Source organism: Paenibacillus sp. FSL R7-0313, from assembly GCF_037969885.1.
GTDB lineage: Bacteria > Bacillota > Bacilli > Paenibacillales > Paenibacillaceae > Paenibacillus.
In genome coordinates this window covers 230,686-288,356 of the sequence record NZ_CP150219.1, presented here as the reverse complement: position 1 = coordinate 288,356, position 57,671 = coordinate 230,686, and the positions used below count along the sequence as shown (strand labels likewise).

The 57,671-nt window shown below is 45.5% G+C and carries 52 protein-coding genes and 1 pseudogene (2 of these 53 only partly in view); 35 read left to right on the top strand and 18 right to left on the bottom strand.

What is annotated here, in order from left to right:
• The 4 genes from NSQ38_RS01100 to NSQ38_RS01085 all read left to right on the top strand — a co-directional run.
• Positions 1-1,946: the 3' portion of a glycoside hydrolase family 3 C-terminal domain-containing protein gene (locus tag NSQ38_RS01100; RefSeq protein WP_339786382.1), read on the top strand. The gene continues 346 nt to the left of window position 1, outside the view; 1,946 of the gene's 2,292 nt are visible here — the last part of the coding sequence; its start codon lies off the left edge, out of view; its stop codon occupies positions 1,944-1,946.
• A gap of 364 nt (positions 1,947-2,310) precedes the next feature.
• Positions 2,311-3,201, top strand: a complete 891-nt coding sequence (locus NSQ38_RS01095) for an alpha/beta hydrolase (RefSeq protein WP_339786379.1) — start codon at positions 2,311-2,313, stop codon at positions 3,199-3,201.
• A gap of 292 nt (positions 3,202-3,493) precedes the next feature.
• Positions 3,494-4,786, top strand: a complete 1,293-nt coding sequence (gene ilvA, locus NSQ38_RS01090; protein WP_339786376.1) for a threonine ammonia-lyase IlvA — start codon at positions 3,494-3,496, stop codon at positions 4,784-4,786.
• A gap of 41 nt (positions 4,787-4,827) precedes the next feature.
• On the top strand, positions 4,828-5,400 hold the full coding sequence (locus tag NSQ38_RS01085; RefSeq protein WP_339786373.1) for a GNAT family N-acetyltransferase: 573 nt from the start codon (positions 4,828-4,830) through the stop codon (positions 5,398-5,400).
• A gap of 147 nt (positions 5,401-5,547) precedes the next feature.
• On the opposite strand, the gene NSQ38_RS01080 is transcribed toward NSQ38_RS01085, so the two are convergent.
• Entirely contained in the window at positions 5,548-6,519 is a 972-nt protein-coding gene (locus NSQ38_RS01080) for a hypothetical protein (protein WP_339786371.1), read from the bottom strand.
• 317 nt (positions 6,520-6,836) lie between these two features.
• On the opposite strand from NSQ38_RS01080, the gene NSQ38_RS01075 reads away from it, so the two are divergent.
• Together NSQ38_RS01075 and NSQ38_RS01070 are read left to right on the top strand one after the other, a co-directional pair.
• Positions 6,837-9,995, top strand: coding sequence for a copper amine oxidase N-terminal domain-containing protein (locus NSQ38_RS01075; RefSeq protein WP_339786369.1), 3,159 nt, complete (start codon positions 6,837-6,839; stop codon positions 9,993-9,995).
• A 292-nt stretch (positions 9,996-10,287) separates the two neighbouring features.
• On the top strand, positions 10,288-11,202 hold the full coding sequence (locus NSQ38_RS01070) for an AraC family transcriptional regulator (RefSeq protein WP_339786366.1): 915 nt from the start codon (positions 10,288-10,290) through the stop codon (positions 11,200-11,202).
• A gap of 26 nt (positions 11,203-11,228) precedes the next feature.
• Here NSQ38_RS01070 and NSQ38_RS01065 read toward each other — a convergent pair whose 3' ends face one another.
• The gene (locus NSQ38_RS01065; protein WP_339786364.1) at positions 11,229-11,987 is read right to left on the bottom strand and encodes a hypothetical protein; all 759 of its coding nucleotides are present in this window, start codon (positions 11,985-11,987) and stop codon (positions 11,229-11,231) included.
• Positions 11,988-12,453: 466 nt separating this feature from the next.
• On the opposite strand from NSQ38_RS01065, the gene NSQ38_RS01060 reads away from it, so the two are divergent.
• The 3 genes from NSQ38_RS01060 (at position 12,454) to NSQ38_RS01050 (ending at position 14,661) form a co-directional block, all read left to right on the top strand.
• Positions 12,454-12,687 (top strand): hypothetical protein, encoded by a 234-nt coding sequence (locus NSQ38_RS01060; RefSeq protein ID WP_091038808.1) that lies wholly within the window; start codon positions 12,454-12,456, stop codon positions 12,685-12,687.
• A 254-nt stretch (positions 12,688-12,941) separates the two neighbouring features.
• Positions 12,942-13,772: an alpha/beta fold hydrolase gene (locus NSQ38_RS01055; protein ID WP_036606057.1), complete on the top strand. Its 831-nt coding sequence runs from the start codon at positions 12,942-12,944 to the stop codon at positions 13,770-13,772.
• 103 nt (positions 13,773-13,875) lie between these two features.
• Complete coding sequence (locus NSQ38_RS01050) at positions 13,876-14,661, top strand: class III extradiol ring-cleavage dioxygenase (RefSeq protein ID WP_339786361.1); 786 nt, start codon at positions 13,876-13,878, stop codon at positions 14,659-14,661.
• 168 nt (positions 14,662-14,829) lie between these two features.
• On the opposite strand, the gene NSQ38_RS01045 is transcribed toward NSQ38_RS01050, so the two are convergent.
• Together NSQ38_RS01045 and NSQ38_RS01040 are read right to left on the bottom strand one after the other, a co-directional pair.
• The gene (locus tag NSQ38_RS01045; RefSeq protein ID WP_017690673.1) at positions 14,830-15,042 is read right to left on the bottom strand and encodes a hypothetical protein; all 213 of its coding nucleotides are present in this window, start codon (positions 15,040-15,042) and stop codon (positions 14,830-14,832) included.
• Between the two features lie 157 nt (positions 15,043-15,199).
• Positions 15,200-15,739, bottom strand: a complete 540-nt coding sequence (locus tag NSQ38_RS01040; RefSeq protein ID WP_338590843.1) for a DoxX family protein — start codon at positions 15,737-15,739, stop codon at positions 15,200-15,202.
• 338 nt (positions 15,740-16,077) lie between these two features.
• On the opposite strand from NSQ38_RS01040, the gene NSQ38_RS01035 reads away from it, so the two are divergent.
• The 4 genes from NSQ38_RS01035 to corA all read left to right on the top strand — a co-directional run bounded on the left by NSQ38_RS01035 (position 16,078) and on the right by corA (position 20,361).
• Positions 16,078-17,154, top strand: a complete 1,077-nt coding sequence (locus NSQ38_RS01035; RefSeq protein ID WP_339786358.1) for a DUF3048 domain-containing protein — start codon at positions 16,078-16,080, stop codon at positions 17,152-17,154.
• 317 nt (positions 17,155-17,471) lie between these two features.
• Complete coding sequence (locus tag NSQ38_RS01030) at positions 17,472-18,089, top strand: DUF47 family protein (RefSeq protein WP_076215091.1); 618 nt, start codon at positions 17,472-17,474, stop codon at positions 18,087-18,089.
• Positions 18,090-18,103: 14 nt separating this feature from the next.
• Positions 18,104-19,093 carry an inorganic phosphate transporter gene (locus tag NSQ38_RS01025; RefSeq protein ID WP_062836232.1) on the top strand — a complete coding sequence of 330 codons (990 nt, stop codon included), beginning with the start codon at positions 18,104-18,106 and terminating at the stop codon, positions 19,091-19,093.
• Between the two features lie 308 nt (positions 19,094-19,401).
• Positions 19,402-20,361, top strand: a complete 960-nt coding sequence (gene corA, locus NSQ38_RS01020; protein ID WP_339786355.1) for a magnesium/cobalt transporter CorA — start codon at positions 19,402-19,404, stop codon at positions 20,359-20,361.
• Positions 20,362-20,647: 286 nt separating this feature from the next.
• On the opposite strand, the gene NSQ38_RS01015 is transcribed toward corA, so the two are convergent.
• Both NSQ38_RS01015 and NSQ38_RS01010 read right to left on the bottom strand, forming a co-directional pair.
• Complete coding sequence (locus NSQ38_RS01015) at positions 20,648-21,736, bottom strand: DNA alkylation repair protein (RefSeq protein ID WP_339786353.1); 1,089 nt, start codon at positions 21,734-21,736, stop codon at positions 20,648-20,650.
• Between the two features lie 132 nt (positions 21,737-21,868).
• Complete coding sequence (locus tag NSQ38_RS01010; protein WP_339786352.1) at positions 21,869-22,507, bottom strand: tyrosine protein kinase; 639 nt, start codon at positions 22,505-22,507, stop codon at positions 21,869-21,871.
• Between the two features lie 454 nt (positions 22,508-22,961).
• On the opposite strand from NSQ38_RS01010, the gene NSQ38_RS01005 reads away from it, so the two are divergent.
• Both NSQ38_RS01005 and NSQ38_RS01000 read left to right on the top strand, forming a co-directional pair.
• Entirely contained in the window at positions 22,962-23,252 is a 291-nt protein-coding gene (locus tag NSQ38_RS01005) for a YerC/YecD family TrpR-related protein (protein ID WP_017690665.1), read from the top strand.
• 1 nt (position 23,253) lies between these two features.
• Positions 23,254-24,039 carry a CbiX/SirB N-terminal domain-containing protein gene (locus NSQ38_RS01000; protein WP_339786349.1) on the top strand — a complete coding sequence of 262 codons (786 nt, stop codon included), beginning with the start codon at positions 23,254-23,256 and terminating at the stop codon, positions 24,037-24,039.
• Positions 24,040-24,184: 145 nt separating this feature from the next.
• Here the strand turns inward: NSQ38_RS01000 and NSQ38_RS00995 are convergent, their stop codons facing one another.
• Entirely contained in the window at positions 24,185-24,754 is a 570-nt protein-coding gene (locus NSQ38_RS00995) for a TetR/AcrR family transcriptional regulator (protein WP_339786346.1), read from the bottom strand.
• Between the two features lie 168 nt (positions 24,755-24,922).
• Here NSQ38_RS00995 and NSQ38_RS00990 point away from each other — a divergent pair, with 168 nt between their 5' ends.
• Positions 24,923-25,849: a 2-dehydropantoate 2-reductase N-terminal domain-containing protein gene (locus NSQ38_RS00990; RefSeq protein WP_339786343.1), complete on the top strand. Its 927-nt coding sequence runs from the start codon at positions 24,923-24,925 to the stop codon at positions 25,847-25,849.
• A gap of 71 nt (positions 25,850-25,920) precedes the next feature.
• A complete protein-coding gene (locus NSQ38_RS00985) occupies positions 25,921-26,337 on the top strand; it encodes a DUF4395 domain-containing protein (protein WP_338590858.1) in 417 nt (138 codons plus the stop codon).
• Positions 26,338-26,431: 94 nt separating this feature from the next.
• On the opposite strand, the gene NSQ38_RS00980 is transcribed toward NSQ38_RS00985, so the two are convergent.
• A complete protein-coding gene (locus NSQ38_RS00980; protein ID WP_339786340.1) occupies positions 26,432-27,148 on the bottom strand; it encodes an NPP1 family protein in 717 nt (238 codons plus the stop codon).
• Positions 27,149-27,672: 524 nt separating this feature from the next.
• Here NSQ38_RS00980 and NSQ38_RS00975 point away from each other — a divergent pair.
• From NSQ38_RS00975 to NSQ38_RS00930, 10 genes and pseudogenes are all read left to right on the top strand, one after another.
• Positions 27,673-28,554, top strand: coding sequence for a diacylglycerol kinase (locus NSQ38_RS00975; protein ID WP_047840512.1), 882 nt, complete (start codon positions 27,673-27,675; stop codon positions 28,552-28,554).
• Between the two features lie 634 nt (positions 28,555-29,188).
• Positions 29,189-30,964: a 23S rRNA (uracil(1939)-C(5))-methyltransferase RlmD gene (gene rlmD, locus NSQ38_RS00970; protein ID WP_339786337.1), complete on the top strand. Its 1,776-nt coding sequence runs from the start codon at positions 29,189-29,191 to the stop codon at positions 30,962-30,964.
• Positions 30,965-31,266: 302 nt separating this feature from the next.
• Entirely contained in the window at positions 31,267-32,025 is a 759-nt protein-coding gene (locus NSQ38_RS00965; RefSeq protein ID WP_339786334.1) for a hypothetical protein, read from the top strand.
• Positions 32,026-32,152: 127 nt separating this feature from the next.
• On the top strand, positions 32,153-32,602 hold the full coding sequence (locus NSQ38_RS00960) for a hypothetical protein (RefSeq protein ID WP_339786332.1): 450 nt from the start codon (positions 32,153-32,155) through the stop codon (positions 32,600-32,602).
• 338 nt (positions 32,603-32,940) lie between these two features.
• Positions 32,941-33,264, top strand: a complete 324-nt coding sequence (locus tag NSQ38_RS00955; protein WP_339786329.1) for a sigma factor — start codon at positions 32,941-32,943, stop codon at positions 33,262-33,264.
• A gap of 296 nt (positions 33,265-33,560) precedes the next feature.
• Positions 33,561-33,746, top strand: a pseudogene (locus NSQ38_RS00950) (23S rRNA (uracil(1939)-C(5))-methyltransferase RlmD); the annotation flags it as partial.
• Positions 33,747-34,325: 579 nt separating this feature from the next.
• Entirely contained in the window at positions 34,326-34,607 is a 282-nt protein-coding gene (locus NSQ38_RS00945) for an S-layer homology domain-containing protein (protein ID WP_339786326.1), read from the top strand.
• Positions 34,595-34,723, top strand: coding sequence for an S-layer homology domain-containing protein (locus tag NSQ38_RS00940; RefSeq protein WP_339786324.1), 129 nt, complete (start codon positions 34,595-34,597; stop codon positions 34,721-34,723). Before NSQ38_RS00945 ends, NSQ38_RS00940 begins: the two co-directional genes overlap by 13 nt.
• A 290-nt stretch (positions 34,724-35,013) precedes the next feature.
• On the top strand, positions 35,014-35,913 hold the full coding sequence (gene cysD, locus NSQ38_RS00935; RefSeq protein WP_076333411.1) for a sulfate adenylyltransferase subunit CysD: 900 nt from the start codon (positions 35,014-35,016) through the stop codon (positions 35,911-35,913).
• Position 35,914: 1 nt separating this feature from the next.
• Positions 35,915-37,588: a GTP-binding protein gene (locus NSQ38_RS00930; RefSeq protein ID WP_339786322.1), complete on the top strand. Its 1,674-nt coding sequence runs from the start codon at positions 35,915-35,917 to the stop codon at positions 37,586-37,588.
• A gap of 279 nt (positions 37,589-37,867) precedes the next feature.
• Here the strand turns inward: NSQ38_RS00930 and NSQ38_RS00925 are convergent, their stop codons facing one another.
• From NSQ38_RS00925 to NSQ38_RS00915, 3 genes are all read right to left on the bottom strand, one after another.
• Positions 37,868-39,535, bottom strand: coding sequence for a leucine-rich repeat domain-containing protein (locus NSQ38_RS00925; protein WP_339786319.1), 1,668 nt, complete (start codon positions 39,533-39,535; stop codon positions 37,868-37,870).
• Between the two features lie 383 nt (positions 39,536-39,918).
• On the bottom strand, positions 39,919-40,800 hold the full coding sequence (locus tag NSQ38_RS00920; protein WP_339786317.1) for a GNAT family N-acetyltransferase: 882 nt from the start codon (positions 40,798-40,800) through the stop codon (positions 39,919-39,921).
• A 265-nt stretch (positions 40,801-41,065) separates the two neighbouring features.
• Positions 41,066-41,272, bottom strand: a complete 207-nt coding sequence (locus NSQ38_RS00915; protein WP_133387365.1) for a DUF2536 family protein — start codon at positions 41,270-41,272, stop codon at positions 41,066-41,068.
• 380 nt (positions 41,273-41,652) lie between these two features.
• Here NSQ38_RS00915 and NSQ38_RS00910 point away from each other — a divergent pair, with 380 nt between their 5' ends.
• Entirely contained in the window at positions 41,653-42,636 is a 984-nt protein-coding gene (locus NSQ38_RS00910) for a tRNA-dihydrouridine synthase (RefSeq protein ID WP_339786314.1), read from the top strand.
• A gap of 101 nt (positions 42,637-42,737) precedes the next feature.
• On the opposite strand, the gene NSQ38_RS00905 is transcribed toward NSQ38_RS00910, so the two are convergent.
• Entirely contained in the window at positions 42,738-43,793 is a 1,056-nt protein-coding gene (locus NSQ38_RS00905; protein WP_339786312.1) for an ankyrin repeat domain-containing protein, read from the bottom strand.
• A gap of 252 nt (positions 43,794-44,045) precedes the next feature.
• Between NSQ38_RS00905 and NSQ38_RS00900 the strand changes: the two genes are divergently transcribed.
• Both NSQ38_RS00900 and NSQ38_RS00895 read left to right on the top strand, forming a co-directional pair.
• Positions 44,046-44,615 carry a hypothetical protein gene (locus tag NSQ38_RS00900; RefSeq protein ID WP_339786310.1) on the top strand — a complete coding sequence of 190 codons (570 nt, stop codon included), beginning with the start codon at positions 44,046-44,048 and terminating at the stop codon, positions 44,613-44,615.
• A 114-nt stretch (positions 44,616-44,729) separates the two neighbouring features.
• Entirely contained in the window at positions 44,730-45,896 is a 1,167-nt protein-coding gene (locus NSQ38_RS00895) for a cobalamin-independent methionine synthase II family protein (protein WP_076253801.1), read from the top strand.
• Positions 45,897-46,091: 195 nt separating this feature from the next.
• On the opposite strand, the gene NSQ38_RS00890 is transcribed toward NSQ38_RS00895, so the two are convergent.
• A complete protein-coding gene (locus tag NSQ38_RS00890) occupies positions 46,092-46,670 on the bottom strand; it encodes a GNAT family N-acetyltransferase (protein WP_339786308.1) in 579 nt (192 codons plus the stop codon).
• A gap of 44 nt (positions 46,671-46,714) precedes the next feature.
• On the bottom strand, positions 46,715-47,476 hold the full coding sequence (locus NSQ38_RS00885; protein ID WP_339786305.1) for a TVP38/TMEM64 family protein: 762 nt from the start codon (positions 47,474-47,476) through the stop codon (positions 46,715-46,717).
• Between the two features lie 159 nt (positions 47,477-47,635).
• Here NSQ38_RS00885 and NSQ38_RS00880 point away from each other — a divergent pair, with 159 nt between their 5' ends.
• Both NSQ38_RS00880 and NSQ38_RS00875 read left to right on the top strand, forming a co-directional pair.
• The gene (locus NSQ38_RS00880; protein ID WP_017690627.1) at positions 47,636-48,328 is read left to right on the top strand and encodes a response regulator transcription factor; all 693 of its coding nucleotides are present in this window, start codon (positions 47,636-47,638) and stop codon (positions 48,326-48,328) included.
• Positions 48,321-49,664, top strand: a complete 1,344-nt coding sequence (locus NSQ38_RS00875; protein WP_339786303.1) for a HAMP domain-containing sensor histidine kinase — start codon at positions 48,321-48,323, stop codon at positions 49,662-49,664. The genes NSQ38_RS00880 and NSQ38_RS00875 overlap by 8 nt, the downstream gene beginning before the upstream one ends.
• 198 nt (positions 49,665-49,862) lie before the next feature.
• On the opposite strand, the gene NSQ38_RS00870 is transcribed toward NSQ38_RS00875, so the two are convergent.
• Positions 49,863-51,398 (bottom strand): carboxylesterase family protein, encoded by a 1,536-nt coding sequence (locus tag NSQ38_RS00870; protein WP_339786300.1) that lies wholly within the window; start codon positions 51,396-51,398, stop codon positions 49,863-49,865.
• Between the two features lie 81 nt (positions 51,399-51,479).
• Between NSQ38_RS00870 and NSQ38_RS00865 the strand changes: the two genes are divergently transcribed.
• Entirely contained in the window at positions 51,480-52,289 is an 810-nt protein-coding gene (locus NSQ38_RS00865; protein WP_339786297.1) for an AraC family transcriptional regulator, read from the top strand.
• Between the two features lie 2 nt (positions 52,290-52,291).
• Here the strand turns inward: NSQ38_RS00865 and NSQ38_RS00860 are convergent, their stop codons facing one another.
• Positions 52,292-52,495 carry a hypothetical protein gene (locus NSQ38_RS00860; RefSeq protein WP_074093540.1) on the bottom strand — a complete coding sequence of 68 codons (204 nt, stop codon included), beginning with the start codon at positions 52,493-52,495 and terminating at the stop codon, positions 52,292-52,294.
• Positions 52,496-53,659 carry a glycoside hydrolase family 27 protein gene (locus NSQ38_RS00855; RefSeq protein ID WP_339786295.1) on the bottom strand — a complete coding sequence of 388 codons (1,164 nt, stop codon included), beginning with the start codon at positions 53,657-53,659 and terminating at the stop codon, positions 52,496-52,498. It abuts the gene before it with no gap.
• Between the two features lie 515 nt (positions 53,660-54,174).
• Here NSQ38_RS00855 and NSQ38_RS00850 point away from each other — a divergent pair.
• The gene (locus tag NSQ38_RS00850) at positions 54,175-54,882 is read left to right on the top strand and encodes a DNA alkylation repair protein (RefSeq protein WP_339786292.1); all 708 of its coding nucleotides are present in this window, start codon (positions 54,175-54,177) and stop codon (positions 54,880-54,882) included.
• A gap of 578 nt (positions 54,883-55,460) precedes the next feature.
• On the opposite strand, the gene NSQ38_RS00845 is transcribed toward NSQ38_RS00850, so the two are convergent.
• Positions 55,461-56,036 (bottom strand): TetR/AcrR family transcriptional regulator, encoded by a 576-nt coding sequence (locus NSQ38_RS00845; protein ID WP_339786290.1) that lies wholly within the window; start codon positions 56,034-56,036, stop codon positions 55,461-55,463.
• Positions 56,037-56,427: 391 nt separating this feature from the next.
• Between NSQ38_RS00845 and lpdA the strand changes: the two genes are divergently transcribed.
• Positions 56,428-57,671 carry the 5' portion of a dihydrolipoyl dehydrogenase gene (gene lpdA / locus NSQ38_RS00840; protein WP_339786287.1) on the top strand. Its footprint extends 148 nt past the window's final position, so the window shows 1,244 of its 1,392 coding nt (coding positions 1-1,244); it begins with the start codon at positions 56,428-56,430; its stop codon lies off the right edge, out of view.

Genomic DNA, 57,671 nt, shown 5'->3' with positions numbered 1-57,671 from the left:
TGGGTGGACGTAACTTTGAATACTTTTCCGAAGATCCGTTGTTATCTACGCAGATGGCTACCGGTCATATTCAGGGTGTGCAGAGCCAGGGTGTAGGTACGTCTCTCAAACACTTTGCAGTTAATAATCAGGAAGAACGACGCATGTCGATTGATGCGGTGGTGGATGAACGGACACTGCATGAGATTTATCTGGCAAGTTTCGAAGGTGCGGTGAAGGATGGACAGCCGTGGACGGTGATGTGTTCTTACAATAAGGTGAACGGTACGTACGCAGGTGAGAATGAATGGTTACTTACGGATATCCTGAAAGACGAATGGGGACACGAAGGTCTTGTGGTGTCAGACTGGGGCGCGGTCAATGAACGTGCAGACGCCCTTGCAGCAGGACTGGAACTGGAGATGCCTACAAGTGGTGGAATCGGTGAGCGTAAAGTGATCAATGCTGTAGAGAGCGGACAACTGCCGCTGGACAAGCTGGATCGGGCGGTGGAGCGTCTGCTTACGCTGATCTTCAATGCTGTTGATCAAAAGCAAGAAGGGGCAACCTATAACAAGGATGAGCACCACCAACTTGCACGCAAGGTGGCAGCCGAGAGTATGGTCTTGCTGAAAAATGAAGAGAGTATCCTGCCGCTGGGACGTGAAGGCGAAGTGGCGTTAATCGGGGCATTTGCGCGCAAACCTCGCTTCCAGGGCGGCGGCAGTTCCCATATTAATCCGACCAAAGTGGATGATATTGTAGAAGAGATGACCCAGGTGGCTGGCGAAGGTGTAACCTTCTCGTATGCCCCAGGTTATCGGATTGAAGCGGATGATGTGGATGAGACATTAATGCATGAGGCTGTTCAGGCGGCCAAGTCGGCGGATACTGCTGTAGTGTTTGTTGGATTGCCAGATCGTTATGAATCCGAAGGGTATGATCGTGCACATCTGCGTCTGCCTGACAATCATATTCGGCTGATCGAAGAGATTGTGAAGGTTCAATCACGTGTCGTCGTTGTGCTGAGCAACGGATCTCCAGTAGAGATGCCTTGGCTACCTCAGGTGCAAGCCGTGCTCGAAGCTTATCTTGGTGGACAGGCTGTTGGTGGAGCGATAGCTGATTTGTTGTATGGAGAGGTAAATCCGTCCGGTAAACTGGCAGAGACATTTCCTGCCAAGCTCAGCCATAATCCATCTTATCTGAATTTCCCGGGCGAAGGAGATCGTGTCGATTACCGGGAAGGCATCTTTGTTGGGTACCGCTATTATGATAAAAAAGAACTGGAGCCACTGTTCCCGTTTGGCTATGGACTGAGTTATACGACATTTGAATATGCTGATCTGAAGGTAGATCGCACAGAACTGACAGATCAGGATGAGGTGAACGTGCAAGTTAGGGTCACCAATACCGGAGACAGAGCGGGCAAGGAGATTGTACAGCTGTATGTCAGCGACGTAGAGAGCACAGTTATTCGTCCAGTCAAAGAACTGAAGGCTTTTGCCAAGGTGGCCCTTGAACCTGGAGAGTCAAAAGTGGTGAGCTTCACACTAAACAAGCGTTCATTCGCCTATTACAACGTAGATATGAAGGACTGGCATGTGGAGACCGGAGAGTTCGAGATACAGGTAGGCAGTTCCTCACGGGACATTCATGTGCATACACGTGTGAATGTAGAGTCTACAGCGACATTCCTTCCAACTTATACGCGTAATAGTACATTGGGTGATATCCAGCGTGATCCGGCCCATAAAAAGCTGCTGGACCAGGCTTTGCAACAATTTCAGGAGGCCAGCGGGTTTGGCGGTGATGATGCTGGTGATCATGCAGATATGATGGATGCGATGATGAAATATATGCCGCTGCGTGCACTGGTTGCGTTTAGCGGCGGGGCCATGACGGAAGAAGCGATGAATGAACTTCTGGAGCAGTTGAACAGCAAGGATCATGGTATTCGGGGATAAGGGGCTGCGGTCTTAAACCGAGTAGGCGCCCATCCTTGGATTAAGCGATTACGATTATGCGATCGTGCAGAAACTGCACACGAAGCAGTAAGAATGTATATATGAGAGCCAGCCGATAGTGGCTGGTACAGTTACCCGATCCGATCATGGATCGGGTTTTCTTTTTGCATAAAGGAAAAGGAGGGGAATGGAACGGTGGGATGCGGGGTGATCCATGCAACGTGGAAGAAAGCGACAGGACGGCTGTAACTTGCTGAGCAACATGGTTGTGGTAAAGCATGGATTAATCTATAATGAAGTAATTGATAATCATTTTCAATTAGAATCGGTGAAAGATGACCATACATGTAATCAGGAGGGGAACATGAATCCTAACTCTAGCTCACATACGTTTGGCTCAAGTGCGTTTGTTCAGACCCGCGATGGTCGCAAATTACATTATATGTCCAGAGGAACAGGGGAACTTACGGTGGTGTTTGAGTCCGGTATGGGCGCTTCCAGATCGAACTGGGGACTGGTTGCACCAGCCATTGCTGAGCATGCACGTGCAGTCGTGTATGACAGGGCAGGGGCAGGACGAAGTGATGTCGACTCGGCTCCCCGCAGCCTTGAACGCATTGCAGGGGATCTTGGGGAACTGCTGACAGCTCTGAGCCCGGGCCCATTCATTCTGGTTGGACATAGCTGGGGAGGTCCGATTGTACGGGCTGCGGCAGCTGCACATCTATCTCGATTACGTGGCATTATCCTGGTAGATCCATCAGACGAGCATTGCGAAATGTATTTTTCCAAGCTTACTAAAAAGAGCTTTGCCATCAATGGTTTCATTATTCCAATCATGGCGCGGACTGGCTTATATAAGATGCTTGGCAGCAAAGCTGGAAGTGTTCAGCCTGACGATGTGGCAGCGGATCACCTCAAGGAGGATTTCACTGTACGGGCAGCCAGCACGATGCTTGCGGAAGGTAAAACATTTTTGGATGACATGGCAGCACTGCTGGAACATCCTCCGGCTCTGGGTGATCTGGAAGTTAGCGTGATCTCGGGTACGAAACCGGGCAAGGGAGAGGGGAAAATCAGACCTGCCCTCATCACGGCGCATCGCCAGACGGTGAGCCAGCTATCCAATGCGAGATGGATTGGGGCTGATCAATCGGGACATTTGGTTATGTATACAGACCCTCAGGTCATTATTGATGAAATTGTACGAATGATAAATGAAGTGAGCTCAGGCGCAAGAACAGAACAAAAGTGATACAATACAAAGAAAAGCAGTGCGCGACATTGCTAAATAAGTTGAATTAATGATTTACACGATAACGGAGAGGACAGAAAGAACCTGAAAAAGCGAAGCGTTCGTCTAAAAGCTTTCTGAAAGAAAGCTGCGTCGGAAGCATACGCTATCAACGGATTTTTCCCTTGGAAAAAGGGAATCAAAAAAATCTGGGGATAACAGCGATTGGAGGGTTATTCTGTCATCGTAGTGTCAGTGTAAATGAACTGTAGTTCAACTTATATAGACCATATAAGCGGAGTGTGGAGACAACATGAAACCAGTTGAACAAGAACCAACGGGAACCACAAATCCCGGCCGTGCCAGTGTTGGTATGGAAGATATCGTGCGCGCACATCATGTGCTGCGTGAAGTCATTGTAAGAACGCCGTTGCAGCGGGACGCTGTATTGTCGGCCAAATATAACTGTAATGTGTATCTGAAAAGGGAAGACCTTCAAGTGGTGCGTTCGTTCAAAATCCGAGGCGCCTACAATATGATTCGCAGTCTGACGCCAGCCGAGATGGAGAAAGGGATTGTCTGTGCGAGTGCGGGCAACCATGCTCAGGGTGTCGCTTTTAGCTGTAATGCCCTTGGAATTAACGGCAAAATCTTCATGCCGAGTACAACGCCGAACCAGAAGGTGAAGCAGGTGAGACGTTTTGGCGGCAGCAACGTTGAAGTGGTGCTGATCGGAGATACGTATGACGATGCATACGCAGAAGCAATGCGTGCATGTGACGAACAGGGCATGACGTTCATCCATCCGTTTGATCAACCGAAGATTATTGCAGGTAATGGTACGGTAGCGATGGAAATTATGGAAAGTCTCGATGAGAATGCCGACTATGTATTCGTGACGATTGGTGGCGGAGGGCTGGCAGCCGGCGTGGGAACCTACATGAAGACCATGAGTCCGGAGACACGCATCATCGGTGTCGAGCCACTTGGGGCAGCCTCCATGAGTGAGGCGATGTTCCGCAAACAGGTTGTGACGCTGGATGATATAGATAAATTCGTGGATGGCGCAGCGGTGAAACGGGTTGGTGATCTGACCTATGATATCTGCAGCAGTATACTTGATGACATTGTGAAAGTGCCAGAAGGCAAAGCCTGCACAACTATTCTGGAGCTCTATAATGAAAATGCGATTGTGGTTGAGCCTGCCGGTTCCTTGGCTGTTGCGGCGCTGGAGCAGTATCGTGAGCAAATTGTGGGCAAGACAGTGGTTTGCGTCATTAGTGGCGGGAACAATGATATTGACCGGATGCAGGAGATCAAGGAACGTTCCCTCATCTATGAAGGTCTGAAGTATTATTTCATGGTTAATTTCCCACAGCGTGCAGGAGCTTTACGTGAATTCCTGGAGGAAGTTCTAGGGAAGAATGATGATATCACCCGATTTGAATATACGAAAAAGCATGATAAGGAAAATGGTCCTGCCTTGGTGGGCATCGAACTGATGTACAAGGAAGATTACCAACCACTCATTGAACGTATGAACCGCAAAGGTATCGCCTATACCGAGCTGAACAAAAATCTGAATCTGTTCAACATGTTAATCTGATGAATCATTCGACAGGGCAGTCAGGTATGCCGTCAGACAACATGGAGACAACTCCTCGGTTAAGACCTGCGCAGAAAGAAGATGCTGATCAGGTTATTCCTTTACTGTACCAAGCGATAGGAGACATTGCATACGCACTTGCAGGTGAGGCGGATCATGAGAAGGCGATGCAGATTTTGCAGGAGTTCTATGTACAGGAAAACAACCGGATTAGCTATCGTCATGTGACGGTGATGGAGCAGGATGGGCTGATCGCGGGGATTCTGGTGGCCTATGATGGCGGCGAAGCAGATCGTCTGGACCAGCCGATTCTGGATCGCCCTGGACGAAGCCAGGAAGAGAAGTATGCATTGGTCAAAGAAACCCGTCCGGGCGAGTATTATCTGGATACTCTCTCGGTAAGTGAAGCATATCAGGGGCAGGGCATCGGCCGCGCACTGATGGCTGCTTTTGAGGAGCAAGGCAGAGATCTGGGTCACTCGCAGGTATCCCTGATTGTAGAACGGGACAATGGCCGTGCGCTAATGCTGTACGAACGGCAGGGATATGTCAAAGATGACGTGATTGTCATCGCAGGACATGAGTATAATCATATGGTCAAACCGATTCAATAGTACAGAGCGCTGACGGTTAGTCAGTTTTGACTATAGAAGCATGAAGAAAACCGCCACAGGAGCGAATTCTGTGGCGGTTTTTGTTGTGGTTAACTGTTGGAATTTAGCCTGAATTTGAAACGGATGTTAACCTGGGGAACAGATTACTTAATAATTCGCATAGTCGCTGACCGGCACATTCTGCTCCAGCCATTTCTCGACAGCAGCCGTTTTTGCATACTTCGATTCCTTAACCACGTCCATAAAGGAATCCAGCTTGGTGAGGAATTCACTATCGACGGATGCAAGACGCTGCAAGACGCCGTTGTAGCCTCTTTGGGCGTTCGCAATCATTTTGTTCGTGTCATAATCAAACAGCGGTGTATTGTTCAGCCCATAAAAGGTATACAGGGTATAACTGTTTAACAGGTTATGCACCTGCTTGGCCCGATTTGATTTTGGATGCAGCTCCAAGAATCTTTCCTGGCTGAGTGCTCGAAGGAGAATTTCCTGATAACCAATGACCAGAGCACCGTCATCCGCAGGCAAGTTTTTCGTTTCCTTTGTCATGATATGGATGTAGCTTGAGATATCCTCTTTAATTACAGAGGTATATTTCACGAATGCCGCATAATTCATTATGGGATAGAGGGAGCCTTCGAGCATGACGAGGCGGTAGCCGCTGTCACGGGCTTCTTTTAACAGTGCACGCAGATCGGAGTCCTGGGTACGCTCCATAAGTTTGGTGAAGCTATCGTTCAATTTGTAAGCCTTGATCATCTTGTCCTGAACGTTAGGAACGAGCAGGCGGTCCGTCATGGCGCTTAGCGCCTTCAGGCGAGCATTCTCCAATTGAAGCACCATCAGGGTGGCGTGATGCTTTGTTACTTTTTTGATATGAGATTCGAGATAAGTATCCGCGGCAGGCAAGCCGTTCTTTTTGTAGAGCATGGACTGAAATGTTTTATATATGGTTGTTGAACTGGCAGTCGTGACTTTGTTGGTATCTGTACTGGAAGATGCGGCAGCAGCGACTCCGGATAATGGGGCTACAGTCGTTTGGAGCAGCATGAGGATAGCGGTGGCTGTAATGAAGGTGCGCATGCCTTTACGTTTGGCAGATTGGAACGATGATGTCATAGATATGAACCTCCCGTTAGTTGAGAAAATGATAGGCGTTGTTCACTAGTCACTATACATTAACCCAATTGGTGCAGGATATGGTTGCGGAATGGTGACAAATTCTTCTGTTATTTTTAACTTTTGGAGGGTGGAAGATAGAGGAAGATTTCTGAGAAAATATTTTTTGTACAACTGGAAACTTTTGAGCTGATCGGAACGTCTTAGTTGTGCATAGGTAAATACAGGAATTATTGAAAAGAACAGCGAATCTTTTTCGATGTTAACTAAATGGGAGAATGGGGATATAGGATATGAGGAAAGCGGGAGGAAAACAAGTGAAGAAGGTAATGTCAGCGCTGGCTGTATCGGCCATGCTGATGTCCGCACTTCCAACGTCGGTTATGGATGCAGCTGCGAGGATCAGCATATATATTAATGATGCGGAGTTATCATCTGCTCAGGCACCTGTGATGAAAGGTGGACGCGTACTGGTTCCGCTTCGGTCGATTTTTGAAGGATTGGATGCGAAGGTACAGTACACCAACAGAACCAAAACGATTGTTGCAACTCGCGATGATCAGGAAGTTACTTTGACACTCGGTTCCAAAACGGCATACATCAACGGGGAAGCGATATCGCTGGATGTACCTGCCAACACGATTAAGGGTAACACGATGGTTCCCATTCGTTTTGTTAGTGAAGCTTTTGGGGAAAAAGTATTCTGGAACTCACGCAATCAACGTGTAGATATCAAGACAACGGTAACACCTCCAGTGGATGAGACACAATATGCTGCATGGAACATCTATGGTTCGGTATCCGGAAGCAATGGAGATGGTCGTGACCTGACCGTGAGCTTTACACGTCCAACTTCAGAGAAGGCGGTATCTGCCTACCGGATTATGTTGGTGAAAACTCGTGATGTGAATAGCTTCACGGAGTCCTCAGCAACTGCCGTACCTGCTGCGAACTATACATCCATTACACCAAATGGCAGCAACCCGAAACTGACGCTTAATGCACAGACGCGTGACGTAAACGGGGATCTGCTCAATAGCAATGAAACGTATCGCCTGTATGTACTGACTGTTGGTAACAGCAGCAACAATTATAAAAATGCATTGAACTGGTCTTCCCAAGCATTGAAGCTTAATAATGTGAAATCCACAGTACAGGCGGTTACAAGCCTGCGTGCTACAGATATTAGCGACTATGGCGATGGTCGCGATCTGGAGATTAACTTCACGCAGCCGAGCACAACATCGAACATTACGTATTATCGTGCTTTTGTTGTTAAAGCGAAGGACTCTTCTGCGTTCAATCTGGCTGCAGCGAACAAAGTATCCAGTTCTAACTCCACGATTATATACAAAGGAAACAGTACCGCAGTGAAAAGCCAGCTGACTTCTTCGACACGGGATACGTCCGGTGAATTGATTAAAAGCGGCACAGCGTATGTGGTATACATCTTGTCCGTAAGCACAAATACAACAACAGACAGCAAGCTGTCCGCAGCATCATCTTCACTTACACTGTCCGTGAACACAGCAACATCTCCTGTAATTACGCAGGTGAGAGACAACTCGGATTATGGAGATGGTCGTGATATCCAGGTGAGCTTCAACCGATCATCGGATGAGTCCAAGGTGGCGAATTATCGCGTCTTTGTGGTGCGTAACTCGGTTGCCAGCAACTTCAATCTGACGACGGCAAGTAATCTGTCCTCCAGTCTGTACTATACGGTGAATAAAACAGGCAACAACATTACAACGACTTTGCCTTCATCCATGAAGGACACAAGCGGTTATAATGTAACGAATCTGCAAGATTATCGCATCTTTGTGATGGCGGTGGGAAATCAGCAAAATGGATACACCAATGCGCTGTCAGCTTCCTCCACAGCTCTGAGACTGACAACGAACGGTAACGCGGGAGTTATTAGCAACCTGGCTGTTGCGGATATTGGTGACTACGGTGATGGCCGTGATCTGCGGGTTTCTTTCAACAAAGCTGCGGATGAATCCAGAATCTCTGCCTACCGTGTATATGTTGTTCGTTCCGCTAATGTGGGCAGCTTCACGTTGAGCGCAGCTAATGCGTCGAGCAACTATACACAGGTGAACAAAACGGGTGGTAACCTGTCAGTAACGCTTCCGAACTATGCGGTAGATACCAATGGTTACACCATTACGAATAACGTTGCTTATCGAGTATTTGTGCTGTCGGTGAATAACAACGGAAACTCCAGTCAAAATGCTTTGTCTGGTTACTCTTCCCAAATTACGCTGACACAGAATGCGGCTATAACGGCTCCGAGCAATGTGGTGCCATCTGATATTGGGGATAACGGAGATGGACGTGATCTGCGTGTGACGTTTAATAAATCCGCGGATGAGACAAATGTGAATCATTACAGGGTGTTTGTAGTGAAAAATGCAAATGCAGGCAGCTTCAATCTGAACGTAGCCAACACGGTGAATAGCTCGAATTATACGTATGTAAGTAGAACGGGAAATAATCAGACGATTACTTTATCTAATGGTTCGAGAACAACGGATGGTGACTTGATCCGTAACGATGTAGGCTATCGAGTTTATGTAATGGCTGTGAACAATAACGCGTCTTTAACAAATGCAATATCGTCAGCCTCCGGTATAATCACACTGACTTCAAATGTCGCTGTAGCAGTGGCGAGCAATGTGAATGTAACCGTTAAAGATCAAGGACAGTCTGGAACGCCTTCGGATGTAACAATAACCTTCAATAAGGCAATTAGCGAGACCAATATCTCCAATTATCGTATCTTGATTGTGCCTGCTAACCAAGTGAGTGGATTCAATACAAGTTCTGCTCTTGGAATTAATTCTTTTATTGAAATCAACAAAAACAATGCGGGCAGTCCGGTAGTACTAAACGGTGGACATCGAGATATTAATGGTAGTGTCCTTGTAGCTGGACAGAAATACAAAGTGTTTGTCTTGTCCGTTTCGGACAGTACATCACGTGCTTCCAATCTGTCCTCTGCTTCCAATGAGTTTAATATCTTTGCACAAGCAAATGTGGTTCAAACTGCTACTATAACAGCCCTTCAAAATACAAGTACTGTAACCGAAGCGAGTTATAAGCTTACCTTTACTAAACCAACTGCTGAAACGGGGATTTCTGCATACCGACTCTTTATTGTTAAAGGAACAGATAATTTGGATATTACTACAGCAAGCTCTAACACTAGTTACCCAATTGGAAATCCTGCAGCGGTTGAAGTTACTTTAACGAAAACAGCTATAGATTCAACTGGAGCCAATCTGGTGGAAGGAGGCGAGTACAAGGTGTATATTCTTTCAGTTGCTGCAAATACAACAACGAATAAACATACACTTTCAGGCCCATCGGATACATTTAAGCTTGAGAAGGCTCAGTCTACGCCTACACAGGAGCCTGCGCCTGCTACCAATCCAGCAGCAAGTGAGGGGCAAACATCTCCACAGGGCTGAAGTAAAAATTTACACTGAAACAAACTCGAACACCCTTCCCATCCGGAAAGGGTGTTTTCATTATGTATGAACAATAATCGTTTGGCGTGAATCTCAAACTTGCTTTTTGAAAATCTTGTCGCCAAAAAGGTTCCTTAGACCATTGTTACATTGGAAACAAATCATTGATAATAAAGGTAAAGGGAAGTTGGCTATATAGATCGAACTAGACATTTACACGAAACGGAGTGGCTAGTGTAAATATCTTTAGTTCACTTTATGTAGAAGCCTATGAGCCGAAAGGAATGATGGAATGCTTGCATTTCGTTTGACGGGCCTGCCGGATTCCCGGTTGCCGCTGTACCTGTATTGTGTGGGCACGCAGGAAGAGAAAGTTCTGCATAGACCGGATGGATTTCCGGTGTATCAGTTGTTTTTGTCAGGCGGCGGTGAAGGGCAGTTCAGGCTTCCGGGAAAAGGGACATGGACGATGGGAGCAGGGCAGGTATTCATCGTGGAACCTGGGATTGCGCATGAGTATGTGCCTCATTCCAAATCCAAAGGAGAACTTGGTTATATCGGTTTTGGCGGTGCATCGGCTGGATCGGTACTTCAAAGCGCAGGTTTGCTTCAGAACGAGCCGTACCCTATCTCCGGTTTTGAAATCATCTGGTCCCGCATGACCAATCTCTGGCATGCGCTGGATCAAGGAGCAATGGAGATGTGGAACACATCAACCCTGATCTACCAGCTCATTTTGGATATAGCACAATCGAAAATTCCATCTGTTGTAGGTATTGGAGGTGATGAATCATCGATGGCACATGACGGTACTGTAACACGTTCTAATCGGGAGTCAGATCCGAGCAAGGATGCACTGGATGCACTTACCCGAGCCGTAGCTTTGATGCATACTCATTATCAGGACGATCTGTTATTGAAGCACATCGCTGACGCAGTGGGTTATTCGGTGCAACATCTCAACCGATTATTTCATCATCATTATGGCGTGACAGGACATCAATATATGCAGCGATTGCGTTTGCAGAAGGCTTCGGAATGGCTGGACAAGCACCCACGAGCAAGTGTACGAGAGGCGGCAGAGACCGTAGGCATGGAAGTGAACTATTTTATCCGGATGTTCAAGCGGGAGTTTGGAGAGACACCGGGAAAAGGAATCAAGCATAGGAACCGGCTCCAAATGGAAAAAGACCTCACGAGTTCGTGAAGTCCCTTAATAGCTTATATAACATGTTATGCTGTTTTCTTTTGTCCAAATAGAGGCCTTACCGTTGCAAGTCCCACAACTCCGATCACTGCACTCACCCACGGAGCCAGTGCAAATACCGGAAGCTTATCACGAAGTGGATACCCCACAAACAGCACAAGTACCACGATGACGATGTAGATGATGATGCCCTTAAGGTTAACCTTAGGTACGGTGTTCTTGTCCGCTCCTTCATCGTCCGGTCGCTCAGCAAGACGGCGAAGCATCTCCACTAATGCAATACCGCCAACTGCCGCAACGATTAGAGAGAACAGACTGATGTGTTGGAACGGCTCCGTATCTCCGCCAGTCCAACCCACGAACAATCCCACACATCCTTGAATCAACATGACAAAAGACAAAGCCGCCCAAGCAATCATGGCATACCACTTTGGTGTCCGTTTCACAGGCTCTGGATTCTCCGTTGACTGTGGTTCTACAGCGTTGGCTTTCTTTTTCAATGAAGCTGATGGACTATTACCACGGGTTGGGCTGGATTTACCCACCTCAACGGCATCTGTCTTCTCCGGTGCTGTATTTGTTATCCCGAGCTGTGCATGGATGTCTTGTTCCAGATCAGGTCCGTATAACTCGCGAGCGGGTTTGTTATCCCGCTGAGCCTGTACGATCGCTTTTCCTGCGGAGAGAATCCATTCTTCCTGTGTTCTCTCGTCCGCTGGCGCATGACGCGCAATTGTGCTGATCTCGTCATACAATTTCACATGTTCAGGTGTCATTCTACTCATCTCAGTTATTTGCCGATTCTGTATTTCTTTAAGCTTCTTATAGGAAATCCCCAATGATTGCTCCCCCTGTCTACACACATTCTGATCTTCCAATTGACTGAAGACCCTGACGGTATTTTAGTATACGGGAAGGGCTCTCGTTTCGCAAAGTCATTCCTTATAAAAAAGCTGCTCATGGTGGACCCATATCCATACACAGGCCAGTATAACGCAGGTGCATAACAGCACCAGTTTACCGTGATGTTGAATCCATTCCAGTAGATGTTCCATGAATTCATTCCTTTCGGCATAAGGACTCCGAGGCATATGCTGCCAATGATTGTTCGTTTATTTTCCCCCGTTCATGTGAAAATAATCCCTCACGCCTCCCAGATCTAACGATTGTGTGAAGTATGCATAAAGAGCAGCCGATTCCATCACAATAGTAGCATTTCCAACAGAAATCCAAGATTGGAGTGTGCTTGTTATGGATAAACAAACAGAATTGACGCGGAAGCTGCTAATGAACAGCAACTCCCGTGGAGTCGTGGACGAGGTTGTATCCTTTGAAGAGAACCTTGAAGATACGGAGTATGCAGAAGAACTGACAGATGGCAATCTGAGGGGAAGAAGTTTCTGGGACAATAGTGATTCGGGTCATGAGCATGAGTGGAATGGACGGGTGGAGACCCACGAGATGTTCCGTAGAAGCTACGAATAACGATCCTGCAACACTTGGTTTGAATTCCAAATGATATCCGGGCCAGCTGTCACCAGCTTGGCTCATTTTTTTGCGCTTATCAACCGATAAAATGTAGATTAGCAGTCAACGTAGAAAGGGTTCTTACTTACGTTGACTTGAAGGTTACGGGATGATAATATATGAATAACATCTTAATACACACTAAACTTATCGGATTATATATATTTAATAAATGGAACTCAACAGGCTAAGCGTGGAAAGGGGAAATCGGTATGGAACGTCAGATCAGTATCCGTCATGGGCAGGAAGAATTAACAGCCACGATTCATTATCCGGTTGTGAAAGATATCAAGGAGGAGAAGAGTCAGCAGCGAGTACCTCTGGCAGTCATCTGCCACGGCTTCGTTGGTAGTCGGATCGGCGTGGATCGTTTGTTTGTAAAGACTGCACGGGAGCTGGCTGAAGACGGTTATCTGGTCCTGCGTTTCGATTATATCGGTTGCGGAGAGAGCAGCGGGGAGTACGGAGCGGAGGGACTGGAGTCCATGGTGCTGCAGACCCGTTCGGTGCTGGACTACGCGGTGAATTGCAGTGATGTAGATCCTACGCGTGTTACGCTAATTGGTCATAGTCTGGGTGGGGCCGTTGCGTTACTAACTGCTGTGCGCGACAAACGTGTTAAAAACCTGGTTATGTGGTCCTCCGTAGGTTATCCATTCAATGATATCGTGAAGATTACGGGACGGGAAGTATACGATGAAGGCGTGAAACTGGGTGCGGCTGATTATCTTGGATACAAATTCACACCAACCTTCTTCGAGTCTCTTGCTGAACAACAGCCATTCCAGGAAGCAGTTAAGTTTAGCGGTGATGTTCTCGTCGTGCATGGTACATCAGATGAGATTATTCCTGTAGACTACGCATTCCTGTATCAAAAGGTATTCTGGATGCGTCAGGAAGGTCGTTGCGACAAGGAGATTATCTTCCAAGGCGATCACACCTTCTCTTCAGGTAAAGAGCGGGAACAGCTCATTACGCGTACGAGAGAGTGGCTGGGCGAACGTCAGAAGATCGAGCAGGATTGGCAGCACTGGATGATATAAGTGGCAGGATTACAACTGTTTGGGGATGTCAGCTTGGAAAAGCGCCTTCTTAAGGGTAAAATAGAGGAGTAAGCATTCTATCCGTGTCTGGAGGTTGGCAGCAATGACATTACCCGCACTTTTCATTGCGCATGGTTCTCCCGCTCTGGCGGTGGAGAGCAATGACTACACTCACTTCTTGAACCAGCTTGGAGACAGGCTGCCGGCTCCGAAAGCCATTGTTGTATTTACGGCGCATTGGGATTGTCCTGAACCGTCCGTGACGATGGATGATACACATCAGACCTTGCATGATTTTTACGGATTTCCTTCTACGATGTATACGATGGAATACCCTGCATCTGGGCAGCCAGATTTAGCCAACGAGATATGTGCTTTGTTCACCCGCAGCAATCTGGCACATCAGCCGATTCGAGGCAGAGGGCTGGATCATGGCGTATGGGTACCGTTGCTCCATATGTATCCCGAGGCTAATATCCCTGTGATTGCTGTATCTGTAGACTCGCTACGTACGCCGCAGGAACAGTATGATATTGGCCGAATGCTGGAACAGCTGCGTCATGATGATGTGCTGATCATTGGCAGTGGTGGAACGGTTCACAATTTACGATTGCTGGGCAATACGGATGAACCGCAAGAGTGGGCGGTGGAATTTGATAACTGGATCGGTGACCGCTTGCAGCAGTGGAACACAAGAGAACTGTTTCAATATGAGAAAAAAGCCCCTCATGCACGCACGGCAGTTCCGTCGTATGGTACAGAACACCTTGCACCTTTGTTCTACGCCATGGGTACAGCGGATATGTCCCGATCAGCGAAGCGTTTATTCCAGTCTTACCCTTATGGAACGCTCAGCTTGAACTGCTGGCAGTTTGGAGACGGCGTGTAACTTGGAACAGACAACAGCCTAATTATGGTGTTTGAAGCCAGTTGGGTACGGATAACTTGTGTTAATGTATACAATTACAATATATAAACAAAAGAAGGTTCCTGTACACCCTTGATGGGTTAAAGGAACCTTCTTTTCAATACGAGGACTTATTTATGCAATAGATCTTTATTTGCGGATTTCGAACAATTCACAGTCTGTACGGGAATGATAAGCGAGCTCACTGACACTGGATTGTACAACTACGGTGTTGCTGTCAAAACGGATAATGATGCCACCCGAGTCAATCTGGTGATTATCTTTAAAAACTCGAACCTTATACTTCATATTCATGGCTTCCTGGAAGTCCGCATCGGTCTCAAGACGTCGCTGGGTCGGCATTATCGTGTACTCCTTTGAAGTTCAACTTTATTTCATCATAATATGATTTTCTGTGGATGAGCAAGTCAGTGAGGGCATTCAGGCTGATCTTGAAGAGTAAAAAGCCCTGCTCTCCAGGGGGATTGGGAGCAGGGCTGAGAATTCTATGAATGATTGCTTAAGCTGTTTTGTGAGTTGGGCTAATCGTTGGTGTGTCTTTAGGATGATTGCCTTTATTGCGAGTGATCAATCCGCGAAGGTAAGGCAGTACCCAGTTGTCCAGACCGATTTTACCTGCATTTGCACCAGCAACAACAAGGAAGATTTCCATTACAACCAGTTGAGCATTCGTGCTTACTGTTCCCGAGAAGAGGAACGCGAAGTTCATGACCATAGCCATCAGTGCTGCCAGTGTAGTGAAGCAGCCAAGGATGAGACCCAAACCTACAAGGAATTCACCCAAAGGGATAACGAAGTCGAACAGTCCTGCATTTGGTACTGCGAATTTCTCAAGGAACGTTCCCCACCATGCTTGAACTGCTGGATGATCACCCGTTGTTTTTTCCAGTGCTCCTGCAAGGAACCCCCCAGCTTCGAATCCGCCAGTCAATTTGCTCCATCCGTGAGTCATCCAATCGTAACCGATATACACCCGAAGTACTGTCAAAATCCACATTGCTACTTTGTTTTCTCTAAGCCATTGGTTGAAGCTGAACATATGAACCACTCCTTCATGGAATCTAGTGTGTGTTGTTTTTGTTTTTTCTAAGTGATCACCTTTGATGTCTTTATTGTATAGTTCAAAAGTCGTTTTGTTTGTGATTAAAATCACAATCTAGTTCAAATTTTAAGTAAGGTTTGAGAAGTTCACATTTAGGACATATTTTTCTCGCGATTCGCTGTTTCAAATGTGAATTTCAGGCTGTATCAAGGCCTTCTGGGCGCAGACAAATCGGATGGGGTGTGATTAAATGGAAAGAAATACGTGAAATGGTTGCCCACATGAGACATATATCACAACTTAGAACCAGGCCATATCGTTCAGGAGGTCCTATATTGAAGCTTTTTAAATGGAACAAAGCAGCATCGGCTGCATCTCTGTTTATTCTCTCATTAAGTCTTGTTGCCTGCCAAAACCAGGAGGTGGCGCAGATGCCAGTTCAGCCAGAACCGACACCTGCACCTGTACAAGAAGAACAGACTGTGGAAGAGTCCAATACATCTCTCTATACAGCACCTTTGACGGGTCTGCCTGTAGATGAAGCGATTACGCGTCGACCACTCGCCGTAATGATTAATAATGCACCAGCAGCTCGGCCCCAATCGGGTCTAAGTTCAGCCGATATCATTCTTGAAGTCCTCGCAGAGGGTGGCATTACCCGTTTCATAGCCATCTTCCAGAGTGAAGGCGGTGCGGAGACGGTTGGACCTGTTCGCAGTATACGTCCATATCTGATTGAGCTTGGTGAGAGTTATGACGGGGTACTTGTTCATGCCGGAGGCAGTCCGGAGGCGTATTCCATTTTGCAAAGGCAGCAGAAACAGCATATGGATGAAATCTCGAATGGTGGACCTTACTTCTGGCGTTCCTCGGATCGTAAAGCCCCACATAATCTGTATACTTCAGCGGACAAGCTGAGAGAAGGAGCAGATATCAAGGGTTATAGCCATGATTTCAAGTCTCCCGTATACATCTACAACGAAGAAGGCGCAACATCCGCAGGAGATGCAGTGAAGCAATTCGATATCCATTATTTATTGGATAGTTACCGGGTGACGTATGATTATGATGAAGTTAGCGGACGATATATGAGAATGGTGAATGGTAAGGCAGATCAGGATCTGGATAATGGGACTCAACTTGGCGCAGCGAACATCATTGTGGCAGGTGCAGATCACAAGGTGCTCGATAGTGTAGGTCGGTTGTCCGTTAATTTGGAACAAGGCGGGGAAGCCATGTTGTTCCAGAAAGGCAAGATGATTCGTGGGCAGTGGGTGAAGAAGCAAGGGGATATTATACGGTTTGTTCAGGATGGCAGTGAAGTGGCTCTTGTGCCTGGCAAAACCTTTATCAGCATTGTTCCCAATCAACCGGAATTTTCTAGTCATGTGAAGCTGGCTGTGCAGCAATAAAAGGATGTAATGAAAGAAAACGATGAAACATGTATCCATTTTGTCGTCGAAAAGGCATGATATTGTACCTTGGCGTGAAAAGTAGAATCGTGTCGATTTTGAAATTTGATGTCGGATTGTAAACGCAGTGTAAAATCTTGACTTGAATTTACCATTATTCCAAATAATTAAGATTCATTTCAGATTAATGTGATAAGAATATAAAAAAGGATCACACCTTTTGTACAAACCATGAAACAAATATGATAAGATATCAAAGGTTGTCATTTCATGTTTCATCGGTTATCGGCAATTTTTCTCGTAAAGGGGATAGAGCTATGAAGCTTAAGAAGAAGAAGGATATATTTTTTGAGACACTGGAGAATATGGCAGATACGGTTGTTCAAGCGGCAGATTATTTCTCCCAGCATGTTTCCAACCTTCAGGATGTGACTCTTTTTGCCAATGAAATGAAGAAGTACGAGTCGAAATGTGATGATTACGTGCATACGATCATTACAGAACTCAACAAAACATTTATCACGCCGATCGAACGCGATGATATTATGGAGCTGACAACAACACTTGATGACGTATTGGACGGACTCGAAGCAACGGCTTCCCGTTTCTATATGTACCAACTGACGGATCCGGACGAATTTATCGTTCAGTTCTCTGAAATTCTGCGCCAATCGGCTTACGAAATTCAGAAGGCGATTCATCTGCTGTCACAGAAAAAATTGCTGGCCATCCGTGAATACACCATTCGTTTGAATGATCTGGAAAACCAGGGCGACGAAGTGCTGCGCATGTGTATCAAACATCTCTTCGCTACCGTGTCTGATCCGATTGAACTGATCAAGCGTAAGGAAATTTACGAACGTCTTGAGACAACAACGGATGCTTGTGAAGACGTGGCGAATGTGCTCGAATCCATCATTATGCGTAATTCTTAAGGAGCCAGAGAATAATGGAAACAACGATTTGGGTATTAGGTATAGTCGTCTTCCTTGCACTGGCGTTTGACTTCATCAACGGTTTTCACGACACTGCGAATGCCATTGCTACTTCGGTATCAACACGGGCACTAACGCCACGTCGCGCGATCCTTTTGGCAGCGGTGATGAACTTTGTCGGTGCGATGATGTTTACAGGCGTTGCGAAGACGATTGGGGGGAGTGTGACCGACCCCACCACGCTGGATAACGGGATCGAGGTCGTCATAGTCACCTTGATCGCAGCGATTATCTGGAACCTGGTTACATGGTGGTTTGGTATTCCGTCTTCCTCATCACATGCACTTATCGGAGCCCTTGCAGGTGCCGTGCTTGTTGGCGCAGGATCTGATAAAGTGAAATGGAGCGGATTCATTGATATCGTCGGAGGTTTGCTATTATCACCTCTGATCGCGTTTGCCATCGGTTATGTGGTCATGACGATTCTCAAATATATTTTCGCCAAACGCAGTCCGCATAACGTGAATAAAGGTTTCCGTACGGTACAGATTTTCACGGCAGCACTGCAAGCATTCACACATGGTACGAATGATGCACAGAAAGCGATGGGTATTATTACGTTTGCTTTGGTTGCAGCAGGTGTGCAAGATCATCTGGAAGTGCCGCTGTGGGTTAAAATCTCAGCAGCAACCGCGATGGCTCTGGGTACATCCATTGGTGGTTGGAAAATCATCAAAACGATGGGTACCAAAATCTTTAAAATTGAACCGATTAACGGATTCGCCGCCGATCTGTCAGCTGCTTCCGTTATTTTCACAGCAACGTTGCTTCACCTTCCAGTGAGTACAACGCACGCGATCACATCAGCTATTCTGGGTGTGGGTTCCGCGAAACGTTTCTCTGCTGTGAAATGGGGACTTGCTGGACGTATCATTATTACGTGGTTCATTACGATTCCGATTACTGCGGGACTGGCAGGATTGTTGTACTGGATCATTTTCTAAAGAGAGAAAGTTATCCCGAACGAATTCTGGATTACCAGACAAACTGTTCATAACTGTGTGAATATCGGGATATGTGGATAAATATACAACCAAAATCAAGAGACGCCTGTGCATGAACGTGTGGACAGGCTGGATATGTGGATAGCCATCCGTGGAATGATAAACCAAAAGAAGATATTCCTGTGGATACAGGGAACTGTGGATAGGGAAATGAGAGAAGCCAACAGGGTTGGCTTTTTTTGTTGTCGAGTTTGAAGGTACCTGTGTACAATAACGTATAGATACAGGACAAGGATGTGATCTGATTTATGATTCGTACACTCGCCATTACACGAGAACATCAAGTCTCCGTTAACGTACCACTTACACAGTTGGATCTGAACGATTACGCCTGGGTATGGGCGGATTTTAACCAGCCAACGGAAGAGGAAAGCCGTTTGCTGGATACATATTTTCATTTTCATCCATTAGCCATAGAGGATTGTCTGCATGTGTTGCAGCGGCCCAAGCTCGATTATTATGATAATCTGCAGTTTCTTGTGCTGCATGCACTGAACCCGACCACACTGGAAGCCGAGGAGGTTGACTTATTTCTCGGATCAAACTTCCTAGTGTCTTTTCATCATGGTGTATTGGAGGAAGTGGATGAAGCGTGGGAACGCTTGTTGCACCATGCACATGAACGAACCATCTGGGCGCGAGGTCCAGTGGCAGCAGCCTATACGGTGATGGACAAGCTGGTCGATCATTATTTTCCGTCTTTATTTGCGATTGAGGATGAACTGGCTGAACTGGAGAACCGGGGTGGACAAGAGTCAGTTGAGGACTTGATGAACCAGGTGTTTGATCTGCGGACTCGATTGCTGAAGCTCAGACGAACGGTAGTACCGATGCGGGATCTGCTCTATCGGGTGGTCAATTCCCAGCATGTGCAGCGAACAGGCGAACATACGGCTTATTTTACCGATATCTATGACCATTTATTGAAACTGACGGATATGATTGAAGCCGATCGGGAGATGACGGCCGACCTACGTGACAGTTATATTTCCCTGAACTCCAACCGGATGAACCAGATCATGAAGACACTCACGGTGATTACGACCGTATTTATGCCTCTCACACTGATTGCGGGTATATATGGTATGAACTTTGCCTATATGCCTGAGCTTCAATGGAAGTTTGGGTATGGGGCTGTGTTATTGTTAATGTTTGTACTTGGAGGTAGCATGGTGGCCTGGTTTGTGAAGCGTGGATGGTTCAAGTAGAAAATGTGATACTTTACTGCTCTAAATGCAGTTCCATCTTTCGGTGATAAGCGCACGCTATTACGAGCAGATCATCAGAAGAAGATTGCATAGTTGAAGCAACGTTTGTTACATATGAAAAGGGCCACTGGACAAGGATCTCAGGCAGGAATGGAATAACCTGTCGGAAGATGATTGCCAGGTGGCCTTTCTGATTCTTCTATTGGAAGTTTTGAAAATAAATGTATCCACATGTGAATAACTATTCCGCAGCAATAAGCTGTGTATAACTTACGATGTCTTCCTGTTACCCCACTTCAAGGACAAAAGAAGTCGTTGCCGTCTCTTTACCATTCACAACAATTGTTAGCGTATGCAGTCCAGCATAGTATTTTCTTGTTGTGATGATTTTGAAAGATTGTTTGGTGGCTACCTTGGTTCTGCCTGTCGGGTACATTTTATCGGAGCATTTGAATCGTTTGGGAGCCTGCTTGCCGTTTGCCTTCATATAACCCATCTCATATTCAATTCGCAGCATCTGTGACTCGCCGCTCTCATTAACGACATCAAACGAAAAATGAAGATCCTCGCCAATGCTAATCGTATCCTGGACAAGCTGAAGCTGCTCAATGTGAATCGAATCCTGCTCGTTATAACCAAAAAGACTTAGTGCTTTGCTATGTCCTTTCTTCAGTAATGACCTGCTGGCATGCCGGACAATCCAGTCGGTGTGTACATGTTGTCCGTACCAGGTCGTGGCCAGATCCATAACCAGTTCAGGGTGGTCCTTGGAGATGTCATTCAGATGATTGGCGACACTTTTGCGAACATAGAGGGACTCGTCCTGTTTCAATGCATGCAGAATCGGAAGTACAGGTGTTGGATCAGTGATAAAGTTCTGGAGTTTGGCACCCCATGGCAAACGTGGCCGGCTGCCTTCACTGGCAAGTCTGCGGATATGCTCGTTGTTGCTCTCTGCCCACGCCATCATATGTTTCATCGTTTGGATTGGATAATGTTTAATAAACGGGCGTACCGCGAACTCGGAGCTGGAATAAGGTGTGAAGAGGGTCAGATACTTCATGGATAACTCGTAATCCTCTGGGTCAAGTCCGTTCACTTCGATAAAATCCGGTACAAAGAGATATTCAACGCCTCTCATATTCGGAGCGGCTTGTTCAATAATATGTAATGCTTCTTCATAATTGTCGGGCAGTACTGAAGTCAAGGCCAGTGTGATTCGGCGAATGCGCGCTTTGAATTCCAACTGTTCCCAGCCTTCAGCAAAAACCAATTCATGAAATTGCTGTGTATCCAGCTTAGGGTAGAATTGACGCAACTGTTCGCCGGTCCGATCGATTAATGCGGGAGTGTATTTGTCTTTGATAAGTTCCATGGTCCGCCTCCTTTAGTTATTATCAAGTATACCTCAAATTACAGAAATAAGAACATAAGTTCCTGAAATTTTTGATATATTAATGAACGGTGTTAAGGCACCCACCTTCTGTAAGGGGGTGCCTGGATGAATTTAACCTTTGCGACTTTTGGGACGGCGCTTGGTGGTATTGGATTTGCGGCGGACTGGAGTTGTATTGCGGCGACGTGTAGCATTCGTTGTTTTGTTCCGACGTTTGCTTTTACGTTTCCGGGGCGGCGTATATTCTTCATAGTCTGCATCAGCTGCGCTGTTATTCGATTTTCCTTTTCCAAAAGGCAGAATGCCCATAACAAGTTTCATCATCGGAGCCATCTGTTGGATACCACCGACGACCTTCTGCATTTTGCCTATTCCACTCATGATCCCATCAATACCGCCGAAGCGGTCGATCATTCCTTTTAACTCACCGATGTTGGCTAACGAAAACCCGGAACTGCCTGTAGCAGCAGGCGCCTGTACCGGAGCAGGGGGAACCACCTGAGCTGCACCTCCATAAAAGTTCCCGCCTGGAGCACCTTGCCCATACGGTACGATTGCAGATGCTTCGACTTCACCGAAGCCCGGGTAATGGGGCTCTACTCCAGGGTACATCGGTTGAATCTGAGTTTCATTCAAAGACCGCGGAACCACACCGGGAGGCATATAGGCAGAAGTACGTGCCTGCCGATGAGCATGAGAAGACGGACGTTGCCCTTGTGCTGGCTGGCGGTGATAATAATGCTGTGGCATGAACGATCACGTTCCTTCTATATTGGATTTTGGAATTGCGTTCCACAAGTTTCCTGACAGATGTATATCATATACGGTAGTGGAACTCCCTTTTGTTATACTGTATGTCATTCGCGGAGAGACGGCGTAGGCGGGTATCCCGGAAAACGGGATATTTGCGGATTTGGGCGCATGTATGATGGCAGGTACACGAAGAGTAAAATGCAGTTTAGACACAAAATTGTAACATTTAGGAGGATTGAAATCCTACATAAGTAATCGGATATATACAGGTGAAAACTGGGAAAAAGTGCGGTAATTTCGCCTGATGTGCGTGAGGGGAGGACAATAGTACCTTTTGTAAGCGGTAACATGTATTTTTATTCTGTAGTGCGTGAAATCGGTAACGCTTGAAATACCAACTCAGGGTGAGTACAATGTAGGTACACAGTAACCGCTAGGGGATGATGATGAAATGCAGCTGAAAAAGCTAAATGATAAAAGCATTGAACAACTATTTGAGGCTATTTTGACGCTAAAAGATATTGAAGAGTGTTATGTTTTCTTTGATGACCTCTGCACAGTAAACGAGATCCAATCCATGTCCCAGCGGCTGGAAGTGGCTCGTATGTTGGGTAAAGGCAATACGTATAACCAGATTGAAGCAGAGACAGGTGCGAGTACAGCTACAATTTCACGTGTGAAACGCTGCCTGAATTACGGCAATGATGGTTATAAAATGACGTTGGAACGCCTGGGACGCTAACATGAAGAAGCCGGGTGTACTCATCATCAGTCACGGTTCACAGGAGCAGACCTGGGTGGAATCCGTCGATGACGCGATCTCCCGGTTGAATCTGCCTGTTCCATTACCGGTAGAAGCCGGTTTTCTTGAACTTGTGGAAGGACGCCTAATCCAGGACGGTATCGACCGACTGGAAGCACAAGGTGTAACCGATATTCTAGTCGTACCTCTATTTGTTTCGTCCGGGAGTACACATGTGGATGAGATTGAATATGCCATTGGTGCAAAGGAAACACCTGATCGCGAAACGGATCTGGAACCGTTCGATGTAAAGGCTCGGGTTCACTTCGGTTATCCGGTGGATAACGATCCGGATATTGCCGTGATGGTGTGGGACAAAGTCCGATTATTGTCGCAGCAACCGGAGAAGGAAACGATTTTGCTGGTAGGCCATGGGAGTATTCATGATGGTTTTCGCGAGCGTTGGGAAGCCGGAATTTCTTCCCTTGCAGAGCGTGTGCAGGAAGTTAGTGGTGTAGCCCATACGGATTATGCATTGCTGAATCCGGAGAGTGTGTACGACAAAGTGAAGTACTGGAGTGAAGAGCGGGGAAACCGAGTCATTGTGGCGCCGCTATTTTTGAGTGCCGGTTATTTCACGAGGAACGTTATCCCGGATCGGCTGCAGGAACTGAACTATGTGTACAGCGGTGAGACACTGTTGCCACATCCATTGCTTGTGCAGTGGCTGGAGCGCCAAATCCAGATTTTGCTGGAGAAATGTAATGAAGTTAAAGTTTCTTCTTGAAATGATTGCTTTGGCATAGGTGTGTAATCACATCGCTCGCAGTAATGTCGCACCAATTGATTTGAACTCCATAGCTTCATAAACAATCAAACCACGTCGAAGGACGTGGTTTTTGTTTGTTGTAGATCACTTGAAAGAGATTGGGCTATCCATTAATGGGTGCGTGCAATTGCAAATGTAGCTCCAGTAAACTTATTAATTGGTCAACGATCTCCTCGGCCGGATAAGGCATGGAATTCATAATCCACCACTCCAGGAGGCCCACAGCAGCGGAAGCAAGAAACTGTATGGTGATCTCTTTTTTCATACCCTCCTGAATGCCACAGGCATCCATCTGTTCCTCCACTCCCTGGACCAACAATCCCATCAACTTACTACGGAATGCCGGAATACCTTTTTTGGTTAGAAGTGTAGTATAGGTAGAGGCATGCTGTTCCAGATAACGGAAAGTTCTGAGCAGCGCATCCTTGGCTGTAACGGGTGTTGTAGTAGAGCTTTCGATCATACAGGCATCCAACAACTGCTGCAAATAGGTCTCAATGCATTGATCCAACAGGTCGAACTTGTCATCGTAATGCAAATAGATGGTTCCTCGATTTACATTAGCCCGATCAGCAATATCGTTTATCGTAATTTGCTCAAAATCCTGTTCCTCCAGTAACCCCACAAAAGCTTCAATTATCGCCTTTCGTGTCTTGAGTACTCGTCTGTCCATGGCCCCTCCTATGATGGTTTTCAACAATAAGGAATCATTCGTTGATTATTCAACAAAAACGGATATTTTAACGATTGAAGCACAGTAGGTGCTTTGTTACTCTTATTTTATCAACAAATGTTGATAAAACAACGATTATTTATAAACTATGAAATTGAGGGATAACCAATGAAGATATTAGTGTATGGTGCGGGGGTTTTGGGCAGTCAACTGGCACAGGTTCTGGTGCGCGGCGGCAATGATGTTACTATTCTGGCTAGAGGGAAGCGGGCAGAGGAGCTGGAGAAGGATGGAATCGTCATCCGGCATATTTTTCAATTCAAAACGACAGTTGATCAGGTTCGGGTAGCCAGAACGTTGGAAGTGGATGACCAATATGATCTGATTTTTGTTGTCATGAAATATAACGATTTCCCTTCAGTGTTACCTATTCTGGCAGAGAATCAGAGCAGCAATATTGTGATCGTGGGAAACAACGCAGATGCACGAAGCATGCAGACCTATCTGGAAGAGCATAGTCCGAGGGGAAAACAGGTCGCGTTCGGATTCCATGTGAGTGGAGGTAGGCGTGACAAGGACCGCATGTTATCCATAGGTGGAGGGAGCGCACAAATGGTGATCGGCAGTCTGGACGGTGAGATAGGCTTCAAACCTTTGCTGGATCAAGCTTTCCAACGTGTGAAATACAAGTTAAATTATTTAAGCGATATTGATGCCTGGCTGAAAAGCCATATCATCCCCATTCTGATGCTTAATGCGGTGAGTTTTAATGAGGAGCGTGAGTTGATCAAGTTGGACGGGAATAGAAAGCAAATCCAACATATGATTAGGGCGATGGATGAAGGCTTTAGCGTACTTGAAGCTATGGGCATAACGATTATACCGGAGATTCAGGCTAAAATGATTCGCAGGCATCAACGGATGCTGTACCTTCTGTTGAAGATATACAGTGTGCTTCCAATTCATAAGCTGATTGCGGGTTCTTTTGGAGAGATTGAAGCGTTGAATAATGCATTTACCGATTGGAAAAAGACAACAGGTATCCGGACTCCCCATTGGGACGTGCTGAAAAGAGATTATACTATCCTTAAATGAAGTGTTGCTCATTCCCTGCATACCGACTACAATAAAACCAACTAATAAAATGGGGATAAGGAGATATACAGATGCGGGAAGTGCCCATGCGTTATGTGAAAGCAAATCAGGTCGGTATTGTATTGTTTGTTTTACTCTCGTTTGTGTTCAATCCAATTGTAGTGCTGGGAGCGCTGTGGAGCATTCAGGTGGTTGGTCTGGCTTCCAGTGGAAAGCTTAATCTGTTTGTGCAGATTGGGAAAGCTGTGTTAACTGGTAAAGGGACAGAGACGCAGGCGGTGGAGCTGCAGCGATTCAACAATATTCTGGCTGTGCTCTTCCTGTCTCTGGCACTCATCTCGTTCTCGCTTGGCTGGGTAGCCGCAGGTTATGTATTCTCCGTCATGCTTCTCGCAGCTGCAAGCGCGGCACTGCTGGGTTATTGTGTAGGCTGCACCGTCTATTTCTGGTATAAACAGCTGCGTGCGGGCAGAAAAATCGGATTTTGAGGTTGGCTGAAGAAGTGATATAAGTATCCGGGATGCTACGATAACTTTATAACGAAATCCCCCTCAAGTGAGCTGCCACTTGAAGGGGATTTTTTTATCTGAACCAGGCCTTATTTAAATTGTTGGTAAAATTGTGATCGTTGAAAGGCACGTTGGCGCTACCGAAGTTTGTCGTGTTGAGTGCATTTCGTGCCGCAGAAGTCAGATCGTCCCATCCGATTAAAGGCTGAGTTCCACCCACAGCATTAGTAACGCCAAGCTCATGGTTCAGCGGCCAGGTACTATTATAGGAAATCAACGGATGGTTACCTTGTGTATTGTTATTGCTCGGTGTAACTTTGGTGAACTGGCCGTGACCGGAATATGCGATAGAGAGGATTTGGGAATTGGCCGCTGCCGGATTGTCTACCCACACGACGATACCTTCCCAATCATGACGATGGCCGAGTCCAGAGGAAGGGGAGTCTTTGGGGAAATACCACGAATACATGATAGCCCATACCCCATTGTGCCAGGCGGAGCGGGAGTAAATCTGGCCTGTACTTGAACTACAGTTTCCATTCGATGCCCCGGATGTATTCAAGCCAGCACTGGTATTGCCCTGTTGATCCACTGCGGGAAAAGGCACGCATCCATGATAGACTTTTAGAAATGGCTGAAAACGCTTGGTTGCTTGTTGTGTCACAGTAACTGGGGAGACTTCCTGAAATCCGACAACCTGATCATGGTTAATTTCTGCTGCTTCAACAACGGTGACCCAAGGAATACATGCCATAAGAAAGACTATGAGCATTAACACGATTTTTTTCATTCACAATTCTCCTTCACGGGTATGATGTGGTGTTAAGTTGAGGGTGCACTAAAATTATATTGGAAAAAGGTTTATGTTATTTATCTTTTTATCTTAAGATTTGTAAATTTGTAGCATATCTATGTCATAATCATATGAAGGTATAAAAATCGAAGACTAATTCCTGTCCAAGCGGGCAGAATGGTTGATTAATGAGACTATTTTACATAAAAGGTAGTGGGGAAGATTCAGGAGCGGTGCGTGAGGTTTATTGGGTAATGGATGGATTAGTGGATACATATATGAAAAAATATACTTATAGATTACAGGCTAGGACATCTTTACATTTGATGATATGATAGGAGTTAAAGGCTTTGGAATGAGACGGAATTCCTGATGCATAGATATAGGTAAGACGAAAGATTAGAGCAGAATGAACACAGATTCATTATTGTGTAAAAAATATGCCCTTTTGTGGACTGATGCAACGTAAGAATATGAGGTCGTTTAGACTCATGGATAATGTGGAATAGGTGGCGTATGAGATGAAAAAAGCTCGCTTAATATATAATCCGACCTCAGGCCGGGAAGAAATGAAGAAACGTCTGGCTGATATTTTGCAGCGTTTGGATCAAGGTGGTATTGAAGCTTCATGTCACGCAACAACGGGTGAAGGTGACGCAACCCGGGAAGCTGAACTTGCGATTGAACGCGGCTATGACATGATTATTGCTGCTGGTGGCGATGGCACGTTGTACGAAGTGATTAACGGTATGGCCGAGCGGGAGAACCGTCCTCCGCTGGGTGTGTTTCCTTTGGGAACGACGAATGATTTTGCACGTGCACTCGGCATTCCGAGACAGTGGGAAGATTACGTGGATCTGGTCATTAACCAGCAGCTTCGTCCGCTCGATCTGGGCAAAGCAAATGATAAGTATTTTATCAACATCGCTGGTGGTGGCTCATTGACTGAACTGACCTATGAAGTACCGAGTCGTCTGAAAACGATGATTGGGCAACTGGCCTATTATATGAAGGGTATTGAGAAAATGGCGAGCCTGTCTCCTCAGGAGCTGATTATTCGCGCCGACGGTCAGGAAGAGATCCATGATGAATTCATGTTATTCCTCATCGCCAATACCAATTCGGTCGGGGGATTTGAGAAGTTGGCTCCAGGTGCAACCATTGATGATGGTCTGTTCGATGTCATTTGCGTGAGGAAATGTAATTTGGCTGATATGATCCGCCTCGTAACGCTTGCGCTGCGTGGGGAACATCTGAACGACAAGAAAGTGGTTCATTTTCAGACGAGTCATATGGAAGTTACGTCGCCAGGCTATGTGCAACTGAACCTTGATGGAGAGTTAGGCGGCACGCTGCCAGCTACGTTTACGAACTTGCGTCATCATCTGATGTTGTATCGTTAAACATGTGAGTGCTGGGGGCAATGTGGTTCGCTTGTGAAAAGCAATGTTGAGCGCTTCAGAAAAGCTATGATGCCATAGCAGTAGTTGCATAGTATCATATAACTGTTGAGGAGAGTTGGATTCAGCTCTGCCGTAAGGCGTGATGGAAGTGTATTTTCCAGTTGCTGTGTACAGTTGGATCGCGTATAATCTCATGTGGTCACTATGCGTTGAACTGTTACAGCAAGGCACATTGTGGTAATTGAGTGAACGTGAACAGCGAACATTGAAGGTTAAAAGCGCTGTTATTGTTCGATGGTACTGCGATGTGGTACACCGTGCTGAATGTAACAGTTTGGTCGAGTGCCGGCTGGCGGCTAACGAACTCAGAAAGCCTTAATGTGGCGAAATCGTCGAAGCTGCGAATCTAACGAATCTCAGCGTCGTTATTTTGGAGAAAATGAACGAAAGAGGTCGGAAAACACTATCCGAAGATGATATAACGTTTCTGAAGTTCATTTGAAATTCGGAACGTTATTTTTGATGTGAATAAGGTGCGCCATGTTCGTTACAATCGGGAACAAATTGAAAAATAGAGATTTCTCCCTCGCCTGCACAGGCGGGTATTATATAAGAAGAAAGAAGTGAATGTACGTTGTCTAATACGAACCGCAGCGGTCGTGGAAAAAACCGCCGGAATTCGGCTGCCTCTCAGGGGCAAGGGAACGCTTCAGCGTCCCGTCAGCCAAGTCAATCATCTCGTCAATCTACACGTCAGCAGGGAAAAGAGGTGCGGCCACAAGGCGCATCTCTTTCTGCCGTTCGTCCAAAGGGGAGAGCGCGTGAATCTGCATCAATCGAAGGACTGCCCGTTAGCAAAAATGAAGAGACCGTCATCGACATCATTGGCATGAACCATGACGGTGAGGGTGTAGGTCGTGCGAATGGATACACGCTCTTTGTACAGGGGGCGCTTCCAGGTGAAACCGTGCGTGTGCGTGTGATGAAAACCAAGAAGCAGTACGGCTACGCCAAACTGCTGGAGATCGTGAAGGCGAGCCCGGATCGAGTGTCCGCGCCATGCCCGATCTACGATCAGTGCGGCGGCTGCCAGATCCAGCATATGAGCTATACCGGACAGCTTGCGTGGAAACGCCAGTTGGTGATCGATAATTTGCAACGGATTGGCAAGCTGAACGTGATGGTGGAGGATGCGGAGACGTTGGCATCCAATACGCAGGATGATAAAGAGGGCGCTGAACAGCGTGTGCAGGATGACGCTTCAGTTGGTGATGCGAATCAGACAACTGAACTGGCTACTTCTGAAGTACAAATGATCGGCAGCAATCGTATTCGCCTTCGCCTTGAAGGTGTCATGAACGAAGAGGATACGGAGCAAGGCATCCGCGTACTGCCTACGATGGGCATGGACGAGCCATGGCGCTATCGGAATAAGGCACAGGTGCCGATTGGAGCTGCCGAGGGTGGCCTGGTAGGTGGTTTTTACGCTAAAGGAAGTCACCGGATCATCGATATGGAAAGTTGCCTCATTCAGCATGAGCACAATGACGAAATGGTTGCAAAGGTTAAGGAGATTGGCAGTCATTTTGGAATTAGCGCCTATAACGAAGAGACAGGTCGCGGCTTGTTGCGTCACGTGGTCGTGAAGAAGGCATTCCGTACAGGCGAGATGATGCTTGTTCTGGTTACAAATGGTCGAGACATTCCGTACAAAGACGAATGGATTGGCAGTATCCGTGAAGCGATTCCGCATGTAGCGAGTATCTGCCAGAACGTGAACAAAAAACAGACCAACGTCATTTTCGGCGATGAAACCCGTGTCCTGTGGGGCCGTGATGTAATCTATGATTATATCGGTGATGTGCAATTTGCGATCTCAGCGCGTTCGTTCTATCAGGTGAATCCAGTGCAGACGGAAGTACTGTATGGCAAAACGGTAGAGTACGCAGGACTGAGCGGCAAAGAGACCGTGATTGATGCCTATTGTGGCATCGGTACAATCTCTCTTTTCCTCGCGCAACATGCGGATCAGGTGTATGGAGTAGAAATCGTGCCTGAAGCCATCGAAGATGCGCGTAGCAATGCGCTCTTGAACGACATGAAGAACGTGAAGTTCGAAGTTGGTGCCTCAGAGGACGTTATTCCACGCTGGAAAGAACAAGGTATTGAAGCTGATGTCATCGTCGTCGATCCACCGCGGAAGGGCTGTGATCCACGTTTGCTGGAAACGATCCTGGAGATGAAGCCGGAGCGAGTGGTGTATGTGAGCTGTAATCCGAGCACGTTGGCACGTGATCTTCGTGTGCTGGAGGATGGCGGGTATCGCACGGTTGAGGTAACGCCGGTGGATATGTTCCCGCATACGGTGCATGTGGAAAGTGTAGCGATGTTGGTGAGAAACGATACGTAGGTCTAAGGTAGCAAACTAAAGCGTAGTTTATATTTTTAATTCAAAATCCAAACTTGAAGACAGCCCAATGGCTGTCTTTTCTTTTTATCAAAGTTCCGATAAAGAAGTCGAGAAATGAAAGAATATAGTAGGGAGAAGTTTTGATAGCTTAGCGTTTTTTTCGAGTCTAGCGCCAGTTTATCTACTGAAAATACTCATATATTAAAAAGTATAGCGTTATTTCTTTTTGAACACCTGTTACAAAATTCTTGTTATTTCGTCTTATATATTGAAATAATAAAAAAAACTGGGAGGTTTACAAAATGAAGAGAGTACTAAGTATTTTGTTAACAGTTGCTTTATTCTTTACTTTACAGGCAGTGGCAGGAGCAGATGTAAAACAAGTTACGTTATCTGATATTGATCAGATCCTAAGGGACAGTGGAACTCCGGAGAATATAATTAGCGGATTGGATGATGAACTAAAACAAATGATTTATGAAAATTCTGGCTCTAGCCCAGAATTGAAATTTATCGAAGTTCAACAAGAAGTTGTCCCACAACTGTTTGCCTCCGGTTATTCAATACCATCCTCGGATTTAAAAATTGAAGTTTTGGCTTTCTCAGTAGGAAATGGTAAAGCAGATATTTATCCAATATATGAGTGGCTAAAACCTGTAAAACCTAAAGGTAAAGACTACTTCGGGTATTCTACTCACAGTGACTTTAGTGTTGTTGCCAATACTCGTAGCAACTTGATTTGGTACAAACTTAACTCTGGAGATAATTGGACTAGTGCTGGTGCCGCAACGTATACTGGAAGTAGCCTGACGGGTTACGAACATTCTGGTAGTAGCTTGGGAACGCCTGATTTTCCTATCTATATTAAAGGGAATTTTTCTTTTAGGGTAGATATCGATAAAACAAACCCGGTGAAAAAAATCGCCATATCTTATGTGCATGACACTTCATCTGGAGGTACCTTCGGTTATTCTATTGGTTATGGTCCTGCTTATATTTCAGTGACCCCCTCTTCTAGTAACGTAGGTTATAATACGAATGTGTATAATCTGGTTTTCTGATTTTTAGCTTCTTAAAATGGGGCTAATTTGAAATTACCGATTAGCCTCATTATTTCTGGATTACCTTAGAGGTTGTAACATTATAAATAGGGGCATATACATATATTCAAGAAAGGGGTTGAAATCAGTGATGAGCAAGAAAAGAATTTTTATTGGTACTCTTGTGATAATCCTTTTACTCGTTGTATTTGTACCAAAATTCATTAGCTATTGGAATGATAGGAACTACTACTCAAACAACATGGTTACTTATTTTTCATTGGCTGAATTTTCCATACTAGATAAGTATGTTGAAGGAGATACTTATTATTTGAAGTTAAGTATTGATAGTGAGTATTTTGATTCTAAATACAAATTGAAAGGTAAAACTAAAGAATATTCCCTTGGGAAGAATATAGACTTGTTTAATAAAATCGATCTAAATAACCCCATAAAATATACAGGGATTCAGTTAGAATCAACAGTCCCTTTAAATAAGATTAATCAAGAAGAAAAATCTAATCTACGACGTGATCCTATTAGTGTAATTTCAAAAGAAGAGTATGATGACTTTATTACCATCATTGATGTCTACTAAATTCAACGACTTCATCGAGAAAATAATGTATAATATTAGGAATTATATAAATTAATTCAAGAGTTTCCTTAACTGGGCGCTCTTTTTTTATATAGTTTTCTAAAAGAGGTTATTACCCAAAGCGGAATACCATGTCTGTATAAATAGAGAGAAATTCGAATACCATCGGAGAACTGGTTATGTAATTTTCCTTTGAGTGTGAGTTCAAATTTGATTATGATTGAATTGTGATAATTTGGTATGTAACTTAAATGTTTCGAAATACAACACTAATCAAAAATGTTTTACGATGGCGATTAAATAATTCACTAGAAACTAAATTAATAGGAGGAAACTCAATGAAGCCGATATATTTTAGCCTAGAAGATGAAGATAAGAGCTTTATGTTGGAACTATATATAAAATATCATCCACTAATTAAATACAAAGTTTACGATACAGTTGGAGACTGTGATGTTGTGAATGACTTAACTCAAGAGGCCCTGCTTAAATTAATACCGAAAGCTTCTCTTTTACGCACCTTAGATCGTTACAGAATAACAGCGTATGTTACTAATACAGCAAAACATGTTTGTTTTGATTATATTCGTAAAGAGGCATGTCGTAACAAACATTATTTTGTTGGACCAGAAGAAGATTTTGCGTCCAGATTCCAGATTTAATGGTTAAAATAGAAGAAAACTATGTAAGAAACGAGAGAATAGACGAATTAAAGAAAATAATGCTTCAACTATCAGAAAGGGATAGAAGATTATTGTATTATAAATACAATATGGGATTGAGAGACAAGGAAATTGAAGAGGTACTAGGGATTCCTCAGAATCATGTGCGACAATATATTGCTCGGGCTAAGCAACGAGTACTTAGAAAATCACAAAATGATAGCGTTTGCATTTTGAGGTCATAATACCTCATGTGCATTGAGGAGTAAGTTATCAACAGCAAATCACCCATATCGAAAACGATCTTGGAGATGAAGCCGGAGCGCGTGGTGTATGTGAGCTGTAATCCGAGTACGTTGGCACGTGATCTTCGTGTGCTTGAGGATGGTGGGTATCGCACGGTTGAGGTCACGCCGGTGGACATGTTCCCACACACGGTGCATGTGGAGGTAGTAATAGGAATGCAACGCAAAGATACCTAGAAATCCTTTGTTTTCAACACTTTGCGCCGTTTACGACTTTTACGAATGATGGCCCTGATTTCAAAAATAAGGTGCTGAAGGACAAAATCGAGGTTTCGGTCGTGCTTGACCTTGGTTTTGAGGTCGAGTGTGTAGACATGTCAGGGGCTAGTGAAAATAGTCTAAAATAGTATTGATTTTAAGAGGGCGTCCTTAAGGCGTTCTTTTTCATATCAAGATCACTTAGTTAGATGTTTTAATTCTAAAGCTAATGTCGTATTAGGTAAAAAAAGGATGTTTATCTCGAAGGTATAATACCATGGGCTTACAGATAAGGAGTATTGCTTAGCCATACAATTGCAGGAAGAGCTTGAACAGATAGAGAAAAGGGAATTTTACATGCAGGGGTATAACTACAGCTAGTTCTACTTACAAAAAAATAAGTGCGCTACACTCATCTGAACGAAGCTGAGTAAATCAGCATAGCCCAGTTATTTCGGGGGCTAGCGCCCACTATATTTGAAAACTTGCTATAGAAGGAGTATCAAACACCTTTTATGGTGAGCTTCCATCACGAGAGCTGACTTTATCACCTTGCTGGTGAGAGCACTTGAATTGAAGGGCCCGGGCACGAACACGGCAGCCTTCAGCGATGTACAGCCTACTGCTTACTATGCGCAGGCTGTGGCCATTTCAAAGGAGCTGGGGATCGCCTATGGATTCGAAGACAACACGTTCAAATCCAGCAGCATTTCCCGTCAAAACATGATTGTTCTAACGGCGAAAGCCCTGAAAGCAGCAGGTAACCATCTGCCGGCAGCGGGAATCTGGCTCCTTATTCCGATACTACAAGCATTTCCGCTTACGCAGTGGATAGTGTAACTTCCCTCGTAGGAAGCGGAATCGTCAACGGAAAAGGTGGCAAAATCGCACCAACTGAATCATTGACCCGCGCTGAAGCAGCGTTGATTCTGTCCCGGATCTGGGCAACTTATTGAAACTGCTGTCTGTACTTTACAGGCGGCAGCTTTTTCAAATTCCATGGCCCTCAATCATGATTGTAATAGAGATCGTTAACCAACCGATTCCATTTGCAGCTCAGCACAAATCATTCGTTCAGGCAATTTTATTACAGGAGGAACCGCTACTCATTGCTGAATATTGTCGATCCAATACATAGACATCATAAATTTTACTTTTTTCCACTTTGCAATAAAGATGGAATCTGATAGGATAAGTTTATAAATACGATGGTTTTAGTGAGGATTAAAAAGGAGGCCGCCTTGCCATGCAAGAATTAACACATCTGGATCAACTTGAGGCTGAAGCGATATACATTATCAGAGAAGTAGCAGCGGAGTGCGAGAAACCGGTCATGTTGTATTCCATCGGCAAGGACAGCTCGGTCATGCTGCACTTGGCCCTAAAGGCTTTCTACCCCGAGAAGCCGCCGTTCCCATTCATGCATATCGATACAACCTGGAAATTCAAGGAAATGATTGAGTTCCGCGACCGAAAGGCGAAGGAATTTGGTATCGAGATGATCGTGCACTCTAATGAAGAGGCTATTCAACAAGGAATTAACCCCTTCGACCATGGTTCCGCATATACCGACATTATGAAAACCACAGCCCTGAAGCAGGGATTGGATAAATACGGATTCACGGTTGCGTTCGGTGGCGGAAGACGTGATGAGGAGAAGTCGCGTGCGAAGGAGCGGATTTTCTCGTTCCGGAACAAGAATCACTCGTGGGACCCGAAGAACCAGCGTCCGGAGATGTGGAAGCTGTTCAACACGCGAATCAACAAGGGAGAGAGCATTCGAGTCTTTCCGCTGTCCAACTGGACTGAGAAGGATATCTGGCAATACATTCGTCGGGAGAACATTGATATCGTTCCGCTTTACTCCGCGGACGTAAGACCGATCGTTAATCGTGACGGGCATATCATCATGGTGGATGACGAGCGGATAAAGCTTGAGCCTGGCGAGAAGGTAGAGATGAAGAAGATTCGCTTCCGCACGTTGGGTTGTTACCCGCTCACGGGCGGAGTCGAGTCCGATGCCGTTACGCTGGATGAGATCATTGAGGAGACATTGGGTGCGTTATCTTCCGAACGGACCAGTCGGGTTATCGATCAAGAAGCGGCGGGAAGCATGGAACGACGCAAACGGGAGGGCTATTTCTAACATGAAGAGTCTACTTAAATTCATTACCTGTGGAAGTGTGGATGATGGCAAGTCCACGCTGATCGGACATATGCTCTATGAGGCCAAGCTGCTGTTTGCCGATCAAGAACGCGCGCTTGAGCTCGATAGTCGATTGGGAAGCCGAGGCGGCAAAATCGACTACTCGCTGCTCCTCGATGGTTTGCTGGCTGAACGCGAACAAGGGATTACCATTGATGTGGCATATCGTTATTTTACGACGTCTCATCGTTCCTTCATCGTGGCGGACACACCGGGACACGAAGAGTATACGCGCAACATGGCTGTAGGCGCTTCCTTTGCCGATCTAGCCATCATTCTGGTGGACGCTACCAAAGGCATCATTACCCAGACCAAACGCCATGCCCGGATCTGCGCCCTGATGGGGATCAAGCATCTCGTATTGGCTGTGAACAAGATGGATCTGGTCGGCTTCGATCAGAGGACGTTCGAGGCAATCAAGGAAGACTTCATCCAAACGACGGCCGAATTTCAAATCAAGAGCATTCAGGTCATTCCCGTGTCGGCTACGGAAGGGGACAACATTACAACCCAGTCGCCGAATGCTCCCTGGTACGAGGGGTTAGCTTTATTGCCGTATTTGGAAAGTATAGATGTTCATACTACCGATGATACGAAGCCTTTCATGATGCCGGTTCAGCGTGTAAGCAGACCGGACCATACATTCCGTGGGTTCCAGGGCCAGATCGAGGCTGGAAAGATTTCGGTCGGAGACGAACTCATGACTCTGCCAAGTCGGGAGAAAGCCAAGGTTAAGCAGATTTTGGTGACGGACCAAGCTAAGGATTCGGCTTATGCTGGCCAACCGGTTACGATACAACTGGACCGCGAAGTTGATGTCTCGCGGGGCTGCGTGCTCACGATAGACAATCAAGTCCAAGAAGCTGACAGCTTCGCTTCTACGATCCTGTGGATGGACGATTCCGTCCTGACTCCGGGCAAGCATTATTGGGTAAAGGTCGGAACGAAGACTCTTCCAGGCACTGTAACGGCGATTACCCATAAAATTGACATTAACACAGGCCATACCGTTCCGGCCGATCAAATTGTTAAGAACGAATTGGCCAAGTGTGAATTCACGCTGTCGGATCAGATCGTCTTCGATTCCTTTGAACACAATAAGAGCATCGGAGGTTTTATCCTCATTGATCGTGTCACCAACATGACGTCTGCTTGCGGAGTCATCGATCAAGCTCTGAAGGGAGAAAGCCGATTTGCCACGCTGGATACGGGGATCACGAGAGATATTCGCGCCCAGCAGAAAGGACAATCTCCGCTCACGCTCTGGTTTGCTGGCTCGGATACGGTAGCTCTAGCCAAGGAAGTGGAGAAGCGACTAATGTCATCCGGTTACCATACGATGCTGCTTGAGAGCGTCAGTGGAGAAACGCTCCGCGGTACGGCGGAGATGGCAAAGGTGTTGAACGACGCCGGCCTGATCTCACTGGTATCCCATGATTCTATCAGTGCGGGCGAACTTGAGACAGCTCGAGAGATCATCGGGGGTAAAGGATTTATCGAAGTTAACGCGGACGAGATCGGCGGAATGTCCACCCAGGATGCCGCGAAATCCGTGGTTAAACGAGTCGTGCAATCCGTTATCGATCACAGTCCTTCGAATAACTACGACATTTAATAAGCATGTCCGATAAAAGCGGTTGCCGATCAGGCAGCCGCTTGTTTGTTTCGTCAAGATCCCTTTATATGGGAAGACTGATCTCTGTATGCCAACATTACCCGTGCTGAGGTTGCAGCTATCGTCCAAAGAATATTGAAGGCTTCGGACTTGATTTAAAGCACCAAAAGGGTTCCCCATGCAGGAAGAACTGCATAAGGGGAGCCCCTTTTTGTCTTTGTTTCAATACCACCCATTAACTACAGTATTCTAAGTACTCCCCACCTTTCCAGGCGGTCATTAATACACATGCACACCCGTGCCAAGCACGGACTTGTTTTGTACGGAATTACCGGATAGATATACCTTTTGCAGATCAGGCAGCTGGCTTAGGGTCTCGATATTGGAAATGGCATTGTTCTCGAGATGAAGCTCTTCTATGGCCTGCCAGTTACTCATAAATTCGAGAGAAGCCAAATTGCTGTCTTGCAGAGTGAAGGAACGTAGCGCGGACATGTTGGCAAAGTAAGGCATCATTTGGTCAACTTCAGTAACTGAGGTGTTGTTTATGCTGAAATATGGCTGCTCTAAGGTCAAATGTTCAAGTACGCTGTTCTCCGCGGCCGCCTTTTGTTCAAAGTTCAGCCTACACTCGGAGCACACCAAAGATTTCACCTGCTTCAAACGAAATAAGGCATCGCTTTCCTTGAACAGTGACGAGTCGTAAATGTTTAAGGTCTCTAGGCGGGACAAGCCGTCCAGGGCGGCAAGACGGGTTAGTTCATCGATCTCCCAGAGCGAGAGTTGCTCCAGTTTCGGGAATTTCCCCAGCGCAGCCAAGTTCAACTCGCCACTTCCGCCACGGAGCGTCAGACTGGTTGTAGCCGCGGCCTCTAGCCCGGTGAGAAAGGAGCTTGGAATTTCCACTCGCTTTACTTTAGGCAGTGTCAGCGCTTCTGCATTCTCGTAGTAGCCGGACAACGTTAATTCCCGCAGAGAGGGCAGACTGTTTATGGCTTTTACCGAACCAAGCTGACTTAGAGAAGCCAAGCGTAGCGTAGTAATGGAGTTTTTACCGGTCAAGTGCTCCAGATTGGAAAAGTTCACATTTTCGATATCTAGCGTTTGTAGAGCAGGCATATTTTGCACAAAGTCGATGGACTTTACATTTGATAAATAGGACAACTGAAGCTCCTGAAGCTGGGTCAGGGCGTATAGCGGCTGCAGGTCTGTGGCTTCGCTGTAATGTATGGACAAGGATGACAGCCCGGTCATGGACGATAACCATCCGAGTTCATCGACAAAGGTGAGCGACAGGGACTTGAGCGGCAGTTTATTCAATAGATAAAAATCCGTTACGGACTCATCCACATAGGTAATGGATAAAGAGCTCAGATTGGGGAATTCCAGCAGCAGGGCCAATTCCTGATTGCTGCGAAGCTGAGTGGTAAGCTCCGTGATTTTAGACTTGTCACCAAAGTAGCCCGAAAATGTACTAAAGGATTCGTTAAAAGCGCCTCCATAACTTTTTAATCCGGGCGTATGGGCCAAAGTGGTTTGGTCCGTCTGGGAGATTTCATAGGTATTCGTCAGGTCCAATGCCGTCAGTCCCTTAAAAGCTTCAAAATCTCGCTGATCAATCCGCTGGCTATTCAGTTTCTTGTCCTGAGTAATATAAGTGATCTTCTCGGCTTTTTCATCGCTGAAGGGATCGGAGAGACTATATATAAACTTCCACTGATCATTCTCCGAATGCTCTACGGTTAAATAGCGAATACGAGCCAATTCCTCCTCTGTTGGCAAGGCGGACCCTTTATCGAAGATATCTCGCAAAAATGAGAGCAAAACCTCGCTTTCAGGCATCTTTCGCACAGGCAGATTGGCTTCTGTTTTTGAATAGATGGAGCTGTTGCTATAATAAAAATATGTACCGATGGCGCCAGCCAGGACTAACATCAGTATCAGCATTACCTTTACGGAGGCAGTCTGCTTCAACGGTGTTTTAGGGGGCGTTCCGTGGTAATGATTAATGGTCTGGTCTACGTAATAGACATGATTTTGCTTCAATAAAAGCTCTGTTTCACAATAGGGACACTTTAAAACCTCATCCTTCTTGTATTCAATTCTTCCGTTGCAATTGGGGCAGTTTAGCGGGATAAACGCCACGAATGTCCCCTCCTTCATTATGATGGTCATAAGATCATGCTGAACGGTCATCTGATTTCATTATACCTTGTGAATTTACGTTTGATGAGAGAAAGAAGTTTCACATAGCGAAGGAGCAGGGGAATCCTGCTCCTTTTTGGTCTTATTTAAAGTGTGGCTGGTGGTAGGCATTATTAAATCAATCATTAAGCGATCGAAGTAATCGGATGTTTAACGTGCACAGGGTAGAGATGTTCACCATGGGTTCTTACAAATAAACCTTCATTGGTGATTGTACTTTTTAGAACGATATGATCTGTTACATCTGGCGTGAAATGGAAGGTTATTTTCTCCGTATCATCATCTGCGATCTTATCCAAAATATCGTTCATATTCATTTCGTTTAAGCTAACAATGTCGAAGAGCTCAATATGATTGTCTTCTTTCTGATAAATAACAATGACGTTTTCGTTTTCCAAGTAATAAATATCATTACTAAAAACATTCAGGCAATAAAACATGAGTATTCCTTGAGCATGATGGGTTGCGAAATGATGAGAAACAGGTAATCGTTCCGATGCGAATTTTTGAATAAGACGTAAATCCTCCGCGTTAGTTACATTTAGTTTTCGGATGTTCGCAGGCTCGGGTGATTTTTTTGCCGTATAATCCATTGAAAAAAGATGTTCTTCCACAGGCTTAAACCCAAACTTGGGGTAAAAATCAAGCACCAATTCATTGGCAAAAAGGTACATGTAATCATACTTGTTCTCGTATTCCTCTAAAACTTTATTCATTAAACGTGTAGAGAGTCCTTTCCCCCGATAATCAGGATGTGTCATCACCGTGCCGATTTGAATCGCTTTTTTCTTCTCACCGTGAATGATGAGCTCAAGGATGTTAACGGAAACGTTGGCAATAACCTGGTCTCCATCGACATATGAATAAGGGATGTAACGCTCGCCCCAGTATCCTTGTTGATACCAATCTTCAAAATTGATCTCAAACGTGTTGACAGCAAGCTCGAAAAAACTTTTGCGCAGTACTTCATTGTTTTTATAATTCTTCATAAATATTAATTCTTGCATGGTATTACCCCCTTAATCCTCAAAAATGACTGTTTGTATAGTGGTACGATCGATCCCGTATTTAACTATGTAAAGTATGATTGCAGGTGACAATTCTGCTTATAAGTTGTTGTTGGTTAAGCAGGAGTTGTAACAAGAGAAAGTGGAGTTTGATATGGAAAGAGACGCGAGCGAATTCGCGTCTTCTTTTTTGCATGCTTTATAGGATATGCTTAAATGCAATTGCGTCAGTGAACTGTTTTTCACTATTGAAAATCTTGGTCCATTAATCTACGGCAAAATGCACGATTGCACTATATAACATCTTGTTGCGAAAAGGGTCAAACGTTACTTGATGCTGAACTTGCTTCACGCGCAGCATTAGCGCTTTGTTGATTTCAATTCGTTCTTCAATCGCTCGCGCCAGTTCATGAAAGTCATAAGCCTGCAAGCATTCGACTTTATCTTTAATTATATCCAGTGAAATTTCCATATATAATTCAGGCCTCCTTAAATCTCGATTTGCAGGTTAAAAGCCTGTCGAGCTTCATTTTAGAGGAGCTTTTCCAGTTCGGCAAGAGCAATCGGGCTGAAAATCTAATAAAGACGTGATAAAATCGGGAAAGGGCAATTTTAAGATCATCGAACACTCATTAATCTGAAGATCTAATGGAAGTTATAACAGATACTGCTGTTTGAACAAAGTTACATTTGCATGGTATAAGTGAAGAAGAAGCTAGGACACCATAATGTGAATCGCAACGAAACTGCGAATGATCATGTAAATGATAGGCAAGCAGATGCAAAGAGTTACGTTTTATTATTATTAATGAGGACAAAGACTGTCCTGGAATGTATAGAGGAGCTTTTGAGATGACAAAGGAAAACTTTTGGCGTGAATTGCCACGACCATTTTTTATACTGGCACCTATGGAAGATGTGACCGATGTTGTGTTTCGGCATGTCGTAAGTGAAGCGGGCAGACCGGATGTGTTTTTTACGGAGTTTGCGAACACAGAGAGTTATTGTCACCCGGAGGGGCACCATAGTGTGCGTGGACGGTTGACGTTTACAGCGGATGAACAGCCGATTGTGGCTCATATCTGGGGAGATAAACCGGAATTCTTTCGTGAGATGAGTATCGGTATGGCGAAAGAAGGATTTAAAGGCATCGATATCAATATGGGCTGTCCTGTAGCGAATGTTGCGGAGAATGGAAAAGGAAGTGGCTTGATCTGCCGGCCAGCCCTTGCTGCGGAGATTATTCAGGCGGCGAAAGCCGGGGGACTGCCCGTCAGTGTAAAAACGCGTCTGGGATTTACTGAGGTCGGCGAATGGCGCGACTGGTTGACCCATATTTTGCAACAGGACATTGTGAACCTGTCCATTCATCTGCGGACGAGAGAAGAAATGAGCAAAGTAGACGCTCACTGGGAACTGATTCCGGAGATTAAAAAACTGCGTGACGAGATAGCGCCTAATACTCTTCTGACGATTAATGGGGATATTCCTGACCGTGAGACAGGCCTGAGACTCGCGGAGCAATATGGTGTGGATGGTATTATGATTGGACGCGGTATCTTCCAGAATCCGTTTGCTTTTGAGAAGGAGCCGAAGGAACACAGCAGTAAGGAATTGCTTGATCTGCTACGGCTGCATTTGGATCTCCATGATCAATATTCTGAGCTTGAACCGCGTTCGTTCAGCCCGCTGGCCCGTTTTTTCAAAATCTATGTTCGAGGCTTCCGCGGTGCTAGTGAGCTGAGAAACAGCTTGATGAACGCCAAAACGACTTCTAAAGTACGCGAATTGCTCGATGAGTTTGGAAGTAATGAAAGTAATGAACAGGTGGAGTAGAGTAAGACGAAGAAAATGAATGGATACGGCGTATGATTCAGGTAGATTTAATAGCAAAAAAGAAGCGGTAACTCTTCCGCTTCTTTTTTTTGCTTTGCTGTTTAACGCGTATACTCTGGCTTTTCCATGGCGACCGGCTGAGGATTCGCGAGTACCCATAATACCGCCAACTCGGATAATCTGGCAGGCGCATCAAAATCGTATCCATTATGAAGCCTGCTGGCCAAGTCTGCTGCCTCTTGGAGAAGTGCGGGGGCGAGTGGCGCTCCAGTGCCCAGATAACGAATTAGCGCATCTAGCATCTTGCGAAACTCCGCATCCCAGTTTCCTCCGCCATTATCTAATACTTCATGGGACACACGTCCTGTGATGCGGATGACCTCTCCCTGCACCGTTTGAGCGTGGCCCTGAGCCGGGATGAGATATTCCCACAGCTCTTGGTGCTGCTTGGGCCAGGTGGTTGCCTTTACCTGAATGGGTGCAGTTCCATCGTGCATGATCCGATTCGCTACCGGCTCGACATCAAATAGCCGGTACAGTTTGATCAGCGCGTCTGAAACTCCATCGACCTTGTCCTTATTGAACTTCTCACGGACGAATTCAAAATCCTTACCGATCCGCTTCACCGATTCTTTCATATCCGGGGTGACCGATGCTCCGGCATCCAGAAGAATTGCGGCAATCTCTGCCAGATTAACTATATCGCTATTCCTACAATTGACTAACCCCTTAGCTAATGGCGTATTACCCTGTTTATTTTCTACGTTAATCGTAGCGCCCTGGTTTACCAACTCTTGAACCACTTTGGTTTGATACCCACTGACCGCTGCATGTAACGGTGTTTCATTTTGGTAATCCACAGCGTCCAGATCCGCACCTAATTCAAGGAACAGGGGTACATTGCCTGACCAGTGTGAGGCATGAGCATGTAGAGGCGTGCGTTGATATTTGTCACGTGCATTAATATCTGCCCCTTGCTCTATGAGCCAGCGGACCAATTCATCCGAAATATGCCGAAAGCTGAGGGCTGTACCTTTGCTGTAGCCCCCACGTGCATCCCATTCGCATTGCTCGAAAATTTCTTTTACGGTTGCGATATCATTATCTTTAATGAGTTTTTCCATATGAGCAGGTAAGGTTGCTTTCTTCGTAGCCATTACACTCTTCCTCTCCTTTGTGAATAACAACGTAAGTTCCAATGGTAGGCTATGATGATTTAATAGTAAGTAGATAATTTTCTGCAATTTTATCACATAGGGGAATTCAAAACCAATAACTGGGTTTCTTCCATCGTCAATTTGGTTTGCTATGTTATAATTTAGGTGAATGTTGATACTGGAGACGGATTGAAAAATATTTGAATGATCGCCGCAATTCAATGCGGTAGGCTTTTGATAATAGGAGGATTTATGTCCTGGAGTAAATTGAAGCAACAACTGGAGAGTTTTCTTAGTCCTGCGTTAGTTGGAAGGGTGGAGTACCGTGCTACCAGCTATCGCTATTCACCTGATAAATCAGGCAATTGTTATATTACTGTAGATAAAAAGAATGTACTCAACATGAGTGATACAACAACACCAATCCGATGGTATCAGACAGAGCAGGAGATCAAGAATGATCCGGAGATCATGATTCCTGTGAGCGATGAAGAGATTGAAGTTATTCGAAAAGATTCCAAAGGACCCATTCCCGAGGATCGTCTTCAAGTCATGGCAAGAAGCAGAAAAATCTCCGTACATGCCAAAGAGCTTTTGTTGGCTCAGACCGCACTTAGTAAATCGAATTTTACCGTTGCAGCCACGACGTATTTATCAACTTCTATAGAGGATAATCTGGATAGCAAGGATATCTTGTTTAATATTCTGGCTTTAATGGACAGACGAGTTGGCAAAAAGCGAATTCTGAACATGTCGGAGCAGGTCAAATTAAAGCATCCAGCGGTACAATATTTTTATGAACTGCGTCGTCGTACGTTGTGAAATGGATTAACTTTTGATATAGCTTTTAACTATAACCAGTTATGGTTTTTAAGTATCCCTTCTAACTGCTCTCGGCGTGATATTATCATTGTATACAACGAGGGGGTTTTTTACATGACTGATAAGTTCCAGATCGTGGGAAGTTTATTGCGGCCGGATGAGCTGCTGAAATATAAAACGCAAATTGAACATAATGATGATATCCAATATCCGTTCTATGAAAACTACGAAGGATATGAGAAGTGTGAGACAGAGGCAATCAAACAAGTTGTCGCAAAGGAAATCGAACATAACTTGTCCGTGGTTACCGATGGTGAATTTTCCAAATCGATGTGGCATCTGGACTTTGTATGGGGATTTGGCGGAGTGAAGCGTTACATCGCGGATCACGGCTATTTTTTCAGAGATGTGGACGGAACGTCGAAATATGAAACACGCAAAGATATTGGACTGCGCATCACTGATAAATTGAGTGGAAAGAACCATCATTTCATTCAACTGTTCCAACAACTGCAAGACACGGCTGGCGAGCAACAAACGAAACTTTGCGTACCGTCTCCTTCCCATATTTTCGGTGAGCTTTCCTGGTCGGATAACATTGGTGGAACGGATGCTGTATATCAAAACATACAGGAGCTCAAAGAGGGTCTTGTGATCGCGTATAAGGAATTCGTGGAGGAATTCGCTGCAGTGGGCGGTAAAATTCTGCAATTCGATGATTGCTTGTGGGAACTGTTTGCAGACGACAACCCGAACTCTCCTTTTACAGGGGAAAATATTAATCAAGATGAAGTAAAGGGACTTGCTACCGAATTCATTGATATTAATAATACCGTGATTGACTTTGGTCATAGCCTTGGCTTGAAAATGTGGACACATAACTGCCGCGGCAATTATGATTCCCGCAACATGGGTGGTGGATCGTATGCCAAAATTGCGAATCTGTTCCTGAAGCAATTGAAGTATGACCGTTTCTTCCTGGAGTGGGATGATGATCGTGCGGGTTCAATTGAAGCTCTGGAAGTGTTCAAGGACAGACCTGAAACGGAAATTGTACTGGGTCTGTTGTCATCCAAAACGAGTACACTCGATGATGAAGCACGTGTTGTCCGTTTGCTGGACGAAGCTTCCAAAATCATCGATAAGGATCGGCTGCTGTTGTCTCACCAATGCGGATTTGCATCCTGCGATGGTGGTAACGAATTAAGCGAAGCTCAGCAATGGGCGAAGATCGATCAAGGGCAGAAGATTGCAAAGCAATATTGGGGCAGCACCGTCTAGGATTCAAGCTGAATGTATTGTGACCTTATAAACACATTGCTCGATCAATAGTGTTCTGTGCAATAATGAAACGGCGACTTTTCCTCTGGAATCTATCCAGGGAGAAGCCGCCGTATTTGTTGTGGAACGTACACATGGGTACGTGCTCATTTCTATAACTTTTTTTAACTAATGATGAGGCAGGCATGTCATTCTTTATTTCTGCGATTCACGCTGTGCCAGCCATTCCTTTTTCAACAAAGCATATTGATACGTATTCTCGTATTTCGGTGTGCCGTCCTCATTTTTGACAAATGAAATGAACTCCATAAAAAGACCTTCCCGACGCATGCCCAGCTTCTCACACAGTTTCTGAGAACGGAAGTTATCATCCTCGACATAGGCGTACAGTCTTCTTATTCCCTGTTCCATAAAGAGATTTTCGATGAAAGCATTGGCGCTCTCACTGGCGTATCCTTTCCCTTCATATCTGCCATTAAAATTCCAACCAATACTATACGTATCTGAATTCGAATCCTTATCTGTATCGGAATCCCGATCTTCCCTCATACCAAACAGCTCACCGATCAGCTCGTTACTGTCTTTCAGGCAAACCGCGATGTGGGAATCGTCACTGTTTCTTTTTGCAACCTCTGTCACCGCGTCTTCCAACGTTGAAATTCGTTGCTCCATAAAACAATTCACTCTGGGATTTGCGGTGTATTCCAACAGTCCGGCTGCGTCCGTTACGGTGAAATTTCGCAGGATTAATCGATTGGTTTTAAGTATTTGCATAAGATGGTATACCTCCGGTTTTCATATGAATAGATTGGTTTTGTTCATGTTGTATCTCTTTTTATTTTACGAGACTCCCTATTCGTACTATAACTGGGTATAGACTTGGGGTTGGCTTTGGTTCTGTCTGACCGGGAGAACAATCCCACCAATTTCTCCCTATAGATATAACCGAGTACAAACCCGATCACAGCGATAACAGAAATAATAATGGCGATCGTGTATTGTTGCATATGAATCGTGGACCCTATAACGGTAGATGCGATGATCCACGGCAGACGACCGACGATAAGGATCGTGAAGAACCTAAACGAACTAATCGATGTAAGTGCGGCGACAAATACAAGCATGTCTTTGGGTAAGCCGGGAATTACAAAAAAGATGAATAAAAATGCGGAGAACTTCTTCTCATCATGAATTAACGACATCCACTTATTATTTTTCTTTTGCATTAGTCGTGAAATATAGGCGCGACCGATATAACGGGTGAAATAAAAGGCGATCGCTGAGCCTATAATCAAACCTATTGTAGTATACAAGGACCCAAGTGTAACCCCATAGATATAACCGCCTGCGACCTGTACCACTTCTCCTGGAATGGGCGCAACCACGATCTGAAGAATCTGGAATAAAATAAACATGACCGGACCCCAATGGCCTGTTGAATGAATATACGCTCTGAAGTTGTCCATGGAAGACATGATTTTAATAATGGCAGGAGAATAATACACCAGTAGACCAATGGATAACATGATGAACAGACCCAACAATATGTTAATCATTACTTTTTTCGAAGTTTGTGGCATTCCTGACGACCCCTTTGTGTAATAACTTCTACATATTTACAGTATAAGACGAAATTATTAAGAGATACCTACATAACTTCTGAAGAATTCTTAAGTCGATTGTATTTGCTGGTAGTCGCTAATAGCGCATATTATACTGAAATTAGACGGAGGGATCAGATGAGCAAGAAAATTCTAATTGCTGATGATAACAGTGAAATTCGTGAAATTGTAAGGATTCTGTTAGAGAGTGAGAATTATGAAGTGATTGAAGCGATAGATGGTCAAGATGCGATTGATAAAGTGAACGAAGAGACGGATCTCATTATTTTGGATATGATGATGCCCAATAAATCGGGGCTGAAGGCGTGTCTGGAGATTCGTGAAAAAACAAGTGCACCGATCCTGTTTCTCACGGCGAAAACGCAGGATTCTGACAAACAATTGGCCTTTTCCTCAGGCAGTGATGACTTTTTGTCCAAACCCTTTTCCTATACAGAACTCGTTTCGCGGGTGAAGGCTTTACTACGACGGTATTATGTATATCGGGGCAAGGAGAAGACCGAAGAACAGGACCAGATTATCGTTAAGGATCTTACCGTCCATCAGGATTCAAAAGCCGTGTTTGTTGGAGAGAAGGAGATTGCTCTAACTGAAATTGAATACCAGATATTGCTGCTGTTGGCTAAGAAACGACGAAAGGTATTTTCGGCAGAAAATATATATGAGAGTGTTTGGGGGCAACCCTATTTTTATACGTGTAATAACACGGTGATGGTTCACATTCGTAATTTGAGAGGCAAACTGGAGGATGACCCGCAGAACCCTAAATATGTGAAGACCGTTTGGGGGAAGGGGTACAAAATTGAATAGATTATTAATCGGAAAAAAGCTGAAGATAAAACTGGTTCTGGCGGTTGTCATTTCTTTGGTCATTTCCATAAGTGCACTCGTTATTTTACAAGTTGTTGGCGAGACTGTATTGGATAGTTATTTAAGCAAATCCACTTTTGTAGAAAACAGGCAGCAAGATGCGCTCGATCGATTCGAAGCATTTGTGGATAACCAGAACGTGTCAACCCGTGATCATGAGCAATTGTCTGCTTGGATAAGACATGAGCGCTACTTAAATCTGTATATTTTTGCAAAAGACAAATTGATATTTTCCTCCAACACGGAGATTGATCCTGCCATTAATGAAGAGTTGTTAACTCAAATCGTGCCCTCAAAAATACCTATCACCACCATCCATTTTGCGGATCAGGATGCCCAGATATACTTGGTTAGCTTTTATGAGTATCAATATTACAACCTCATTCTGATTATTGGTGTTTTCATAGCGGCCATTGTGTTCATTGTTTCCTTTCTACTGATGATTAATAAGAAAACATCTTATATTGGCGTGCTTGAACAAGAGATCAAAATACTCGAAGGTGGAAATTTGGATTATTCGATTACGATATCGGGAAAGGATGAACTGTCATCTCTGGCTCAGAGTATTGATGAGATGAGGAAATCATTTGTGGAGCGTCTGGGCAGCGAGGAGAGGGTCAGGATGGCCAACCGTGAATTGATCACGGCGATTTCCCATGATTTGCGAACGCCACTCACGATTCTATTAGGATATATGGATATCATAGAGCTCAACAAATATAAGACACATGAGGATCTGTTGCAGTATATTCATAATAGCCGGGAGAAGGCCTATCAGATCAAAGTGCTGTCAGACAAACTATTCGAATATTTTACGGTATCCTCGGCCGCTGAAGAAGAGGAAGTAGAATTTGAAATGTATGAGGGCAGAGCGCTTATCGATCAACTCATAGATGAGCAATTAGTGGTTTTGGACGATATAGACGTGCAGGTTCAGACAGATGCGCATCACGAGGAGTTTTTGCTGGAAATCAATCTGGTCGCCATGCGTCGCGTAATGGATAACATATTTTCAAATATTCGAAAATACGCCGATCCAGGGCACCCCGTTCATATCCAGATTTCTTTGAAGCAACAATGGGTGATTCTTGGGGTGGAGAATAAGATTAAACATGTTGGCAAAAAGAAAGATAGCAACGAAATCGGGCTCGTTAGTTGTCAGAAAATGATTCAGCAGCATAACGGGACGTTGACGGTGTCGCAGGAAGAAGATATCTTTTCACTACAGATTAAGCTACCTGTCATCATCAACAAACCAACTCAGACTCATATATAACAGATCTCTTGAAATGATGCTGATTGTCTTCCGTTGGATTTCTCTGGCTGTCTGATTTGGTTACCTTAGACTGCTGTAGTGGAGTATCTTGCTAATAGGCATAGGCGAATGAACATCGCTCTGCCATTCACACTATACAAATAGAGCCATGCGACAGCATGGCTCTTACATATATCGTGAGAGGGCAAACCTCATGTTTTAAACAACAGGTGCACTCTGTTTCATGAAATATTGATTAATTAGAAACGTGAGCATTGGTCCTGGCTCAGCCTTTTGTAATTGAGCCTGATCGCCAAATTCCATGAGATACGGCTGTTCCGTAGTACAAGGAATCCAATGAGGCATCGTTTTTCCGGTGGAGTCCGAGCCGTTTGGGTCACCTGTAGCAATAAAGTTGGATAAATAATTGCACATCTGGCGGGCCAGATCATAATGCTTGCCTGTGAATGGCCGCCAGCATTTGGCGAGTGTTTCGAAGAAAAACCACAGATCGACGGAGTGAAAAGTGCCTGGCTGATCCCAGCCCGGAATCTCGGCGTCGAAGTTATAATAGTAGAGAGGCGTTTCAGACGGATGACCGCTGTTCGCGCGGATGGCAAGCAGAATGGCATGTTGGATCATGCGGACCGATGCTTGTTTCAGAGCATGTTCGATTTGGCCGGTATCTGCCTCACATAGCTGCAAAAAGGCAGGAGCATTCTCGCCAAACAACTCCACAGCCATCTGCTTCAGTTCTTCCAGATTGGCTGCGGCGGGACGGGTCCAAAATTCGGAAGACGTATGCCCCAGCATTACGGGTATCGCTTCGCGCTCCTGCTGAACAAAACGAGTAAACGGATCGCCTGCGCAGAATTGTTCGTCGATGACGGTTCCCCAGAAGCTTTTGTATTCGAGTGCTTTGTCACGAAGATATTCAGCATCCAGTTGTCTCGCCTCAGCCAGGGAAGATACGCCCAGGAAGCTGAAAAATTCAACCCCTGCTTGCTCTGCATCTCGCAGTGTGGAACGGACAGAAGGCACGCGGACCTTCGGGTACAACTCGGTAGCTATACCACTCATGATGACGGCTCGCTGGAACAAGCCTTTATTTTGCGGAGAGGTCATCTGGCTGAGTACACTTCCTCCGCCTGCCGACTGTCCGCCGATGGTGATCTGGTCTGGATCACCGCCAAAGGCGGCAATGTTGCGTTTGACCCACTGGGTACCTGCTTGTTGATCGAGATGACCAAAGTTGGCGGGTGCATGGGGGGATTCGGCACTAATCTCAGGATGGCACAGGAAGCCAAAGGCATTCAGCCGATAATTAATCGTCACAACGACAATACCTCTACGAGCGATTCGTTCGCCATCAAATTCCATTTCGGCCGTATGGCCGACTTGTAGGCCCCCGCCAAAATACCAGACAAAAACAGGCAACTTCTCGTCCGTACGCTTGGCTGGTGTCCAGACATTCAGATACAGACAATCCTCGTCCATGGGCAGGTCGGGATCAACGGCCCATTCGCGGGTATAGATATTGTTGTCATCGATGACTGTTGGGGCTTGCATGGAGATGGGGGCAAAATCAAAAGCTTGCAGTACACCTTCCCAGCTCGACTGCGGCTGTGGAGCGCGCCAGCGGTTCTCACCTACAGGAGGTGCGGCAAAAGGAATTCCCTTGAAGCTGGTAATCCGCGGGTCCGCTGCGGGCAGTCCTTGCACTTGTCCATGTTCTACCGTAACCAATCTAAGCATACAACATTCTCCTCTCTGGATTTAGCTTGTAAGCGTTACCGAACATCTGATCAACGTGGCATTAGAAAGGGGGAATCTAGGTTGAATCCGATTTGGCATGAGAGCAGTAGAGCCAGTAATTTGTATTTTATCAGCGGTGGTCACAAGCCGGCCAACGCTCACCAATGGGGGCCAGGCGTGCGTGACGTTTATGCGCTGCACTATATTATCCGTGGTCAAGGGACGCTGGAGACGGGCGGGCGCGTTTTTCGGCTAGTTACGGGGGAAAGCTTTATCATATTTCCGCAAAAGGAGATTTACTATTATCCAGACCCGCAAGATCCATGGGAGTACGTCTGGGTGGAGTTTAGCGGTGAGGATGCCGGGCGGATGCTGGGGCTGACACAGCTCTCAGAGTTACAACCCGTGGTGTCGGTCTCGCCGGAGACATTGCAGCCTTTTTTCCACCTTGCCTGGAACGCGGGTGCATCATCCTATGAATTACTGCGGGCAGATGCCCGTTTGCGTCTGCTGCTTTCTTACTATATGGAACATTATCCGAAAGAGCCGCAGGTGGACACCAAGGATTATGTCTGGCTGGCGAGAAAGTACATCGAGCAGAACTACTGGAAGCCGACATTGACCGTCACGGAGATCGTAAAGGCAGTTAATCTGGAGCGCAGTTATTTGTTTCGTCTGTTTAAGGCAACAACCGGCAAGTCTGTTTTGGAGTATATTACATCCTGCCGAATCGGGCGCGCCTGTGAACTGCTGAAGACGTCGGGTCTACCAATTCAATCGGTAGCCTATTCTGTCGGCTACAATGATCCGTTATATTTTTCCAAAGTATTCAAGAAAGCAACTTCACACACGCCAACATCTTACATGATGCTGCATCGGACGAAGGCATAACGTTAACGGAACAGGGCGCAGTTCCCGGACTCTCGGAAATAACGGATCAGCTTCTCAATAGGCTCGCGTCCACAGTTCAGCTTAACTCCTATACAATCGATGCACAGAAATTGCTGGGCAGAGCGCGAGATCAATTTGAGGTAGATGCCCACATCATCTGAAGAGAGCGGAACCTGACAGGAGGTGCACAGGCGATGTTGAGCCATCTATTTCACCAGTTTGGCACGCACAATTAAACAATCATGTGCTGCGACAACGGGAGCGAAGCGTTCGCGGAATACGCCAAGCTCTTTATGTTCCCAGCAGTCATACAGGGACAGCGCATAACCGGCAGCGTAAGGCAGACCCATATCCCAAAATTGCAAAGACAATTCCCGCTGGCTGTCGCTCAGGTTGAAGAAACCAATAGCTAGATCACCATCTGTGAGTACCTTCACCAGCATAAATACATCGTCTTTGTGAAACCATTGAGGCTCTGGTTTAATGCGGTAAGCTCCGCGCGCTTCTACATCCTGATTGATGGCAAGCAGGTCAGGATTCAGGAGAATATCTTTGGTGATCTGGTTAGCCTTGCGCACGTCACATCCGATCATTAATGGGGAGCCCATCATGGACCAGAGTGAGAAGTGGGTTTTATATTCGATGTCGTTACATCCACCGATGCTGCCAATATAATCATTGTTGCTTCCACCGTACATACCAACGATTAGCATATCCATGTCGTTATGACAGAAGGAGCCGGTGTAGCTTTGTTTGCCCAGTTGAGACAGGGCAAGTTCCTTCACTGAATCCCAATTGTCACGGATATCGCCGGTAGAACGGTACATATGAGCCCCCGATTCCCGAATCCAATCGTATACATCGTCGGCTCCCCAGTTGCAGGCGGAGAACAGGATATCGCGTCCGCAATTTTTGAGCGCAAGGCTCATCCGTTTGTACAGCAGCTCTCCTGAGATATGGCGCGGCTTGAAGCAGTAATCATACTTCAAATAATCAACGCCCCATTCGGCAAAAAGGGCGGCATCCTGGAATTCATGCTCAAAGCTGCCTGGATACCCTGCGCAAGTATGCGTGCCTACACATGAATACATGCCGAACTTGAGTCCTTTGCTATGGATATAGTCAGAGAGCGCTTTCATTCCGCTGGGGAATTTCTCCGGGTCAGCCACCAGATTGCCGCTCTCATCACGTTCCTTCAGGCTCCAGCAATCATCAATGACAATATACTCGTAGCCAGCAGCCAGATAACCTTCCGATACAAACACATCAGCGACATCCCGAATTAATTGTTCGTTAATATCCCACGTAAAGGTATTCCACGAATTCCAGCCCAGGGCAGGGGCAAAGCCTAACACTTGATTGTTGCTCATGCTCACGCATCCTTCCTCATCTCGGTTTTGTTAACAATACTAAACTGAACATAAACGATGAGCGACGTTTCCTGCCATAGCTTAACGTTGCTTGGATATGGACATATGTTGCTCTGCTGTGCTGGGGGAATTAGCTCTCCCAATCAGGCTCTCGGCAGGTATTCAGAAGTTGCCGGTAGAAGCATAAGAAAGGAAAAATGTCTGTCTGCGAAGAAGTTATATCTATCTTTTCAGGGATCTGTGCGAAACTATGGTATAGATGTTATGATCGGTGATAATGCTCGAACAGGATGTCAGAGCAAGAGGGAAATCTGAATAGTATTCAGTTCTTTCAGGAAAAATACCCCAGTGGGGAATCCCTCATACGAATGGTAACAATCCCGCCGGGACGATTATGCATATGGCAGAAGGGTTCCAATTGGATAATGTGCGATTTTCCATCGGTTTTTTGTTAAACCTAAGTGTCCGTTTGATATGATCAGATATAAAATTTATAGGATGGGGAGTGTTGCCAAATGAATCTAGGTGAAGTGATGCAAGAGTTAGAGGCGCTGGGCAAAGAACGAACGAAAAAAATCTATATCTCTAACGGTGCGCATGAACCGCTATTTGGCGTGGCAACCGGAGCGATGAAACCAATGGCAAAGCGGATCAAAAAGGATCAACCTTTGGCAGAGCAACTATATGCGACGGGGAATTATGATGCGATGTACTTTGCAGGCGTGATAGCCGATCCTCAAGCGATGACAGAAGCTGATTTTGACCGTTGGATCGATGCTGCTTATTTTTACATGATCTCTGACTTCATCGTTGCCGTCACGTTGGCGGAGACGGATATTGCTCAAGCAGTTTCGGATAAGTGGATCGCGAGCGGAGATGAACTGAAAATGTCAGCAGGATGGAGCTGTTACTGTTGGTTGCTAGGTAGTCGAAAGGATGCTGAGTTTTCGGAGAATAAACTGATGGAGATGCTGGAACAGGTGAAAAAGACGATTCACGAATCCCCGGAACGAACGAAATATTCGATGAACAACTTCCTGTATACCGTTGCAACATCCTATCAACCGTTGCACGATCAGGCAGTGGAGATAGCCAAGGCTGTGGGACCTGTCGAAGTGAACAAGGACATGCCCAAGAGCAAGATGCTGAATGCCTCTGAGAATATCCAAAAGGCAGTGGATAAAGGGCGGACGGGTTTCAAGCGTAAATATGTAAGATGCTGAAATTTTCGCCGTATCGTCAGTTTTAACATACGGAACATATGGTTATCTTGGGATTGAAATCCACAATCTCCATGTTATAATGAGGACAGAAACAGCTTATAATGCAAAGAGAGCCGTGCGCTAACACGACTCTCTGATGCAATAGCCGCTTTTAAGGGCGGTGGGCTTAACAAGCAGGGTACCGACTAAATAGACCGCATCCCTTAGCCAGAGGGCGGTCTATTTGTCTTTATTGGACAGCAGCGCTACAATCAGCAAACCGAAGGTAAGCATTAGCATAATCGCTTCAAATACTGTCACAAGGCATCACCTCCCTTCCGGGAGATTAGCCGACCGCCCATATAAGCCTTTCCATTGCTCTGTGAGTATACCATATTTTTCTTGGAGCTAATAGATGAACAATAATTCGTTTTTATAAAAGTTTGGGAATGTTAATGACCTCGTACTTTATATGCGATAAGAGCGTTACGGTGGCTAGTATGGAATTTATTAAGTTGTAAACAGATAAGAGAAAACACGCCATTTAAAGGCGTGTTTTTTGTTGATAGGTAGATAATCAGCATATAGCAACATCAAGGCTACATATCGTTCCTTTTAACCATTTCTTTGGCTTGCTGCCTGCCCGCTGAGAGAAAGCTGTCGCTAAGCTCAGGATCACTAACAGAGCGTGCAAGTACAAGCGAGCCAACCATTGTACTGAACAGTGCACGACCTCTCGACACATCAATCTCAGCCAGATTGGAGATAAAAGTGATCATCCGCTCCAATTCATGGGTAAATACCTGCCGAACCTCTTCGGACGAACGGGATATTTCGCTGGAAAGGGCGGGGAAAATACAGCTCATTTCCGTTTGGTCGCGGTGATACGGACTCAAATAATAATCGATTACTTTATTAATTTTGGAATTCTGCTCTTCCTGATCAGCCACGTTCTGTAGAAGTGTAATGGTATCACTAATGGCATATTCACAGGCTTCGGCAACCAATTGTTCCTTGTTGTCAAAGTGTGAATAGAACCCTCCGTGAGTTAATCCAGCTCCCTTCATAATAAACGGGACACTCACCTCCTGGATACCATTGGTGCGAAAAGCTCGAGCCGCACTCTCAACAATCTTACCTCGTACTTTTATTTTATGTCCTTTGGGATAGGGCATGATCATTCACTCCATAGTTTCATCATTCTATAGAAATTGAACTAAAGAATATTTACACCTTCCACTCCGATGACAGAACAACCTTCTGATCGCTGTTATCCCCAGATTTTTGTGATTCCCTTTTCCAAAAGGGAAAATCCGGTGATAAAGGCGAGCGCTTCGCTTCCTCAGGTTATTTCTGTCCTCTCCGTTCTCGTGTAAATTTATAGTTCAATTTCTATACTTTCAAAATATTATAGTCATCATAATAAAGCCTGTCAATTTAACGACTGAATATCTGTTGCTTTACAAAAGGATAAAATACGGTTGTTGACGGTCTTAAAATATGATGGTTATAATATATTATTGTCGTCATATTTTAAATTGACTTCAAATCGGGAGGTATCAGATTATGAGCAAGCTTGAATCTGTGGATACGTTAGTTATTGGATCAGGTCCAGGGGGATATGTGGCGGCGCTTCGTTCTTCGCAGTTGGGGATGAAGACGGCGATTGTTGAGCGTAAACAGCTTGGCGGGGTCTGTACACATGTGGGTTGCATACCATCCAAAGCCTTAATTGCGGAATCGCATCGTTATGATTGGTTCAGACAGTTTAATCAAGCTGACGCGGCAGCGACATTTAAGAATGCTCAGGATTTTAAACAGGGGGTTGTGAATAAACAGGCAGGTGGTGTCCACTATTTGTTAAAGACTGCGGGTGTGACCATTCTTGAAGGCGAGGCTAGTCTGTTGGATGAGCACATAGCGATGATCCGGCAAACTGGACAGGAGCAAAGCATTTCTTTTGAAAATCTCATACTGGCAACGGGGTCTCGTCCGATTGAGCTGCCAGCATTTCCAGTTGGAGGTCGTATCTTATCTTCCACTGAAGCATTAACTCTACAGGAGGTTCCGAGTAGTCTGATTGTGATCGGCGGAGGTTATATTGGGGTGGAGCTTGGACAGATGTATGCCAAATTCGGAACAAAGGTAACGATTCTTGAGGGTGGCGCACAAGTATTGCCCGGATTCGAGGCGGAACTTGCAGCCCCTGTAGTCAAACAATTGAAGGCGGATGGCATCAACATCGTAACCGGAGCGATTGCTGAAAAGGTGGAGCAGAATGCGGATTCCATTACACTGCATTATTCGAAAAACAAGGAGCAGCAACAAGTTACGGCAGAATATGTATTGGTCACGATCGGAAGGAAACCCAATACAGACGGACCGTTAGGATTGGAACGCATAGGTTTGCCCGTAACGAACAAAGGACTGGTTGAGACGGATGAACAGTGCAGAACGGTTATCCCGCACATTTATGCCATTGGAGATATTACAGCCGGTCCGGCACTTGCCCACAAGGCATCCTATGAAGCCAAAGTAGCCGCAGAAGCCATTGCGGGTCTTACCTCCAAAGTGGATTACAAGGTGATTCCGCTTGTCGTGTTTTCTGATCCGGAGATATCCAGTGTTGGGGTAAATGAGACGGAAGCCAAAGCACAGGCCATTCCGGTGGTTATTGGGAAATCTTCTTTCGGAATCAACGGAAGAGCGTTGGCGTTAAGGGAAACCGAAGGTTTTGTGAAAATAGTGGCTGACCCGACATCAGGAATTGTCATTGGCGCGCAAATCGTTGGCGTGGAGGCATCTACACT

Bases quoted from the DNA above. Each gene is read 5' to 3' on its own strand.
- NSQ38_RS01060 (WP_091038808.1), top strand. From the start codon at position 12,454: ATGGATAAACAAACAGAATTGACGCGGAAGCTGCTAATGAACAGCAAC.
- NSQ38_RS00850 (WP_339786292.1), top strand. From the start codon at position 54,175: ATGAATCTAGGTGAAGTGATGCAAGAGTTAGAGGCGCTGGGCAAAGAA.
- NSQ38_RS00995 (WP_339786346.1), bottom strand. From the start codon at position 24,754: ATGGACAGACGAGTACTCAAGACACGAAAGGCGATAATTGAAGCTTTT.
- NSQ38_RS00955 (WP_339786329.1), top strand. From the start codon at position 32,941: ATGAAGCCGATATATTTTAGCCTAGAAGATGAAGATAAGAGCTTTATG.
- NSQ38_RS00855 (WP_339786295.1), bottom strand. From the start codon at position 53,659: ATGAGCAACAATCAAGTGTTAGGCTTTGCCCCTGCCCTGGGCTGGAAT.
- NSQ38_RS00900 (WP_339786310.1), top strand. From the start codon at position 44,046: ATGTCCTGGAGTAAATTGAAGCAACAACTGGAGAGTTTTCTTAGTCCT.
- NSQ38_RS01010 (WP_339786352.1), bottom strand. From the start codon at position 22,507: ATGCCACAGCATTATTATCACCGCCAGCCAGCACAAGGGCAACGTCCG.
- NSQ38_RS00990 (WP_339786343.1), top strand. From the start codon at position 24,923: ATGAAGATATTAGTGTATGGTGCGGGGGTTTTGGGCAGTCAACTGGCA.
- ilvA (WP_339786376.1), top strand. From the start codon at position 3,494: ATGAAACCAGTTGAACAAGAACCAACGGGAACCACAAATCCCGGCCGT.
- NSQ38_RS01095 (WP_339786379.1), top strand. From the start codon at position 2,311: ATGAATCCTAACTCTAGCTCACATACGTTTGGCTCAAGTGCGTTTGTT.
- NSQ38_RS00920 (WP_339786317.1), bottom strand. From the start codon at position 40,800: ATGCAAGAATTAATATTTATGAAGAATTATAAAAACAATGAAGTACTG.
- NSQ38_RS01005 (WP_017690665.1), top strand. From the start codon at position 22,962: ATGCAGCTGAAAAAGCTAAATGATAAAAGCATTGAACAACTATTTGAG.
- corA (WP_339786355.1), top strand. From the start codon at position 19,402: ATGATTCGTACACTCGCCATTACACGAGAACATCAAGTCTCCGTTAAC.
- NSQ38_RS01080 (WP_339786371.1), bottom strand. From the start codon at position 6,519: ATGACATCATCGTTCCAATCTGCCAAACGTAAAGGCATGCGCACCTTC.
- NSQ38_RS01045 (WP_017690673.1), bottom strand. From the start codon at position 15,042: ATGCCGACCCAGCGACGTCTTGAGACCGATGCGGACTTCCAGGAAGCC.
- NSQ38_RS00880 (WP_017690627.1), top strand. From the start codon at position 47,636: ATGAGCAAGAAAATTCTAATTGCTGATGATAACAGTGAAATTCGTGAA.
- NSQ38_RS01040 (WP_338590843.1), bottom strand. From the start codon at position 15,739: ATGTTCAGCTTCAACCAATGGCTTAGAGAAAACAAAGTAGCAATGTGG.
- NSQ38_RS00860 (WP_074093540.1), bottom strand. From the start codon at position 52,495: ATGGCTCAACATCGCCTGTGCACCTCCTGTCAGGTTCCGCTCTCTTCA.
- NSQ38_RS00925 (WP_339786319.1), bottom strand. From the start codon at position 39,535: ATGCTGATACTGATGTTAGTCCTGGCTGGCGCCATCGGTACATATTTT.
- NSQ38_RS01015 (WP_339786353.1), bottom strand. From the start codon at position 21,736: ATGGAACTTATCAAAGACAAATACACTCCCGCATTAATCGATCGGACC.
- NSQ38_RS01070 (WP_339786366.1), top strand. From the start codon at position 10,288: ATGCTTGCATTTCGTTTGACGGGCCTGCCGGATTCCCGGTTGCCGCTG.
- NSQ38_RS00890 (WP_339786308.1), bottom strand. From the start codon at position 46,670: ATGCAAATACTTAAAACCAATCGATTAATCCTGCGAAATTTCACCGTA.
- cysD (WP_076333411.1), top strand. From the start codon at position 35,014: ATGCAAGAATTAACACATCTGGATCAACTTGAGGCTGAAGCGATATAC.
- NSQ38_RS01065 (WP_339786364.1), bottom strand. From the start codon at position 11,987: ATGAGTAGAATGACACCTGAACATGTGAAATTGTATGACGAGATCAGC.
- NSQ38_RS00905 (WP_339786312.1), bottom strand. From the start codon at position 43,793: ATGGCTACGAAGAAAGCAACCTTACCTGCTCATATGGAAAAACTCATT.
- NSQ38_RS00845 (WP_339786290.1), bottom strand. From the start codon at position 56,036: ATGCCCTATCCCAAAGGACATAAAATAAAAGTACGAGGTAAGATTGTT.
- NSQ38_RS00915 (WP_133387365.1), bottom strand. From the start codon at position 41,272: ATGGAAATTTCACTGGATATAATTAAAGATAAAGTCGAATGCTTGCAG.
- NSQ38_RS00870 (WP_339786300.1), bottom strand. From the start codon at position 51,398: ATGCTTAGATTGGTTACGGTAGAACATGGACAAGTGCAAGGACTGCCC.
- NSQ38_RS01025 (WP_062836232.1), top strand. From the start codon at position 18,104: ATGGAAACAACGATTTGGGTATTAGGTATAGTCGTCTTCCTTGCACTG.
- NSQ38_RS00895 (WP_076253801.1), top strand. From the start codon at position 44,730: ATGACTGATAAGTTCCAGATCGTGGGAAGTTTATTGCGGCCGGATGAG.
- NSQ38_RS00980 (WP_339786340.1), bottom strand. From the start codon at position 27,148: ATGAAAAAAATCGTGTTAATGCTCATAGTCTTTCTTATGGCATGTATT.
- NSQ38_RS00930 (WP_339786322.1), top strand. From the start codon at position 35,915: ATGAAGAGTCTACTTAAATTCATTACCTGTGGAAGTGTGGATGATGGC.
- NSQ38_RS01085 (WP_339786373.1), top strand. From the start codon at position 4,828: ATGGAGACAACTCCTCGGTTAAGACCTGCGCAGAAAGAAGATGCTGAT.
- NSQ38_RS00975 (WP_047840512.1), top strand. From the start codon at position 27,673: ATGAAAAAAGCTCGCTTAATATATAATCCGACCTCAGGCCGGGAAGAA.
- NSQ38_RS00910 (WP_339786314.1), top strand. From the start codon at position 41,653: ATGACAAAGGAAAACTTTTGGCGTGAATTGCCACGACCATTTTTTATA.
- NSQ38_RS01030 (WP_076215091.1), top strand. From the start codon at position 17,472: ATGAAGCTTAAGAAGAAGAAGGATATATTTTTTGAGACACTGGAGAAT.
- NSQ38_RS01050 (WP_339786361.1), top strand. From the start codon at position 13,876: ATGACATTACCCGCACTTTTCATTGCGCATGGTTCTCCCGCTCTGGCG.
- NSQ38_RS01055 (WP_036606057.1), top strand. From the start codon at position 12,942: ATGGAACGTCAGATCAGTATCCGTCATGGGCAGGAAGAATTAACAGCC.
- NSQ38_RS01000 (WP_339786349.1), top strand. From the start codon at position 23,254: ATGAAGAAGCCGGGTGTACTCATCATCAGTCACGGTTCACAGGAGCAG.
- NSQ38_RS00885 (WP_339786305.1), bottom strand. From the start codon at position 47,476: ATGCCACAAACTTCGAAAAAAGTAATGATTAACATATTGTTGGGTCTG.
- NSQ38_RS00985 (WP_338590858.1), top strand. From the start codon at position 25,921: ATGCGGGAAGTGCCCATGCGTTATGTGAAAGCAAATCAGGTCGGTATT.
- NSQ38_RS00965 (WP_339786334.1), top strand. From the start codon at position 31,267: ATGAAGAGAGTACTAAGTATTTTGTTAACAGTTGCTTTATTCTTTACT.